At 71.0% G+C, this 54,168-nt stretch carries 57 protein-coding genes, 1 tRNA gene, 1 pseudogene and 1 riboswitch (2 of these 60 only partly in view); of the genes and pseudogenes, 26 read left to right on the top strand and 33 right to left on the bottom strand.

Features of this window, described 5'->3' with window-relative positions:
* Positions 1-135: pseudogene (locus tag AOQ37_RS27985) on the bottom strand (ATP-binding protein); its annotated part reaches 276 nt to the left of the window's first position; the annotation flags it as partial.
* A gap of 208 nt (positions 136-343) precedes the next feature.
* Here AOQ37_RS27985 and AOQ37_RS27980 point away from each other — a divergent pair.
* Both AOQ37_RS27980 and AOQ37_RS27975 read left to right on the top strand, forming a co-directional pair.
* Positions 344-1,192 (top strand): helix-turn-helix domain-containing protein, encoded by an 849-nt coding sequence (locus AOQ37_RS27980; protein WP_062648104.1) that lies wholly within the window; start codon positions 344-346, stop codon positions 1,190-1,192.
* Between the two features lie 2 nt (positions 1,193-1,194).
* Positions 1,195-1,404, top strand: a complete 210-nt coding sequence (locus tag AOQ37_RS27975) for a DUF397 domain-containing protein (RefSeq protein ID WP_062648452.1) — start codon at positions 1,195-1,197, stop codon at positions 1,402-1,404.
* Positions 1,405-1,565: 161 nt separating this feature from the next.
* Here AOQ37_RS27975 and AOQ37_RS27970 read toward each other — a convergent pair whose 3' ends face one another.
* Together AOQ37_RS27970 and AOQ37_RS27965 are read right to left on the bottom strand one after the other, a co-directional pair.
* A complete protein-coding gene (locus AOQ37_RS27970; protein ID WP_062648100.1) occupies positions 1,566-1,970 on the bottom strand; it encodes a nuclear transport factor 2 family protein in 405 nt (134 codons plus the stop codon).
* Positions 1,971-1,996: 26 nt separating this feature from the next.
* Positions 1,997-2,833 carry a helix-turn-helix transcriptional regulator gene (locus tag AOQ37_RS27965; RefSeq protein ID WP_062648098.1) on the bottom strand — a complete coding sequence of 279 codons (837 nt, stop codon included), beginning with the start codon at positions 2,831-2,833 and terminating at the stop codon, positions 1,997-1,999.
* A gap of 101 nt (positions 2,834-2,934) precedes the next feature.
* Here AOQ37_RS27965 and AOQ37_RS27960 point away from each other — a divergent pair, with 101 nt between their 5' ends.
* The 3 genes from AOQ37_RS27960 (at position 2,935) to AOQ37_RS27950 (ending at position 5,811) form a co-directional block, all read left to right on the top strand.
* A complete protein-coding gene (locus tag AOQ37_RS27960) occupies positions 2,935-3,732 on the top strand; it encodes an SDR family NAD(P)-dependent oxidoreductase (RefSeq protein ID WP_234437021.1) in 798 nt (265 codons plus the stop codon).
* Positions 3,733-3,841: 109 nt separating this feature from the next.
* Positions 3,842-4,690: an RNA polymerase sigma factor gene (locus AOQ37_RS42185; protein WP_062648448.1), complete on the top strand. Its 849-nt coding sequence runs from the start codon at positions 3,842-3,844 to the stop codon at positions 4,688-4,690.
* Positions 4,687-5,811: a CU044_5270 family protein gene (locus AOQ37_RS27950; protein WP_062648096.1), complete on the top strand. Its 1,125-nt coding sequence runs from the start codon at positions 4,687-4,689 to the stop codon at positions 5,809-5,811. Before AOQ37_RS42185 ends, AOQ37_RS27950 begins: the two co-directional genes overlap by 4 nt.
* A 104-nt stretch (positions 5,812-5,915) precedes the next feature.
* Here the strand turns inward: AOQ37_RS27950 and AOQ37_RS27945 are convergent, their stop codons facing one another.
* Together AOQ37_RS27945 and AOQ37_RS27940 are read right to left on the bottom strand one after the other, a co-directional pair.
* The gene (locus AOQ37_RS27945; protein ID WP_062648094.1) at positions 5,916-6,578 is read right to left on the bottom strand and encodes a hypothetical protein; all 663 of its coding nucleotides are present in this window, start codon (positions 6,576-6,578) and stop codon (positions 5,916-5,918) included.
* Between the two features lie 72 nt (positions 6,579-6,650).
* Positions 6,651-7,940, bottom strand: a complete 1,290-nt coding sequence (locus AOQ37_RS27940) for a UDP binding domain-containing protein (protein ID WP_062648092.1) — start codon at positions 7,938-7,940, stop codon at positions 6,651-6,653.
* A gap of 392 nt (positions 7,941-8,332) precedes the next feature.
* Here AOQ37_RS27940 and AOQ37_RS27935 point away from each other — a divergent pair, with 392 nt between their 5' ends.
* Positions 8,333-8,635, top strand: coding sequence for a hypothetical protein (locus tag AOQ37_RS27935; RefSeq protein ID WP_062648091.1), 303 nt, complete (start codon positions 8,333-8,335; stop codon positions 8,633-8,635).
* A gap of 88 nt (positions 8,636-8,723) precedes the next feature.
* On the opposite strand, the gene AOQ37_RS27930 is transcribed toward AOQ37_RS27935, so the two are convergent.
* Both AOQ37_RS27930 and AOQ37_RS27925 read right to left on the bottom strand, forming a co-directional pair.
* Positions 8,724-9,524 carry a hypothetical protein gene (locus AOQ37_RS27930; protein ID WP_062648090.1) on the bottom strand — a complete coding sequence of 267 codons (801 nt, stop codon included), beginning with the start codon at positions 9,522-9,524 and terminating at the stop codon, positions 8,724-8,726.
* Between the two features lie 143 nt (positions 9,525-9,667).
* Complete coding sequence (locus AOQ37_RS27925) at positions 9,668-10,642, bottom strand: GlxA family transcriptional regulator (RefSeq protein WP_062648089.1); 975 nt, start codon at positions 10,640-10,642, stop codon at positions 9,668-9,670.
* A 278-nt stretch (positions 10,643-10,920) separates the two neighbouring features.
* On the opposite strand from AOQ37_RS27925, the gene AOQ37_RS27920 reads away from it, so the two are divergent.
* Positions 10,921-11,532 (top strand): hypothetical protein, encoded by a 612-nt coding sequence (locus AOQ37_RS27920; RefSeq protein WP_062648088.1) that lies wholly within the window; start codon positions 10,921-10,923, stop codon positions 11,530-11,532.
* 470 nt (positions 11,533-12,002) lie between these two features.
* Here the strand turns inward: AOQ37_RS27920 and AOQ37_RS27915 are convergent, their stop codons facing one another.
* Together AOQ37_RS27915 and AOQ37_RS27910 are read right to left on the bottom strand one after the other, a co-directional pair.
* The gene (locus tag AOQ37_RS27915; RefSeq protein ID WP_062648086.1) at positions 12,003-13,565 is read right to left on the bottom strand and encodes an MFS transporter; all 1,563 of its coding nucleotides are present in this window, start codon (positions 13,563-13,565) and stop codon (positions 12,003-12,005) included.
* An 86-nt stretch (positions 13,566-13,651) separates the two neighbouring features.
* Positions 13,652-14,974 (bottom strand): DUF445 domain-containing protein, encoded by a 1,323-nt coding sequence (locus AOQ37_RS27910; RefSeq protein ID WP_062648446.1) that lies wholly within the window; start codon positions 14,972-14,974, stop codon positions 13,652-13,654.
* Between the two features lie 302 nt (positions 14,975-15,276).
* Between AOQ37_RS27910 and AOQ37_RS27905 the strand changes: the two genes are divergently transcribed.
* A complete protein-coding gene (locus tag AOQ37_RS27905; RefSeq protein ID WP_062648084.1) occupies positions 15,277-16,608 on the top strand; it encodes an SGNH/GDSL hydrolase family protein in 1,332 nt (443 codons plus the stop codon).
* An 80-nt stretch (positions 16,609-16,688) separates the two neighbouring features.
* Here the strand turns inward: AOQ37_RS27905 and AOQ37_RS27900 are convergent, their stop codons facing one another.
* The 4 genes from AOQ37_RS27900 to AOQ37_RS27885 are packed head-to-tail and all read right to left on the bottom strand — an operon-like array spanning position 16,689 to position 20,240.
* Positions 16,689-17,507: a DUF1707 SHOCT-like domain-containing protein gene (locus AOQ37_RS27900; RefSeq protein ID WP_062648082.1), complete on the bottom strand. Its 819-nt coding sequence runs from the start codon at positions 17,505-17,507 to the stop codon at positions 16,689-16,691.
* 9 nt (positions 17,508-17,516) lie between these two features.
* Positions 17,517-18,599, bottom strand: coding sequence for an ABC transporter ATP-binding protein (locus tag AOQ37_RS27895; protein ID WP_374701546.1), 1,083 nt, complete (start codon positions 18,597-18,599; stop codon positions 17,517-17,519).
* Between the two features lie 26 nt (positions 18,600-18,625).
* Positions 18,626-19,390, bottom strand: coding sequence for an ABC transporter permease (locus AOQ37_RS27890; RefSeq protein ID WP_234437034.1), 765 nt, complete (start codon positions 19,388-19,390; stop codon positions 18,626-18,628).
* Between the two features lie 49 nt (positions 19,391-19,439).
* Complete coding sequence (locus AOQ37_RS27885; RefSeq protein ID WP_062648078.1) at positions 19,440-20,240, bottom strand: ABC transporter permease; 801 nt, start codon at positions 20,238-20,240, stop codon at positions 19,440-19,442.
* A 241-nt stretch (positions 20,241-20,481) separates the two neighbouring features.
* On the opposite strand from AOQ37_RS27885, the gene AOQ37_RS27880 reads away from it, so the two are divergent.
* The gene (locus AOQ37_RS27880) at positions 20,482-22,902 is read left to right on the top strand and encodes a transglycosylase domain-containing protein (protein ID WP_062648076.1); all 2,421 of its coding nucleotides are present in this window, start codon (positions 20,482-20,484) and stop codon (positions 22,900-22,902) included.
* 8 nt (positions 22,903-22,910) lie between these two features.
* Here the strand turns inward: AOQ37_RS27880 and sugE are convergent, their stop codons facing one another.
* From sugE to AOQ37_RS27865, 3 genes are all read right to left on the bottom strand, one after another.
* Positions 22,911-23,231 (bottom strand): quaternary ammonium compound efflux SMR transporter SugE, encoded by a 321-nt coding sequence (sugE, locus tag AOQ37_RS27875; RefSeq protein ID WP_062648074.1) that lies wholly within the window; start codon positions 23,229-23,231, stop codon positions 22,911-22,913.
* Positions 23,232-23,275: 44 nt separating this feature from the next.
* Positions 23,276-23,343: riboswitch (guanidine-III (ykkC-III) riboswitch) on the bottom strand.
* Between the two features lie 51 nt (positions 23,344-23,394).
* Positions 23,395-23,697, bottom strand: coding sequence for a GroES family chaperonin (locus AOQ37_RS27870; RefSeq protein WP_372481747.1), 303 nt, complete (start codon positions 23,695-23,697; stop codon positions 23,395-23,397).
* Between the two features lie 98 nt (positions 23,698-23,795).
* Positions 23,796-24,125, bottom strand: a complete 330-nt coding sequence (locus AOQ37_RS27865; RefSeq protein ID WP_057600388.1) for a DUF3618 domain-containing protein — start codon at positions 24,123-24,125, stop codon at positions 23,796-23,798.
* 94 nt (positions 24,126-24,219) lie between these two features.
* Between AOQ37_RS27865 and bcp the strand changes: the two genes are divergently transcribed.
* From bcp to AOQ37_RS27850, 4 genes are all read left to right on the top strand, one after another.
* Complete coding sequence (bcp, locus tag AOQ37_RS27860; protein WP_062648072.1) at positions 24,220-24,687, top strand: thioredoxin-dependent thiol peroxidase; 468 nt, start codon at positions 24,220-24,222, stop codon at positions 24,685-24,687.
* A 194-nt stretch (positions 24,688-24,881) separates the two neighbouring features.
* On the top strand, positions 24,882-25,289 hold the full coding sequence (locus tag AOQ37_RS41485) for a hypothetical protein (protein ID WP_234437019.1): 408 nt from the start codon (positions 24,882-24,884) through the stop codon (positions 25,287-25,289).
* Positions 25,261-25,770 carry an HNH endonuclease gene (locus AOQ37_RS27855; protein ID WP_234437018.1) on the top strand — a complete coding sequence of 170 codons (510 nt, stop codon included), beginning with the start codon at positions 25,261-25,263 and terminating at the stop codon, positions 25,768-25,770. The genes AOQ37_RS41485 and AOQ37_RS27855 overlap by 29 nt, the downstream gene beginning before the upstream one ends.
* Positions 25,771-25,896: 126 nt before the next feature.
* A tRNA-Leu gene (locus tag AOQ37_RS27850) sits at positions 25,897-25,981 on the top strand.
* A 45-nt stretch (positions 25,982-26,026) separates the two neighbouring features.
* Here AOQ37_RS27850 and rdgB read toward each other — a convergent pair.
* The 4 genes from rdgB to AOQ37_RS27830 form a co-directional block, all read right to left on the bottom strand.
* Positions 26,027-26,629, bottom strand: coding sequence for an RdgB/HAM1 family non-canonical purine NTP pyrophosphatase (gene rdgB / locus AOQ37_RS27845; RefSeq protein ID WP_062648070.1), 603 nt, complete (start codon positions 26,627-26,629; stop codon positions 26,027-26,029).
* Between the two features lie 36 nt (positions 26,630-26,665).
* On the bottom strand, positions 26,666-27,082 hold the full coding sequence (locus tag AOQ37_RS27840) for a hypothetical protein (RefSeq protein ID WP_062648068.1): 417 nt from the start codon (positions 27,080-27,082) through the stop codon (positions 26,666-26,668).
* A gap of 115 nt (positions 27,083-27,197) precedes the next feature.
* Positions 27,198-27,935: a ribonuclease PH gene (rph, locus tag AOQ37_RS27835; protein WP_062648066.1), complete on the bottom strand. Its 738-nt coding sequence runs from the start codon at positions 27,933-27,935 to the stop codon at positions 27,198-27,200.
* Between the two features lie 108 nt (positions 27,936-28,043).
* Positions 28,044-28,277 carry a PTS sugar transporter subunit IIB gene (locus AOQ37_RS27830; RefSeq protein ID WP_020132213.1) on the bottom strand — a complete coding sequence of 78 codons (234 nt, stop codon included), beginning with the start codon at positions 28,275-28,277 and terminating at the stop codon, positions 28,044-28,046.
* A 193-nt stretch (positions 28,278-28,470) separates the two neighbouring features.
* On the opposite strand from AOQ37_RS27830, the gene AOQ37_RS27825 reads away from it, so the two are divergent.
* Together AOQ37_RS27825 and AOQ37_RS27820 are read left to right on the top strand one after the other, a co-directional pair.
* Positions 28,471-29,769 carry a PTS transporter subunit EIIC gene (locus AOQ37_RS27825; RefSeq protein ID WP_062648064.1) on the top strand — a complete coding sequence of 433 codons (1,299 nt, stop codon included), beginning with the start codon at positions 28,471-28,473 and terminating at the stop codon, positions 29,767-29,769.
* Positions 29,770-29,993: 224 nt separating this feature from the next.
* Positions 29,994-31,301, top strand: a complete 1,308-nt coding sequence (locus tag AOQ37_RS27820) for a PTS transporter subunit EIIC (RefSeq protein ID WP_062648062.1) — start codon at positions 29,994-29,996, stop codon at positions 31,299-31,301.
* 95 nt (positions 31,302-31,396) lie between these two features.
* On the opposite strand, the gene AOQ37_RS27815 is transcribed toward AOQ37_RS27820, so the two are convergent.
* The gene (locus AOQ37_RS27815; RefSeq protein WP_062648060.1) at positions 31,397-32,149 is read right to left on the bottom strand and encodes an MBL fold metallo-hydrolase; all 753 of its coding nucleotides are present in this window, start codon (positions 32,147-32,149) and stop codon (positions 31,397-31,399) included.
* Between the two features lie 261 nt (positions 32,150-32,410).
* Between AOQ37_RS27815 and AOQ37_RS27810 the strand changes: the two genes are divergently transcribed.
* A complete protein-coding gene (locus AOQ37_RS27810; RefSeq protein ID WP_062648059.1) occupies positions 32,411-32,929 on the top strand; it encodes a type II toxin-antitoxin system PemK/MazF family toxin in 519 nt (172 codons plus the stop codon).
* Between the two features lie 4 nt (positions 32,930-32,933).
* On the opposite strand, the gene AOQ37_RS27805 is transcribed toward AOQ37_RS27810, so the two are convergent.
* The 6 genes from AOQ37_RS27805 to AOQ37_RS27785 all read right to left on the bottom strand — a co-directional run bounded on the left by AOQ37_RS27805 (position 32,934) and on the right by AOQ37_RS27785 (position 37,737).
* A complete protein-coding gene (locus AOQ37_RS27805; protein ID WP_062648057.1) occupies positions 32,934-33,884 on the bottom strand; it encodes a PLP-dependent cysteine synthase family protein in 951 nt (316 codons plus the stop codon).
* Between the two features lie 15 nt (positions 33,885-33,899).
* On the bottom strand, positions 33,900-34,178 hold the full coding sequence (locus tag AOQ37_RS27800) for a MoaD/ThiS family protein (RefSeq protein ID WP_062648055.1): 279 nt from the start codon (positions 34,176-34,178) through the stop codon (positions 33,900-33,902).
* A 124-nt stretch (positions 34,179-34,302) separates the two neighbouring features.
* Positions 34,303-34,398 carry a putative leader peptide gene (locus AOQ37_RS42180; RefSeq protein ID WP_020132206.1) on the bottom strand — a complete coding sequence of 32 codons (96 nt, stop codon included), beginning with the start codon at positions 34,396-34,398 and terminating at the stop codon, positions 34,303-34,305.
* Between the two features lie 183 nt (positions 34,399-34,581).
* The gene (locus tag AOQ37_RS27795; RefSeq protein WP_062648053.1) at positions 34,582-35,640 is read right to left on the bottom strand and encodes a LacI family DNA-binding transcriptional regulator; all 1,059 of its coding nucleotides are present in this window, start codon (positions 35,638-35,640) and stop codon (positions 34,582-34,584) included.
* Positions 35,641-35,708: 68 nt separating this feature from the next.
* Positions 35,709-36,293, bottom strand: coding sequence for an isochorismatase family protein (locus AOQ37_RS27790; RefSeq protein WP_062648051.1), 585 nt, complete (start codon positions 36,291-36,293; stop codon positions 35,709-35,711).
* 97 nt (positions 36,294-36,390) lie between these two features.
* Positions 36,391-37,737 carry a nicotinate phosphoribosyltransferase gene (locus tag AOQ37_RS27785; protein WP_062648049.1) on the bottom strand — a complete coding sequence of 449 codons (1,347 nt, stop codon included), beginning with the start codon at positions 37,735-37,737 and terminating at the stop codon, positions 36,391-36,393.
* A gap of 89 nt (positions 37,738-37,826) precedes the next feature.
* On the opposite strand from AOQ37_RS27785, the gene clpS reads away from it, so the two are divergent.
* From clpS to AOQ37_RS27765, 4 genes are all read left to right on the top strand, one after another.
* Positions 37,827-38,192: an ATP-dependent Clp protease adapter ClpS gene (clpS, locus tag AOQ37_RS27780; protein WP_062648047.1), complete on the top strand. Its 366-nt coding sequence runs from the start codon at positions 37,827-37,829 to the stop codon at positions 38,190-38,192.
* 11 nt (positions 38,193-38,203) lie between these two features.
* Positions 38,204-38,812, top strand: coding sequence for a DUF2017 domain-containing protein (locus tag AOQ37_RS27775; protein ID WP_062648045.1), 609 nt, complete (start codon positions 38,204-38,206; stop codon positions 38,810-38,812).
* Positions 38,813-39,132: 320 nt separating this feature from the next.
* Positions 39,133-40,566, top strand: a complete 1,434-nt coding sequence (locus tag AOQ37_RS27770; protein WP_062648043.1) for an amino acid permease — start codon at positions 39,133-39,135, stop codon at positions 40,564-40,566.
* A gap of 195 nt (positions 40,567-40,761) precedes the next feature.
* Positions 40,762-41,184, top strand: a complete 423-nt coding sequence (locus AOQ37_RS27765; RefSeq protein ID WP_062648041.1) for a M67 family metallopeptidase — start codon at positions 40,762-40,764, stop codon at positions 41,182-41,184.
* Positions 41,185-41,290: 106 nt separating this feature from the next.
* On the opposite strand, the gene AOQ37_RS27760 is transcribed toward AOQ37_RS27765, so the two are convergent.
* Together AOQ37_RS27760 and AOQ37_RS27755 are read right to left on the bottom strand one after the other, a co-directional pair.
* Positions 41,291-41,650 (bottom strand): hypothetical protein, encoded by a 360-nt coding sequence (locus AOQ37_RS27760; protein ID WP_062648039.1) that lies wholly within the window; start codon positions 41,648-41,650, stop codon positions 41,291-41,293.
* A gap of 133 nt (positions 41,651-41,783) precedes the next feature.
* The gene (locus AOQ37_RS27755) at positions 41,784-44,132 is read right to left on the bottom strand and encodes an immune inhibitor A domain-containing protein (protein ID WP_062648037.1); all 2,349 of its coding nucleotides are present in this window, start codon (positions 44,130-44,132) and stop codon (positions 41,784-41,786) included.
* 368 nt (positions 44,133-44,500) lie between these two features.
* Between AOQ37_RS27755 and AOQ37_RS27750 the strand changes: the two genes are divergently transcribed.
* Positions 44,501-44,860: a hypothetical protein gene (locus AOQ37_RS27750; RefSeq protein ID WP_062648036.1), complete on the top strand. Its 360-nt coding sequence runs from the start codon at positions 44,501-44,503 to the stop codon at positions 44,858-44,860.
* 66 nt (positions 44,861-44,926) lie between these two features.
* Here the strand turns inward: AOQ37_RS27750 and AOQ37_RS27745 are convergent, their stop codons facing one another.
* Both AOQ37_RS27745 and AOQ37_RS27740 read right to left on the bottom strand, forming a co-directional pair.
* Positions 44,927-45,646 (bottom strand): RDD family protein, encoded by a 720-nt coding sequence (locus AOQ37_RS27745; RefSeq protein WP_062648035.1) that lies wholly within the window; start codon positions 45,644-45,646, stop codon positions 44,927-44,929.
* Positions 45,647-45,799: 153 nt separating this feature from the next.
* Entirely contained in the window at positions 45,800-47,632 is a 1,833-nt protein-coding gene (locus AOQ37_RS27740) for an RDD family protein (RefSeq protein ID WP_062648034.1), read from the bottom strand.
* A 273-nt stretch (positions 47,633-47,905) separates the two neighbouring features.
* On the opposite strand from AOQ37_RS27740, the gene AOQ37_RS27735 reads away from it, so the two are divergent.
* Positions 47,906-48,382 carry an SsgA family sporulation/cell division regulator gene (locus tag AOQ37_RS27735; protein WP_062648032.1) on the top strand — a complete coding sequence of 159 codons (477 nt, stop codon included), beginning with the start codon at positions 47,906-47,908 and terminating at the stop codon, positions 48,380-48,382.
* A 64-nt stretch (positions 48,383-48,446) separates the two neighbouring features.
* Here AOQ37_RS27735 and AOQ37_RS27730 read toward each other — a convergent pair whose 3' ends face one another.
* Positions 48,447-49,817: an FAD-binding oxidoreductase gene (locus tag AOQ37_RS27730; protein ID WP_062648441.1), complete on the bottom strand. Its 1,371-nt coding sequence runs from the start codon at positions 49,815-49,817 to the stop codon at positions 48,447-48,449.
* A 98-nt stretch (positions 49,818-49,915) separates the two neighbouring features.
* Here AOQ37_RS27730 and AOQ37_RS27725 point away from each other — a divergent pair, with 98 nt between their 5' ends.
* Positions 49,916-51,388 carry a tetratricopeptide repeat protein gene (locus AOQ37_RS27725; protein ID WP_078890386.1) on the top strand — a complete coding sequence of 491 codons (1,473 nt, stop codon included), beginning with the start codon at positions 49,916-49,918 and terminating at the stop codon, positions 51,386-51,388.
* 59 nt (positions 51,389-51,447) lie between these two features.
* On the opposite strand, the gene hppD is transcribed toward AOQ37_RS27725, so the two are convergent.
* Positions 51,448-52,593: a 4-hydroxyphenylpyruvate dioxygenase gene (gene hppD, locus AOQ37_RS27720; RefSeq protein ID WP_062648030.1), complete on the bottom strand. Its 1,146-nt coding sequence runs from the start codon at positions 52,591-52,593 to the stop codon at positions 51,448-51,450.
* 126 nt (positions 52,594-52,719) lie between these two features.
* Here hppD and AOQ37_RS27715 point away from each other — a divergent pair, with 126 nt between their 5' ends.
* The 3 genes in view from AOQ37_RS27715 to AOQ37_RS27705 are tightly spaced (at most 59 nt apart) and all read left to right on the top strand, a layout consistent with a single transcriptional unit that may run on beyond the window.
* A complete protein-coding gene (locus AOQ37_RS27715) occupies positions 52,720-53,202 on the top strand; it encodes an Lrp/AsnC family transcriptional regulator (protein WP_062648028.1) in 483 nt (160 codons plus the stop codon).
* Between the two features lie 59 nt (positions 53,203-53,261).
* Positions 53,262-53,909, top strand: a complete 648-nt coding sequence (locus AOQ37_RS27710; RefSeq protein ID WP_062648026.1) for an ABC transporter permease — start codon at positions 53,262-53,264, stop codon at positions 53,907-53,909.
* Positions 53,902-54,168: the 5' portion of a betaine/proline/choline family ABC transporter ATP-binding protein gene (locus AOQ37_RS27705; RefSeq protein WP_062648024.1), read on the top strand. The gene runs 984 nt beyond the window's last position; the window shows 267 of its 1,251 coding nt (coding positions 1-267); the start codon lies at positions 53,902-53,904; its stop codon lies off the right edge, out of view. Before AOQ37_RS27710 ends, AOQ37_RS27705 begins: the two co-directional genes overlap by 8 nt.

The raw sequence follows: 54,168 nt of genomic DNA, 5'->3' as shown, positions 1-54,168 counted from the left end.
GTCGTCGACGACTTCTTGCAGGCCCCAGATGCCCAGATGCAGCCGCATGATCCGGCGCAGGGCGGCCACCTCCGTCGGCTCGGCCGTGAAGGTGAGGTCCCACGGTTTGCGCGTCATGCACGCGTGCTGACCCATGAGGGGCCCTTTCGTCGCAGGTGACACCCCCGGAAAGACGCGATGGGGCACGGAGCGTCATGGGGGATCACGGTGAGTCGCGTCGCCTCAGAGTGCGGTCTGCGCATCCCTTCGTGCAATGTGCACGGCGAGAATCCCACTTCCGAGTGATTGGCAAGCGTGCCTATTGGCGTGAGACTGAACGTCCGCTATCCAAAACGGGGTTGAAATGGCCGGATCGCCGACGGCACGCCGTCGCCGCCTCTCGATCGAGCTGAAAAAGCTCCGGGAACAGTCGACGCTCACCTGCGCCCAGGTGGGCGCGGGCCTCGACTGGAGTGGTTCCAAGGTCAACCGCATGGAGACGGGCAGCGGCCGGGTACAGCCGTCGGACATCGACGCTCTCTGCCGGTTCTACGGCACCAGCGACGAACTGCGCGAGTTCCTCAAGTCGTTGGCCCGGCAGGCCAAGGTGCGTGGCTGGTGGCAGGTCCACGGTTCAGGTGTGCCGGAGTGGTTCAACATCTACATCGGTCTGGAGCAGGACGCCTCGTCCTTCCGGCAGTACCAGTGCGAGTTGTTGCCCGGCCTCATGCAGACCCAGGCGTACATCTGCGAGCTGCACAGGACCAGTGGGCACATGTCCCCCGAGGACATCGACCGGGCCGTACGGGTTCGGACGGAACGTCAGGGCATGCTGCGGCGGCCGGACGCTCCCGACTCCTGGTTCATCGTGAACGAGGGTGCGCTGCGCAATGTCATCGGGGATCGTGCGCTGATGCGCGAGCAGGTCGAACACGTCCTCGACGTGGCCCGGTTGCCCGCCGTCACCCTTCAGGTCCTCCCCTTCGACTCCGGCACCTATCCGGTCACCGGCTCGTTCACCATGCTCGGTTTCCCCGCGCCGGAGGACCCCGACATCGTCTACCGCGACGGAATCACCGATGCCGTCTACTTGGAAGGCGAGCATCATGTCCGTGAGTACGCCCGAGCGTTCGACGGGTTGCGCGCCGCGGCTCTGAGCCCTCAGCGTTCGGCGCAGTTGATCGAGACGGTCTTGAAGGGATATGCGACGTGAGCATGGCAGCGACCGGTATCAGGACGAGCCGTCCGGCGTGGTTCACGTCGTCGTACAGCAATGGGGCGGGAGGCGAGTGCGTCGAGTGCGCACTGACCGATGAGGGCGCGCTGGTCCGTGACTCGAAGAGGGCGGGAGGGCCCGCGATCACCGTGGGGAGCGGGGCCTGGGTCTCCTTCGTCCGTGCCGTGCGGCGCGGCGCCGAGAGCTGATCCGGCGAGTGGCCGGGGGCACGAGCCCCGGATCTCGGGTCGCGTGTCACGACCGTCAGAGGAAGGGCGAACGGTCGCGTGTCACGGCCGGTCGACGGACGGCGAACGGTCGCGTGTCACGGGCGGTCGACGGACGGCGAAGGTGTCCGCCCGGCGGGCGGTCACTCGTCGGAGCAGGCCCTGGCGACCGCGTAGGTGTCCTCGTAGAGGTGGTAGCGGGTGATTCGGCCGTGCTGGACCGTGGTGTGCAGGGCGAACGCGGTGTCGATGTCCCGGCCCGTCTTCCTGACCTCGGAGAGCATGCGGCCGATGAGGACGACGTCGTCGTCCTCGGCGATGATCTGGCGGAGGTCGAACTCCTTGGTCCGCACATGGGATCGGAGCAGTTCGAAGAACGTCCGCATGCCGTCCGCCGAGTCGACCTCCGGTACCCACGGGATGCCCGGCGGGTGCGGGACGGAGAACGACACCGAGTCGGCGAACAGCGCCGCCGCCTCCGCGCTCTTCCCCTCGGCCAGCAGCGGGAACAGGCGTCGCACAGTCTGCGTCGGTGACTCTGCTGTCATGTGGGCCGACCCTACCGCCGGGACCGTCAGGACGGCGTGATGACCGGCTGCGGGCCCAGTACCGCCAGGAGGTCCAGGCGTTGCGCGTCCTCCGTGCCCGGTTCGGCGGTGTAGATCATGATGCGGAGGTCGGTGCCGGCGACGGTGAGGACGTCGCAGTCCAGGGTGAGGGGGCCCACCTGGGGGTGGTCGATCGTCTTGCGGGAGGCCTCGTGGTGGCCGACGGCTCCGGAGTCCCAGAGTTCGGCGAAGCGGGCGCTGTTCGTCCGCAGGTCCGCGATGAGCTGACGCAGACGCCGGTCCGCGGGGTAGCGGCCCGCCGCCGTGCGCAGGTCGGCGGCCACCGCGGCCTCCAGGGCCCTGCGGGACTCCGGTGTGTGGCGGACGCGGTCGTTCGGGCCGAGGAACGCGCGCCAGGCGCCGTTGCGCTCGCGGCCGTGCCGTTCGCCCATGAGGGCCGTGTAGAGCGGGTTGGTGAGGAGGAGCGTCCAGGAGGCGTCCGAGACCGCCACCGGGGTGCCGGTCAGACGGTCCAGCATCCGGTGGACGCTCGGTGCGATGTACGCCGGTACCGTGCCCCGGCCGGGCGGTACGAGACCGGCGAGGTGGAACAGGTGCTCGCGCTCGGCCGGGGCGACACGCAGGGCCCGCCCGAGGGCCTCGACGACCTGCTCCGACGGGTTCTCCGCCCGGCCCTGTTCGAGGCGGGTGACGTAGTCGACCGAGATGCCCGCCAGCATCGCCAGTTCCTCGCGGCGCAGGCCGGGGGCGCGCCGGTGGCCGCCCGAGGGCAGGCCCGCCGCCTCGGGAGCGACCCGGTCCCGCCACCGTCGTACCGTACGCCCGAACTCCGTGCTCGCCATGCCTCCACTGTGCATCGCCCCGGCCGGGTCTTCCTGGTACCGGCAGTCCCAGGAAGGCAGGACTCCTGGCTGTCCCCCGCCCCCGGTCGGAGCCTGGGGGCATGACAGCGAACACGAAGCACGCGAACAACACGAACCACGCGAGTACCGACACGGACACCGACGCGGGCACGGGCACGGCTGACGCGGTGGCCACGACGACGCTCGTCACCGGGGGCAACAAAGGGCTCGGGTACGAGACCGCTCGGCGGCTCGTCGGCGCGGGGCACATCGTCTACGTCGGCAGCCGGGACGCCGAGCGCGGACGACGGGCCGCCGAGCGGCTGGGCGCGCGGTGGGTCCGGCTGGACGTCACCGACGACGACTCCGTCGAGGCGGCGGTCAAGGCCATCGAGGCCGACGGCGGCCTGGATGTGCTGATCAACAACGCGGGCATCGAGAGCCGGGGCGCCGACAACGGCATCGTCGGGGCCGCGGACGTCACCGCCGAGCACATGCGGGAGGTGTTCGAGACGAACGTCTTCGGCATGGTGCGGGTCACCCACGCCTTCCTGCCGTTGCTGCGGCGCTCCCCCGCGCCCGTCATCGTCAACGTCAGCAGCGGACTGGCGTCCCTGAGCCGGGTCACCGACGCGAGCACGCCGGCGTACGGCTATCCGGGCGTCGCCTACCCGGCCTCGAAGACGGCGGTCAACATGATCACCGTGCAGTACGCGAAGGCGTTCCCGGGCATGCGGATCAACGCGGTCGAACCCGGCTTCACCAGGACCGACCTCAACGGGAACACCGGTGTCCAGAGCGTCGAGGAGGGTGCTGAGATCGTCGTCCGGATGGCGCAGGTGGGGCCCGACGGCCCGACCGGCGGGTATCTCGACGCGGCGGGGACCCTGCCCTGGTAGGCCCCCCACCTCCGAAGGAAAGTGATCTACGCCACTGGAACCGTCTGTCTCCACCCGGAGAGGTAGAGGTGTGAGTTCCCACGATGACGGTGATGACGACGACGGACGGCTGCGGGCGCGGGTGCGGGGCGGGGAGCGGGCGGCGTTCGCCGAGCTCTACGAGTCGTACGCGACGGCCGTGTACCACCATGCGCTGCGGCTGACCGGTGACTGGTCCGTCGCGGAGGAGGTCATGTCGGAGACGTTCCTCGCCGCCTGGCGGGGGCGCGGGGCCGTGGAGGTCGGGGGCGGGTCGTTGCGGCCCTGGTTGTTCGGGATCGCCACCAACAAGGCGCGCAACGCCGACCGGAGTCTTCGGCGGCGGCTCGCCTTCCTCGCCCGGCGGGCCGAGAGCGGGCCCAGGGCCGAGGATGCCGTCGAGGACTTCGCCGAGGACGTCGTCGGGCGGATCGACGACACCCGCCGGCTCGCCGAAGTGCGGCGGGTGCTCGGGCGGTTGCGGCGGCACGAGCGGGAGGTCATCGCCCTGTGCGTGTGGGGCGGGCTCGACTACGCGCAGGCCGCCGAGGCGCTCGGCGTGCCGGTGGGGACCGTGCGGTCGCGGTTGTCGCGGGCGCGGGCCCGGCTTCGGGAGACCGTCGAGCGGGAGACGCGGCAGTCCGGGCGCGGGCGTACGGGGACTCGTGCCGAAGGGCTCACGGAAGGACGCACGGACGGTCGTGCCGACGGACGTTCGGACGGACCTAGGGACAGCCGTACGGACGGACCTAGGGACAGCCGTACGGACGGACGTGCGCACAGCCGTACGGACGGACATGCGCACAGCGGTGCGGACGGACATGCGGCCGGACGTACGGACGGACGCACGGAAGGACGCACGGAACCCCGTTCGCGTCGCGGAGAGGTAGAGAGTGAGGCCGCGTTCGCGGTCCTGCCCATTCAGGAGGAAGCCCGATGAACGCCGTTCCCCCCGGGGCCGAGCAGGAGGAGCGCGCGGAACTCAAGGAACTGGCAAGGCTGTTGCCGTCCGGTTCCGTCGAGCAGGTGCTGCCTCCCGGGCGTCGCTCTCATCACAAGGACGTTCTGATGCAGCTCATCGACCGCGACCAGGAGAAGCGCGATCAGCGGAGAGGCGAGGCCGGGGTGCCGGTGCGGCCTCGACCGCGGCTTGCGCGGCCCGTTCTCGTCGCCGGATCCGTCGCCGCCGCCGTCGTCCTCGCTCTGGCCGCCGGGCTCACCGTCGGGACCGGGGCGGGACGGGACGACGGGGGTACGGCGGGGGCCCGGTCCGGTGCGAGCGGCACGGCGGGCGGGAGCCGTGGCGCCGTCGTGACCCTCGACCGTATCGCCGCCGTCGCGCTGCGCACGGACGTAGAACCCGTGGGCGACGGCCAGTTCGTGTACGTGCGCAGCAGGAGTGCCGGGAACGAGGGTGTCTTCGACGGGCCCGTCGAGCTCGGGAAGATGCACGAGCGGCAGGTGTGGTTCTCGCAGCGGCAGGGGCCCGTGACCGACGTCGGGTTGATCCGTGAGTACGGGCAGGACTGGCCGATCGAGGTCGGCGTGCCCGACGGTACGGATCCGGAGGACGCCGCGGTACCGGCCGGGTTCGACCGGCCCACCTACGCCTGGCTCGCCTCGCTGCCCACCGATCCCGGGGCGCTGCTCAAGCTGCTCTACGCCGACACTCCCGCCGAGCGGGGGGAGGACAGGGACCAGGAGGTCTTCGGGCGGATCGGCGATCTCATCGGTGAGCAGATCATGCCGTCCGCGACCGCTGCCGCCTTCTACCGGGCCACCGCCCGGATCCCCGGTGTGACCGAGGTGGCGGACGCGGTGGACGCCGTCGGCCGGCACGGCATCGCCATCGCCCGCGAGGACACCCGGCACGGCACCCGCACCGAGTGGATCTTCGACCCCGGCACGCTCGAATACCTCGGCGTACGCACCGTCTTCACCCGGGACACCGAGCGCGCCCGGGCGGGGACGGTCTCCGACACCAGCGCGGTGCTGGAACGCGCCGTCGTGGACAAGCGCGGCGAGGAACCTGGAGAGCGACGGCGGGCGGGGCGGAGCTAGGCCGGGGGGGGCCGGAACCAACGGGCGCGGGCGGGCCGCGACTCCGGTGTACCGGCCCCTCGCCGCACCTTCGCGTGCCTCGGCGCTGAGGGAGCCGGCCACCGTCACCTCCGCATCAGCCAGGGCCAGGCGTCCGCGTCCCGCTCCAGCCAGCCGCAGAGCACGTCGAGGGTCTCGTACAGGGGGAAGGAGACACGCTTGGCGTGCTCGTCCACGTAGCCTCGCACCGTCCTCGCGAACGCGAGGGGGCCGCCCTCCGGATCGAAGTCGATGCTGAAGTGGTCGCGGTGGTAGCGGCGTTCGATGCCCCGCACCTCCTCGCTCACGTCGCCGAGGCGCGCGACGCCGCAGAACTGCGGTTTGCCGCCCCAGTTGGTGACACGGACGTACCGCAGGACCCGGACATCACCGAAGCCGACCGCGTCCCGGCTGCGCAGGCCGAGTTCCTCCGACATCTCGCGCAGCATGGTGCTCTTGACCAGCCGCAGGAGATCCGGGCAGCGCCGCAGATCCTTCCAGTCCATGGAACCGCTGCCCGAGGCGGCCAGCATGCCCTGGTTCGTATCGTTCTTGTCCCCCTGAAGGGTCAGCACAACACGGCCACCGGAGGTCACGGCCACGACGTCGACCCCGAGGTGGTTGGAGCAATTGCTGTAGCGCAGCCGCGGGATCGTGCCGTTGCGCAGGAGCACCGCTTCGGTGGAGACCAGTTCACGGCGACGCCGCTGCTCCCGCAGCATCACCTCTCCGAGCAGGTTGGTGACCACGTGAGCCGAGTACTGGGTCTTCTGTACCCGGACGCGGCCCGTGTCCGGAAGGAGATCGTCGGCGAGCCGGATCTAGAAGTGCCGGCCGCCCACCTCAAGGTAGCGGGTGCCATCGCCGAACTCCCTTTGCCGCCATGTCCCGTGGTTGTCGAAAATCTGCACTGTATCGGCCAGGTTCGCCCGCAGTGTGGCGTCGTCCACGGTCCGGTAGAGCGTGTGCCCGGTCATCAGGACCACGGTGTCGCACAACCGCAGATCCCCCGGGAAGCTCAGGGGGCGAGCGCCGGTGATCGCTCGGATCTCGGACGGTGGGTACAGCGGGTCGTGTGCGTACAGCTCCACCCCCCGCTCCCGCATGTCATGGATCAGCTCGAGCGACGGAGACCGTGTGTGGATCTTCATGTCGGGGGCGTACGCGATGCCCAGCACCGCCGCTCGGCCTACGGGCCCGTGCCGCCACACCGTCCTGCGAAGCGTGGCGAAGAGGTCCTTCTCCCCGCGCTCGAAGTCGGCCACGGCACCCTGAGCCTGCGGCTCCGTGCCCAGATAGTCCTTGGCGAGGGGGACGCAGTAGCCGCCGATCCCGAACGAAGGGTGGTAGAGGTCCATGTTCCACTTCGTCGCCGCGAGACGCAGGATCTCCGCCATGTCGAAGTCCGGCAGCATCAAGCTGAGTTCACTGGCCAGCAGGATGTCGCGGTACCGGAAGTAGTTCTCGACCACCTTGACCATGGCGGCGTGCCGGGCGTCCCGGGCCTCGAACACCTCGTCGCAGACGGCCGTGTACAGGCGTCTCATCAACGTGACGATCTCGGGACCCTCCCCGCCGATGACCTTCGGCGTGGAGGCCATGTCGCGCTCCCGGTCCGTCAGCCAGTCCCGGCGCGGGGACACCCCGACGTGGTAGTCCACGCCACGCCGCCATCCGGCCTCACCGAACACGTGGTGGACCACGGAGTCGAGCCAGACCGGCGCGATGGTCGACTCGATGATCAGGTAGAGCGGCCGGGCCCGCGCACCTGCCGCCAGGCGCATGACAACATCGTGCAGAGCGGACGCGTCGATGACACCGTCGGCTTCGGTGGGCACACACAGGATGTGCACGGCGTGGCCGGGCTCGAGCACATCGGCCGCCTCGGTGGTGGCGCGCAGTGCACCGCGGAGCGTCTCGGCACCGAAGTCGTCGGGCAGGTAGGGGAGATGGTGGAAGGGCCGTTCGCCTCGGTTGAGCCTGGCGACCCGCTCGGGGTCGACGTCCATCACCACACAGTGCCGGCCGGCCCTGGCGAGAGCGCCGGCGAGCGTGTAGCCGATGAGCCCGAGGCCCCAGATGCACAGTTCCCCGTCGTCAGTCGTGCTCATACGAGTTCCTCCCCCAGATGACTGCACGCCGTCCGCCGTACGCTGTCCGGTCCACGCCCCCCAGGCAGAGGACCTGTCCATGGCGACGGCTGTCCCCCCGCCGCAGATCTGGCACAGAGGGCTATGCCCGCCGGGGCCGGGAGGTATGTCAGCCGAGTCCTTCCGTCCGGTACCGGAGGATCCGGCACCGGACGATCGAGCGTCACGCATGGCTCAGGCGCGCGTCACGTGCCTCATGCGGACGAGCAGGCGGCCGGGTGACCTTCCCGGACGGGCGGCAGCTCGGGGACCCGGGGACTTGACAGGCCTCGGCTCAGTTTTGCCGGGCGGCCACGGTCGCGCGTTAGCCTCGCGGCAGCAGACAGGACGGACGAGAAGGCAGGCTGGCAGACATGGCGAAGGTTCCCGGTGCGGTGATCGCCGCGGGTGGGCTGGTCGGTGGGTACGGCGTGGCGCAGTGGACGAGGAAGCGGCCGCTGGGCGGGGCCGTCCTCGCCGTCGCGGGGGCCGCGGCCGCGCAGCAGTGGCGGCGGCAGGCGGGCGGGAAGGCGGCAGGGGCGCTGACCGTCGCGTACGTCGCCGCGTTCGCGGGGTCGCATCCGCTGGCGAAGAAGGTCGGCGCCTGGCCGTCGGTGTTCGGCGTGGCGGGCGCGGTCGCGGCCGCGTCGTGGGCGGTCGCCGACCGGCGAGGCTGAGGCCGACGCCGGTCCGTCCGGCCTGGGCTGCGGGCCGGGGCGGGTCAGGCGGGGGCGGGCCGGGTCGGGTCGGGCGGGGCCGGGGAGGCTACCGGCCCAGCGCCGACCGCAGCGTCACCCCGTGCCTGCGGCGCAGGCGCCGCACCTCCCACACCGACAGCAGCGTCACCGACAGCGGGCCGCCCACCAGGAAGCCGTAGAGGACGACTGGCGGGGCGGCCACCTCGGGGTCGTCGACCATGCCCAGGCCGAACAGCGACCAGACCAGCAGCGGGGAGATCAGGGCCGGCAGCAGGTCGTGGACGTCGCCGAGGCGGAAGCAGGAGTTGAAGGCGTACACCAGGGCCAGCACGGTCACGGGGATCGCGAGGAGCAGCGCGGCGGCGCAGGCGAGGGTGCCGAGGAAGAAGACCACGATCAGCAGGATGCTGAAGAGAATGCCGTGGTAGCCGAAGTCGGACAGCGTGATGATCTCGCCCTTCAGCAGCCGGACCAGGAACCAGCACACCGCGGCACCGAGCGCGATCGCGAACACGGTCAGCAGCGGGCCCAGCAGGCGACGCGCGTACACCCGGCCGAGCGGTGAGCGGGCCGTGGCGATGAACGCCGTCACGGCGACGAAGGCCGTGGCGAAGGTGATCCCGCAGCCGATCAGCAGGTCCTCCAGCTTGTCCAGGACGAACTTCTCGCGTCCCTCCCGCAGCGGGTACGCCATGAACAGCCAGACCGTCGCCGCCAGCCCCACCACCGTCCGGGCCCAGGCCAGGACGCGCACCGTCGGGTCGTCCACCCGGTCGGCGCGGGAGGGTTCGGCCAGTGCCGAGGCGACGGCGAGCGGGTTGGGCAGGGTGCGCAGCGCGCCGAAGCGGCCCGGGCTGCCGGTGTTCACGTGTAGGTCTCCCCCGAGTACGTTCCACGGTTCACGCCTTTGCGCGTGCCACGGCGCGCCACCTTATACGATCTTCACTTCTCGGGTCGCGGCCTCACTTTCCGTCCCTCTCGCGGCCTCTCCCCACCCCTGCGCCCGCCCCGTCATCGCCCGTCTCTGCCGCTGCCCTCCCCCGACCGGAACGCCCTTCGGTATCCCTGGGGGCTGGTGCCGACCACCTTGCGGAAGCGTTCGCGGAAGGCCGTCGGGGAGCCGAAACCCGCCTGGGTGGCGATGCGTTCCACCGGGTACGCCGTCGATTCCAGCAGGTACTGCGCGCGCCGTACCCGCGCCCGGTGCAGCCAGCGCAGCGGCGTCGTGCCGGTCTGTTCGCGGAAGCGGCGGTTGAGGGTGCGGGTGCTCATGCCGGCCCGCCCGGCGATCTGCTCCAGCGTCACCTCCCGGCCGCAGTTGTCCTCCAGCCAGGCCAGCACGGGTTCGAGGGTCGCCCCGGCGGGCGCGGGCGGCAGGTCGTGGACGATGAACTGGGCCTGGCCTCCCTCCCGTTCCAGCGGCATGACCGACATCCTGGCCGCCTGCGCGGCGACCGCCGAGCCGTAGTCGGAGCGGATCATGTGCAGGCACATGTCGAGGGCCGCGGCGGCGCCCGCCGAGGTGAGGAACTGGCCGTTGTCGACGTAGAGGACGTTCGGGTCGACCGTCACCTTCGGGTAGCGCTCGGCCAGTTCGCGCGCGGCGATCCAGTGCGTCGTCGCGCGCAGGCCGTCCAGCAGGCCCGTCGCGGCGAACAGGAACGCGCCGACGCAGACCGAGGCGATCCGGGTGCCGCGCGCCGCCGCGTCCCGCAGGGCCTCCGCGACGCCGATCGGCAGCTCGTCCGGCGGGTCCGTCACCCCGGGCAGGACGATCGTGTCCGCCTCGGCCAGGGCCTCCAGCCCGTGCGGCGCTCGCACGGTGAACGCCCCCGCGCTCACCTCCCCGGCGGGGGACGGCGAGCAGACCTTGACCCGGTACGCCGGGCGCCCGTCGGGCAGCCGCGGCCAGCCGAAGGCGTCGATCGGGGCGGACAGATCGAACGGGACGACCCCGTCCAGGACCAGTACGGCGACGGTGTGCATGGCAAGAGCGTAGGCATACGACGGATCACGGCCATCGCGGCCCCCTCCCTGAGTACGGGCGATTGCCAGCGGCTACCGGTGACTGCCGGTGGCTGTCGGCGGTCGCCGATCCCGGCGGCTGCCTGGACGCCTAGGCGGGTCCGGGTGAGGTGATGGGGGTGGGGTGGGGCACGTGCAGGGCGTGGGCCGGGAACTGGTGGAGCGCGGTGGCGAGAACCCGTCGGCCTCTGGCATTTCCGCCGCTTCTTCGGGGAACCCGTCCCGCCTAGCGTCGGTGCGTGACCAAGTTCCTTCTCGCCGTGCACGTCCTCGCCGCGATCGTCGCGATCGGGCCCGTCACCGTCGCCGCCAGCATGTTCCCGCCCGCCGCGCGCCGCGCCCTGGCCGCGCCCGACGACGCCCGCGCCGGGGAGACCGTGCGGCTGCTGCACCGCATCTGCCAGGTGTACGCGGCCGTCGGCCTCGCCGTCCCCGTCTTCGGGTTCGCCACGGCCGGCGCGATGGGGGTCATGGGTGACCCCTGGCTGATCACGTCGATCGTGCTGACCGTGCTGGCCGCGGGCGTGCTGCTCGTTCTCGTGCTGCCCGGGCAGGAGGTGCTCGTCGAGGGCGCGGGGGCAGGGGCAGGGGCAGGCAAGAGCGCGGGCGCCGGGGCGGAGGCCAGCCGAAACGCCGACCCCGAGACCGGCACCGCGACCGGCTCCAGCACCGGCGCGGACACCTCCACCAGCGCTGGCGCCACCACCAGCGCCGACGCCACCACCGGCACCGGCACCGGCACCAGAGAGGCGACGGTTCGGCTGGCCATGTTCACCGGGATCTTCAACCTGCTGTGGGCCACCGTGACGATCCTGATGATCGTCCGGCCGGGGTCGACGACGGGCGCGTAGCCGGTCAGGTTTTCCTATCCACCCGGCCTCACCGCCCTGACCGGCGGCCTGCTGTTGCTGAGCCGGCGGGGGCGGGAAGCCGGGGGCGGAGCCGAGCCAGAGGCCGGGGCCGAGCCCGGGGCACGAGCCAGAGGCCGGGGCCGAGCCAGAGGCCGGGGCCGAGCCAGGGGCCGAGACCGAACCCAGGGCCGGGGCCGAACCCAGGGCCGGGGCCGGGGCCGGGGCCGAGCCAGAGGCCGGGGCCGAGACCGAACCCAGGGCCGGGGCCGAGCCAGAGGCCGGGGCCGAGACCGAACCCAGGGCCGGGGCCGAGCCAGAGGCCGGGGCCGAGCCGGGGCCGAGCCAGAGGCCGCAGCCGCAGCCGCAGCCGCAGCCGAGCCCGTGCCCCCAGCCGAGTGAGGGGTCCCCGCGCCGGGACCCCTCCGCGTCCGGCGCCGGGACTCACCCGCGTCCGGCGCCGCCGCACACCGTCAGGCGGTGGCCTGCCGCGGCCCACCCGGCGTCGGACCACCGGGCGTCGGACCACCCGGCTTCGTCGTCTCGCGAGACTTCGACCCCGTCCCCGGCGCCGCCTTCGCGGTCAGTGGCTGGGCGATGTCCTCCAGGGAGCGTCGCTCGGCGTTGACCGCCAGGAAGACCGCCACCAGACCCGCCGCGCACATCAGGGCCGCGCCGATGCAGAAGGCGAGGACCGTGTCGCCGACCTTGCCCGTGTCGGTGAGTTCGGCGAAGAGCAGGGGGCCGCTGATGCCGCCGGCCGCGGTGCCGAGGGCGTAGAAGAAGGCGATGGACATCGCGCGGGTCTCCATAGGGAAGACCTCGGACACCGTCAGATAGGCGCTCGACGCGCCCGCCGACGCGAAGAACAGCACCGCGCACCAGCAGGCCGTCATCGTCGTCGCGTTCAGCGAGCCCTGGTCGAACAGCCAGGCCGTGCCGAACAGGAGCAGACCGGACAGCAGGTAGGTCGAGGAGATCATCACCCGTCGGCCGACCGTGTCGAACAGCTTGCCCAGCAGCAGCGGACCGCAGAAGTTGCCGATGGCGATGACCGCGAAGTAGTAGCCGGTGTTGCCGCTCGGCACGTCGAAGAACTTGGTGAGGATCGCGCCGAAGCCGAAGGTGATCGCGTTGTAGAGGAAGGCCTGCCCGATGAACAGGGAGAAGCCGAGGACCGCGCGGCGCCGGTAGGAGGAGAACACCGTGCGGGCGATCTCGACGAAGGAGACGCTGCGGCGCTGGTGGATGGTGAGTTCGCCCTCGGCCCGGGGCAGCCGGTCCCCCCGCTCCTCCTCGATCTGCTGTTCGATGGAGCCGACGATCTCCTCGGCCTCCCGGTCCCGGCCGTGGATCAGCAGCCAGCGCGGGCTCTCCGGGACGTGCCGCCGTACGAGCAGGATCACCAGGGCGAGGACGGCGCCCAGTGCGAACGTCAGCCGCCAGCCCACGTCCGCCGCGAAGATGTCCGTGTTCAGGGCGACGATCGACAGCAGCGAACCGGCGACCGCGCCCAGCCAGAAGCTGCCGTTGATGATCAGGTCGACGCGGCCCCGGTACTGCGCCGGGATCAGCTCGTCGATCGCGGAGTTGATGGCCGCGTACTCACCGCCGATACCGAAGCCGGTGAGGAACCGGAAGAGCAGGAACCACCAGGTGTCGAAGGAGATCGCGGTCAGGGCGGTGGCCGCCAGATACACCGCGAGGGTGATCATGAACAGCTTCTTGCGGCCCCATTTGTCGGTCAGCCGGCCCCAGAACAGGGCGCCGATACAGGCGCCCGCCACATACAGCGCGGCCGCGATACCGGTGACCTGCCCGGAGGTGATGGGCAGGCCGCTTCCCGGCTCGGACAGCCGGCTCGCGATGTTCCCGACGACCGTGACCTCCAGGCCGTCCAGGATCCACACGGTGCCCAGTCCGAAGACGATGGTCCAGTGCCAGCGCGACCAGGGAAGCCGGTCGAGACGGGCGGGGATGTCGGTGGTGATCGTACGGTCTCTCTCGGTCGGCACGGCGGCTTCGGCGCTGGTCATGGGCTCCCTCCTCGGCACGCTCCCCAGCGGGCGGCACGCGGATCGGGTGCCCGCGACCGGCCGGTTCACGCGACCGGCCGGCCGATTCACGCCCCGAGCGCGCGGGCCACCGTGTAGATCAGCAGGCCGGCCAGCGAGCCCACCACCGTGCCGTTGATCCGGATGAACTGGAGGTCGCGGCCGATGTTGGCCTCGATCTTGCGGGTCGTGTGCTCCGCGTCCCAGCCCGCGACCGTGTCGGTGATCAGGGAGGTGATCTCCTTCCGGTACGTCGTCACGACGTGCACCGCCGCGCCCTCGACCCAGCCGTCCACCTTCTCCTGGACCTTGCGCTCGGTGGCCATCCGCGTCCCGAGGGACAGCAGCGAGGCCCGCACCCGCAGCCGCAGCTCACTGCGCTCGTCCTCCGCCGCCGCGACGATCATGGAGCGGACGGCGGTCCAGGCGGACGCGATCAGGTCCTGGACCTCGCCCCGGCCCAGCACCTCGCCCTTGAGCCGCTCCACCCGCGCCCGGGTGTCCGTGTCGGACTGGAGGTCGGATCCGAAGTCGGTGAGGAACCGGTCGAGGGCGCCCCGGGCCGGGTGGGACGGCATGTCGCGCATCTCCCCGCAGAACCGCAACAGCTCCTTGTAGACGCGTTCACCGATCCGCTTGTCCACGAACCGGGGGGTCCAGCCGGGCGCCCCGCCCTCCACGGCGCCCATCACCGAGTCGCCGTGCAGCACCAGCCAGTCGTACGCGCGGGCGACCACGAGGTCCACGGCCCGCCGGTGACCGCCGTCCGCGACGACCCTCTCCAGCATCTTCCCTATGCCCGGCGCGATCTCCTGCGCGTCCGCGCGCCGCGTGATCGCCTCGCCCACCACCGCCTGCACGTCCGAGTCGCGCAGCACCGTGAGGGCGCCCCGCAGCGCCGTCGCCAGCTCGGCCGTCACCCGGTCGGCGTGCTCCGGCTCGGCCAGCCAGGCGCCCAGCCGGGTGCCGATGCCCACCGCGCGCAGCCGCTGCCGCACGACGTCCTCGGAGAGGAAGTTCTCCCCGACGAACTCACCCAGCGAGACGCCCAGTTGGTCCTTCTTGTTCGGGATGATCGCGGTGTGCGGAATGGGCAGGCCCAGCGGATGGCGGAACAGTGCCGTGACCGCGAACCAGTCGGCGAGCGCACCGACCATGCCCGCCTCCGCGGCGGCCGCCACATAGCCCGCCCAGGGGCCCGCGCCCCGGTGGGAGGCCCACTCGGCGAGGACGTACACCACGGCCACGAACAGCAGCAGCCCGGCCGCGGTCAGCTTCATCCGGCGCACCCCGCGCCGCTTCTCCTCGTCGGCGGCGCTGAAGACGGTCATCGTGCGCGCCGCCTTGATGCCGGCCGGCCGCTCCGCTTCCGTACGATCCATCCGTTCCATCCGTTCCGGCCATCCGTTCCGGTCGACGTCCCGTGCCACCCGTGTCCCGCACGCAGATATTGTCCCTGCTTGACCGACTCCTGGAACGGAACAAGAGTTCCCGGCGTCTCTCAGGTGGGGAGCTCAACGGTGAACTCCTGCGTGAACCCACGACCGCGTGCATGACCGCATGAGCACGATGCATGGGCGCGACGCGTGAGCGCACTGCATGAGCGCGTCACCGCACGCGCGCAGCGCCGCACCGCACGCATCACCGCATGACCCGGAGCCGCACCGCTCCCCTCACCGAGGAGAACCCCCGCATGACCAGGCGACACGGTTATGCCCTCCTGTCGGCGATCATCGCCCTGGTCGTGGGCCTGTCCACCGTCATATACGTCTGTGTCGCCTCCGACCACGGTCCCGGGCTCGACGCCCGCGCGACCACCCGTGCCGCGGGCCCCGGCCCCGGCAGCGCCGCCCCCGTCTCGACGGGCGTCTGGGTCGGTACCTGGGCGGCCTCCCCGGTCAGCGGTGAACCGGGCACCGAGGCCGACGGCATGGCGGGCCGCACGGTCCGCAACGTCGTGCACACCAGCGTCGGCGGGACGAGTGCCCGCGTCACGCTGTCCAATCTCCACGGCACCGGCCCGCTCACCGTGACACACGCCACCCTCGCCGTCGCGGCCGGCGACGGGAGCGCGGCCGCGGTCCCCGGGACGCTGCGCCGGCTCACCTTCGGCGGCGCCACCACGGTCGTCGTCCCGGCCGGCGAGCAGACGGTCAGCGACGCCGTGACCGTCGCCGTACCGGCCGACTCCGACGTCCTGGTCAGCACCTACTCCCCCACCTCCGCCGGGCCGGTCACCTACCACCCGCACGCCCGGCAGACCAACTACGTCGCCGACGGCGAGTCCACCGAGGACCTCTCCGGCGCCCCGTTCACCGCGGCCGGTGACCACTGGCGCTACCTGACCGCCCTCGACGTGCTCAGCAACGAGGCGGACGGCACCGTCGTCGCGCTCGGCGACTCCATCACCGACGGCGTCACCTCCACCGCGGGCGCGAACCGCCGCTGGCCCGACGTCCTCGCCGACCGGCTGCGGGCGAGCGCCGCCGCCGACGGGGGCGCTCCCCGCTACGGCGTCGTCAACGAGGGCATCAGCGGCAACCGGGTCCTCACCGACGACTCCCACCGCGGCGCCTCGGCCGTCAACCGCTTCGAGCGGGACGTCCTCGGCCGTCCGAACGTCAAGGCCGTCGTCATCGACCTCGGTGTCAACGACATCCTGCGCGACCCCGGGCTCGCCGACCCGCAGGAGATCGTGAACGGCCTGCGCACCCTTGTCTCCCGGGCGCACGCCCACGGCATCACGGTCGTCGGCACCACCCTCACCCCGTTCCGCGGCCACCGCGGCTGGAGCGACGGCCGCGAGGGCGTACGGCAGCGGATCAACCGGGCCGTCCGGGCGGACGGCGTGTTCGACGCGGTCGTCGACCTCGACCGGGCGCTGCGCGACCCCTACGACCCGCGCGGCCTGCGCCCGGAGTACGACTCGGGCGACCATCTGCACCCCAGCGACCGGGGCTACCGCAAGATGGCGGAGACCGTCGACCTCGCGGAGCTGGCGGGGGCGGCGCCCGCCCGGCTGTGACGGACGCGGCCGGCCCTCACGGCAGTGCTCCCGCCGCCCCTCAAGGCAGTGCTCCCGCCGCTCCTCGCGGGAACGGCGGCTCAGTCCTCGTGACGGCGCTCCCGCCGCTCCTCGCGAGAGGCCGCCCCGCGGCCGTGGCCCGGCCCGTGCCCGCGCAGGAGGTCCTTGTGGCCCTCCAGGATCCGGCGGTGCGCCTCCCCCTCCTCGTCCCGGGACGAGGAACGCAGCTCACGCTTCGCCGCCCTGCGGTCCAGCTTCTCCTGCCGCCGGGCGGCCCGCGTCTTCTTGCGCTCGACGCCCACCCCGCCCCAGAAGGCGAACCCGCCGACGACCACCCGCGGCGCGCCCGGCTCACCGGGAACGCCGGTCTCCCGCTGGTCGAAGCCGCCCATCACGCCGATCCCGCGGACCACGACCTCGACCCCCGGCGGCACCGTGATCTGCATCCCGCCCATGATCGCGAAACAGTTGATCTCGACCTCACCGGCGGCGAAGTTCGCCTCCCGCAGGTCGATCTCCCCGCCGCCCCAGAAGGCGAAGCAGGTGAACCGCCGGGGAACCGTCCAGCGGCCCTTGCGCTGGAAGCCGGACATCACGGCCACCGCCCAGGTCGACGAACCCTCGCCGCCCACGATCCGCCCCGCCCAACCGCCCTCCTCCAGCGGCTCCTTGTGCAGCGACACCAGTGGGGGCGTGACCCCGGCGACCGGCAGGTCCCGGGTGATCGGCGCCAACTCCCCGTAGGTGCGCGCCTTGTACGTCTCCTCCAGCCGCTCCTCGAACTCCGTCATGTCGAGCCGGCCCTCCGCGAGGGCGTCCCGCAGGACCTCGGCGACCCGCTCACGATCGGCGTCGGAGGCACGGAGATCCGGCAGGCCCGGGGCTGCGTCGTCGGTCATATCAGCAGCCTACGAGTTCCCGGGCCCCGGCACTACGGTCTCCCGGTCCGCCTCCCGGTCCGTCTCCCGCTCCGGCGGCGAATTCGGGGCGTCCGTCGTCGTACTGAGCATCCTCGCGATCACGGCCTCGATGTCCGGCTCCCGCACCGACAGGTCCACCAGCGGGTACTCCGCGGCGATCCGGGCCACGAGCGGAGCGGCCGACGCCGACGCCGGGAACGCCAGCCACTGCCTCGGCCCCTCCACCCTCACCACCCGCGCCGCCTCCCCCACATCGACCGGCGGCAGCTCCCGCGCGAGGTCCACCACCAGCGTCCGCTCGCTCTCCCCCGCCTCGTGCAGCCCGGCGAGCGCGCCGTCGTAGACCAACCGGCCGTGGTCGATGACCATTACCCGGGAGCAGAGCTGCTCGATGTCCTGCAGGTCGTGCGTGGTGAGCAGGACCGTCGTACCGCGCTCGGAGTTCAGCTCGCGCAGGAACTCCCGCACCCGCGCCTTGGAGACCACGTCCAGACCGATCGTCGGCTCGTCCAGGTACAGCACCTCGGGATCGTGCAGCAGGGCCGCCGCGACGTCCCCGCGCATCCGCTGGCCGAGCGACAGCTGGCGCACCGGCACGTCCAACAGGGCGGACAGGTCGAGGAGTTCGACCAGCCGGTCGAGGTTCTCCCGGTAACGGCCGTCCGGGATGCGGTACATGCGGTGCATCAGCCGGTAGGAGTCGATCAGCGGAAGGTCCCACCACAGCGTCGTACGCTGCCCGAACACCACCCCTATGCGGTGCGCGAGCCGCGACCGCTCACGCGAGGGATCGATCCCCGCGACCCGCAGCCGGCCCCCGCTCGGTGTGAGGATCCCCGTCAGCATCTTGATCGTCGTCGACTTCCCGGCACCGTTCGGCCCGATGTAGCCGACCATCTCACCGCGCGCCACGGTGAAGGAGATCGCGTCCACCGCCCGCACCCGTCGCAGCTCCCGCCGCAGGAACCCGGTCCTCCTGCGCACGTCGAAGACCTTCTCGACCCGGTCCACCTCGATGAACGCGCTCTCCGGCACCGGCACCCCCTCCGACACGGTCACACCCTCCGACACGGTCACACCCTTCGACACCGTCGCCCTCAGCTCCCCGTACTCCGATACGTCCGCAACCCCGCCCGCCACGCCAGCCCCGCCACCGCACAGCACGCCACCGCCACCAGCGGCGGCGCGGAAGCCGCCCACTGCGGCAGCCCCAAGGGGTACGGCCGGCCCAGCACATGGGCAGCCGGAACCCAGTTGACGAACGCCAGCGGCAGCACGAACGTCACCCCGCGCACCAGCTCCTTGCCGAACACCGTCGGCGGGTACTGGAGCAGCGTCTGCCCGCCGTACGTGAACGCGGCCTGCACCTCCGACGCGTCCTGCGCCACGAACTGGAACGCCGCGCCCGCCACGAACACCGCCGAGAAGATCACCCCGCCGCACACCAGCATCACCGGCACCAGCGCCACCTTCACCGGCGACCAGGCGACGTCCAGCGCCGCGCACGCGTAGCCCAGCACCAGCGCGCCCTGGATCAGCCGGGAGACCCGGCGCAGCGCGAACCGGTCCGCGGCGACCTGGGCCAGCACCGGCGCGGGCCGCACCAGCAGCGTGTCGAGCGTGCCGTCCCGCACCCGCGAGCCCAGCCGGCCCGCCGAGCCGATCGCCAGGTCCGCCAGCCCGAACGACGTCGCCGACAACCCGTACAGGAACGCGACCTCCGGCAGCGTGTACCCGCCGAGCACGTCCACCTGCGAGAACATCAGCAAGATCGCGACAAAGTCCAGCCCCGTCACCATCAGACCACCCGCCACGGTCAGCGCGAACGACACCCGGTAGGCCAGCGTCGAACGGATCCACATCCCCGCGATCAGCCGATAGGCCCGCAGTCCCTCCACCAGCCGGCCGGCCTCACCCACCCTGCACCACCACCCGCCGCGTCGCCGCTCCCTGCACCAGCCGCCCCACCGCCAGCAGCACCACCGCCCAGCCCGCCTGGAAGGCGAACGCCGGCAGCGGATCCGTCCGCCCCATCAGCACGTCGGCGGGCATCTGGAGCAGCGCCGACCACGGCAGCAGCGTCACGATGTCACCGAGCGGCCGGGGAAACGCGTTGAGCGGCAGCGCCATCCCCGAGAAGAACATCCCCGTGACCATCAGCACCTGCACCGCGCCCGTGCCGTCCATCAGCCAGAACCCGCTCAGCGCCACCAGGAACCGGATCCCGAAACTGACCACCATCGCCAGCGCGATGGTCACCCCGAAGGCCAGCCAGGTCACCGGATCGAGCGGCAGCGCCGTGGGAAAGAACACCGCCCCGAAGACGAACGGCAGCACCCCGCGGCCCAGCAGCTGGAACAACGCCCGCCCCAGATCGCTCGCCAGCCACCACGCCTGGAGATCCGCCGGCCGATAGAGGTCGACGGCCACCTCCCCCGTGCGGATCCGCTCCATCAACTCGGTCTCGAAACCGCCGCCCTGGATCGCCAGCGTCGCGAACAGCGCCTGTCCCAGCCACACATAGGTGACCGCCTGCGCCTGGTCATAGCCCCCCAGGTGCGGCCGCTCGTCCCACAACGCCAGATATGTGTAGACGAGGATCAGGCCGAAAACGGTGTTGGTGAACACCCCCGCGGCCGTGGCCACCCGATACGTCGCGTACCTTCTGAAACCCCCCGCCGCGACGGCCGCGTACAACCGCGCCGATCCCAAGGCAACCGTCCTCCTCGCCCGCTAGTCACCCTTGGTGCCCCCTTCGACACCGAAGCGCAGGAGCCTAGTGCGCCGCTCCGGCCACGTGCCACGCGTTTTCCGGGCACGGCATGTGACCGAACGCGCGCCGATTGTCGGGAACGGAACGCTTGGTGCGAGAGTCTTCAACAAGGGACGCAGAAGGCGTACGAGGCTTACGAGGCGTACGGGAACGTACGACGCGAAAGGAGTCCAGCAGCACATGAGTGACGAGCCACAGCCGCAGCAGCCCACCGAGGGCTCGGCACCCGGAGCCCCCGAGGCGGGTGACGGAGGAAGTGGCCAGGAAGGCAAGAAGATGAAGCGACCCAAGCGCACCGGACTGCGCCGGCTCCTGCCCACCTGGCGGATGGTGCTCGGCACGTTCGTCCTCGGCGTCCTGGTCGTCGCCGGACTCTTCGTCCTCGGCTACTCCATGGTCAAGATCCCTCCGGCCAACGCGCTCGCCACCAAGCAGTCCAACGTCTACCTCTACGCCGACGGCACCGAGATCGCCCGCGACGGCACCGTCAACCGTGAGAACGTCGACCTCTCCCAGATCTCCAAGGACGCCCAGCACGCCGTCCTGGCCGCCGAGGACCGCGACTTCTACACCGAGTCCGCCATCGACCCCAAGGCGATGCTGCGGGCCGGCTGGAACACCGCCACCGGCAAGGGCAAGCAGTCCGGCTCCACGATCACCCAGCAGTACGTGAAGAACTACTACCTCGCGCAGGAACAGACCGTCACCCGCAAGGTGAAGGAGTTCTTCATCTCCATCAAGCTGGACCGCGAGACCTCCAAGGACGACATCCTCGAGGGCTACCTCAACACCAGCTACTTCGGCCGCAACGCCTACGGCATGCAGGCCGCCGCCAAGGCCTACTTCGGCATCGAGGCCGCCGAGCTCACCCCGGCCCAGGGCGCCTACCTCGCCGCGCTGGTCAACGCGCCCAGCGAGTACGACATCATCGCCCACCCCGAGAACAAGGCCGCGGCCGAGGCCCGCTGGAACTACGTCCTCGACGGCATGGTCACCAAGGGCTGGCTCGACGAGTCCGCGCGCACCGGCATGAAGTTCCCCGCGGTCAAGGAGACCTCCGGCGCCGACACCGGCATGTCCGGACAGCGCGGCTACCTCGTCAACGCGATCAAGGACTACCTGCGCGACAACAAGATCGTCACCCAGGACGAGCTCGACTCCGGCGGCTACCGCATCACCACCACCATCGACAAGAAGAAGCAGAACGCCTTCGTCGACGCGGTCAACGACAAGCTGATGAAGAAGCTCGACAAGAAGAACCGCAAGGTGGACACCTACGTCCGCGCGGGCGGCGCCGCCGTCGAACCCAAGACCGGCAAGGTCCTCGCCCTGTACGGCGGCATCGACTACATCAAGCAGTACACCAACAACGCCACCCGCCAGGACTTCCAGGTCGGCTCCACCTTCAAGCCCTTCGTCTTCACCTCGGCCGTCGAGAACGGCTCCGAGACCCAGGACGGCCGCCAGATCACCCCCAACACGATCTACGACGGCACCAACAAGCGGCCCATCCAGGGCTGGAGCGGCGGCACCTACGCCCCCGAGAACGAGGACTACGTCAACTACGGCAACATCGACGTGCGCACCGCCACCGACAAGTCGGTGAACTCGGTGTACGCGCAGATGGCCGTCGACGTCGGCCCCGCGAAGGTCAAGCAGACCGCGATCGCGCTCGGCCTGCCGACCGACACCCCCGACCTCCAGCCCTACCCCTCCATCGCCCTCGGCACCGCCACCGCGAGCGTCCTGGACATGGCCGAGGCCTACGCCACCCTCGCCAACCACGGCAAGCACGGCACGTACACCCTGATCGAGAAGGTCACCAAGGACGGCGCCGACGTCGTGGACCTGCCCGAGCGGAAGTCCTCCCAGGTCGTCAGCCGCGAGGCCGCCGACACCACCACCTCGGTCCTGCGCAGCGTCGTCCAGAACGGCACCGCCACCGCGGCCCTCGCCGCCGACCGGCCCGCCGCCGGCAAGACCGGCACCGCCGAGGAGGACACCGCGGCCTGGTTCGCCGGCTACACCCCCGACCTGGCCACCGTCGTCGCGGTCATGGGCCAGGACCCGCAGACCGCCGCCCACAAGTCCCTCAAGGGCGCCATGGGCCTGCCCCGCATCAACGGCGGCGGCGCGCCGACCGAGATCTGGGCGCAGTTCACCAAGAACGCCCTGAAGGGGACACCGGCCTCGGACTTCAACCTCCAGATCCAGGAGGGCGGCGAGCAGTCCGCCTACCCCTCGGCCCCGCCCTCCGAGGACGAGCCCACCGACGACGAGACCGACGGCAGCTCGCCGAGCGCCGACAGCACCAAGGGCCAGACGCAGGGACAGACCCAGGGGCAGACCGGCGGCACCACCACCGGCGGCACCACCGGAAGCACCACCTCCGGCACCACCGACGGCGGCACGACCAGCGGCAACACATCGACCGGCACCACCGACGGCGGCACGTCGAGCAACGGAACGACCTCCGGCACCAGCTCCGGCACCACCGACGGCGGCACATCCACCGGCACCACTGACGGCACGACCGGAGACACCGGCAACTCGGTCGGCACGACGACGGGACCCCAGCTGACGGCCGCCGGCTGGGACTGACGTGCCCCTCAGTGACCGCCGGTCGCCTTGAGCCCCACCACGGCGACCAGCAGCAGGCACACGAAGAAGATCCGGGCGGCGGTCGCCGGCTCCCCCAGCACCACCATGCCGACCACCGCCGCACCCGCGGCCCCGATCCCCACCCATACGCCATAGGCGGTACCGATGGGCAGGGAGCGGGCGGCGTACGACAGCAGCAGCATGCTGGTGACGATGCCGGCGCCGGTGAACAGACTCGGGACGAGCCGGGTGAAGCCGTCCGTGTACTTCATCCCGACCGACCAGCCGACTTCCAGCAGACCGGCGACGACGAGCAGAACCCAGGCCATGGGAAGGCACCTCCGAGACGCGAACGCGAACGCACTGACACAGCGATGCGTCGTCTTTTCCTTCGTCCCGGTACGGCGCGTCTCGTCGGGCTCCTTCCCAACGTAGCAAAGAAACGACAAAAGGGCTGGTGACCATGGTCACCAGCCCTTTTCGCCCACTACTTCACAGGTACAGCCCGGTCGAGTCCTCCGAACCCTCGAACCGGTCGGCCGCCACGGCATGCAGATCGCGCTCCCGCATCAGCACATACGCGACACCCCGCACCTCGACCTCCGCACGGTCCTCGGGGTCGTACAGGACCCGGTCACCCGGCTCCACGGTCCGCACGTTCTGTCCCACCGCGACGACCTGCGCCCACGCCAGCCGGCGACCGACGGCCGCGGTGGCGGGGATCAGAATGCCGCCACCCGAACGCCGCTCACCCTCGCCGGTCTCCTGCTTCACGAGCACACGGTCGTGCAGCATCCGGATGGGCAGCTTGTCGTGCGTGGTACTCAGGTCGTCTCTCTTGGCGCTCACAGCACTGAACCTACCCCGGGGAGACACGGCGGGAATGCGGGGGATCAGCCCTTGCGGCGCCGTCCACCGAACGTGAGCAGCCCCACGACGGCGACCACGACCAGCGCCACCGGCACGACCCGCTCCAGCCGGGGCGCGCCCTCCTCGTCCACGAACTGCGCCCGTACCTCGCTCACGGCACGGTTGACCTGGACATAGGCCTTCCCGAGCGTGTGGTCGACGTTGGCGACGACCTTGGCTTTGGCGTCCCCGACGATGGTCTTCGGGTGCACCCGCACCCCGATCTCGTCCAGCGTCTCCGCCAGCACCTCGCGGCGGGCCCGGATGTCCGCCTCGATCTGCGCCGGGGTTCTGGTGTCCGACGTCTCCGCCACGGTAAGGCCTCCGAAGTCAGCTGTGTCTTGTTCTGGACAGTCTGTCAGCTCCGCCCGCCGCCGCACTGTCAGGACCCCCGGTTACGCTGGCCCGATGAGCGAGCGACTCCAGCCCGGGGACGTGGCCCCCGCCTTCACCCTCCCCGACGCCGACGGCAACCAGGTCTCCCTGTCGGACCACAAGGGCCGCAAGGTCATCGTCTACTTCTACCCCGCCGCGCTTACCCCCGGCTGCACGAAGCAGGCCTGTGACTTCACGGACAACCTGGAACTCCTGGCCGGCGCCGGGTACGACGTCATCGGCATCTCCCCCGACAGCCCCGAGAAGCTGGGCAAGTTCCGGGACAAGGAATCCCTGAAGGTCACCCTCCTGGCCGACCCCGACAACACCGTCACCGAGGCCTACGCGGCGTACGGCGAGAAGAAGAACTACGGCAAGACCTACCTGGGCGTCATCCGCTCCACCGTCGTGGTCGACGAACAGGGCAAGGTCGAGCGAGCCCTGTACAACGTCCGGGCCACCGGCCACGTAGCCAAGATCATCAAGGACCTGGGCATCTGACGGCCCTTTCCTCCATCACCGAGCGGCCCGCGTCGAGAACCCCCGACACGGGCCGCTCCTCCGTTCCGGGCGTGACTGTCCGATAAGCGATTCGTTACTCCGTACGAGACCACGAACGGGCGGTCGGGGACGGAGGGGGTACGGACGTGCGGGGCACAGCCGGACGATCGGACGCATACAGCAGGGAACGGCTCATGCCGGCGGTCGCCGAGGCGCGCAACTGGGTCGATCTGATGCGGCAGCGCGGCCTTCGTCCGAGTGGCGGCCAACGCCGGGTGTTGCAGGAGCACGTCACACGACACGGTCTCGATACGAGCCATTTCGCCAAGTGCAGCCCGTGGCGTGAATATCCTGACGCCGCCATCGCGGAAGCCGCTTCCTCATCCTCCTCACTACGGGAAGTCGCCCTGAAACTCGGCGCCGCCCCGGCCACAGGGACGCTCTCCCATATCCGACGCCGCATCGAAGCTGCTGGTATCGACATCAGCCATTTTCCCGGCATCGACCGTGCCGACCTGGACCTGCCCTTCACTCCGGAAGAAATCCGCAGTCACGGCCACGAGCGTGCGGGCCGTGGCACGAGCACTGGGTGTCCCCGATGACAGCCGATCCCGCGCGACGCCGAGCCGCATGTTGGCGACCCAGCACATCGACGTCGGCCACTTCTCCCATCGCCGGGCGACGATTCCCGAGGACTCGCTGCGGAGGCTCGTACAGACCTGCACCAGCTATGCCGACGTCATGCGTGGACTCGGCCTGGACGTCAACGACACGAATCACCGGCGGGTACGACGCGCCGCCTTCCGCCTGAATCTCGACACCGGCCACTTCACGCGCCGGTCCTGGGGGCGGCCCGAGCGCCCCGCGCCTCCGCCGAGCGCGCAGCGCGTGCTGGTCGTCCTGCCGGAGCAAGCCGGGCGAACGAACAGGGCCGTGCTTCATCGGGCGCTGACGGAAATCGGGGTGCCGTACGCGTGTGCGGAGTGCGGCAACCCCGGCGAGTGGCGCAGCCGCCCGATCACCTTGCAGATCGACCATGTCAACGGCGAATGGCGGGACAACCGCAGGGAAAACCTGCGCTAGCTCTGCCCCAATTGCCATGCGCTGACCGCGACGTGGTGTCGGCGGAAGGGCAGAGTCCCACTCGCCCGGTGACCCGGCAGGCCCGTACACTGAGGGCCGCCGGTCGAGCATGATGACCGATATCGAGCGGCCGTGATGGAATTTGGCAGTCATGCTGGGTTTAGGTCCCAGTGGGTTCACACCCGTGTGGGTTCGAGTCCCACCGGCCGCACGCGAAGAGCGGGGCCGCCCGACCAGGCGGCCCCTCTTCCATGGTTCAGCCCAGCAGCTCCCGCACCACCGGTACCAGTCCTCGGAACGCCTTGCCCCGGTGGCTGATGGCGTTCTTCTCCGCGGGCGTCAGTTGCGCGCAGGTGCGGGTCTCGCCGTCCGGCTGGAGGATCGGGTCGTAGCCGAAGCCGTTCGTGCCCTCCGGGGCGAAGCGCAGCACGCCCTTCAGCCGGCCCTCGACCACGCGTTCCGTGCCGTCGGGGAGGGCCAGGGCCGCCGCGCAGGCGAAGTGGGCGCCGCGGTGCTCGTCGGCGATGTCGGAGAGCTGGGCCAGGAGCAGGTCCAGGTTGGCCTGGTCGTCGCCGTGCTTGCCGGACCAGCGGGCCGAGAAGATGCCGGGGGCGCCGTTGAGGACGTCGACGCAGAGGCCGGAGTCGTCGGCGACCGCGGGGAGGCCGGTGGCCCGGGCGAGGGCGTGGGCCTTGAGGAGGGCGTTCTCGGCGAAGGTGACGCCGGTTTCCCGGACGTCGGGGATGTCGGGGTAGGCGTCCGCGCCGACGAGGTCGTGGGGCAGACCTGCGTCGGCGAGGATCGACCTCAGTTCGGTGATCTTTCCGGCGTTGCGGGTGGCGAGGATCAGGCGGGTCATGCCCCCCAGTATCCCGGCGCCGCGGCCGGCCCGGGCCTACGGGGTGCAGACCTTGGTCAGTTCGCCCGCCGCGTCCGTGACGGGGCTGAGGTCGGGGGTGTTGTCGCCGTTCTCGACGGCCGTGCGGACGTTGGTGACGGCTTCCCGGAGGTCGTCGACCGCCTTGTTGACGTCGGTGTTGTCCGTCTTGTCGCCTATCTTGTCGAGGTTGTTCTCGATGGAGGTCAGCGATTCCCGCGTCTGCGTGGGGTCGTTCGCGGCGTTCTCCACGGCCTGCTGGAGGTCGGTGACGCTGTCGGCGATGGAGTCGGCGGTCTGGACGCAGTCCAGGGCCTTGTTGACTGCGTCGCAGCCGGTCACCGTCAGCCCCACCGTGAGGGCGACGGCCGCCGTGGTGGCGGCTATGACGGTACGGCGACGCCGCTGCGGGCGTCGGCTCGCGGCCGTGGACATAAGTGTGTTCCTCCCCTTGTCAGGCCCAGGAGGCCCCCGTTGACCTGCGTACTGCCCAAGACGCGGGAACGGGCGGGGTGGTTGCTCCCGCCCGCCGTCCCGCTTGGGGTTCTCTTTACTTTTCGAGGACCGTATCAAGTGCCGCGCGCTGGAGGACAGTGAGTTCCGTGCAGCCCAGGACGGCCAGGTCCAGCAGGGAGTTGAGTTCCTCGCGGGCGAACGGCTCGGCCTCGGCGGTGCCCTGGACCTCGACGAAGCGGCCGTCGCCGGTGCAGACGACGTTCATGTCGGTCTCGGCGCGGACGTCCTCCTCGTAGCGGAGGTCGAGGAGCGGGACGCCTCCGACGATGCCGACCGAGACCGCGGACACCGTGCCGGTGAGCGGCTGGCGGCCGGCCTTGACGAGCTTCTTGCCCTGGGCCCAGGTGATGGCGTCGGCCAGGGCGACGTACGCGCCGGTGATGGCCGCGGTACGGGTGCCGCCGTCGGCCTGGAGTACGTCGCAGTCGAGGACGATGGTGTTCTCGCCCAGCGCCTTGTAGTCGATCACCGCGCGCAGGGAGCGGCCGATGAGGCGGGAGATCTCGTGGGTGCGGCCGCCGATCTTGCCGCGGACGGACTCGCGGTCGCCGCGGGTGTTGGTGGCGCGGGGGAGCATGGAGTACTCCGCGGTGACCCAGCCCTCGCCGCTGCCCTTGCGCCAGCGGGGGACGCCTTCCGTCACGGAGGCGGTGCAGAAGACCTTCGTGTCGCCGAAGGAGACGAGGACGGAGCCCTCGGCGTGCTTGCTCCAGCCGCGTTCGATGGTGACGGGGCGGAGCTGTTCGGGGGTGCGGCCGTCGATTCGAGACATGGCGCTGAGCCTAGCCGCACCCGCACGAGGGGCTCCTCCCCTGGTGACGGGAGGAGCCCCTCATGAGCGGGTTCCCGGATGTGAACCCTCAGCGGTGAGCGCGGGGGCTCACATCATGTCTTCGATCTCCGCGGCGATCGGGTCGGCGTCCGTGCCGATGACGACCTGGATCGCGGTGCCCATCTTGACGACGCCGTGGGCGCCGGCGGCCTTCAGGGCGGCCTCGTCGACGAGCGAGGCGTCGTTGACCTCGGTGCGCAGCCGGGTGATGCAGCCTTCGATCTCTTCGATGTTGTCGAGGCCGCCGAGTCCGGCGACGATCTTCTCAGCCTTGGTGGCCATGTTCCGTCTCCCTGAATTCCCTGATGCGAACCGCGATGTGAACCGCTTTGTCGCAGTAACCCACAGTTGGCCCAACTTCGCGAGCGATTGTGTCGGGTGTACCGAAGGATGACGTCAGTGATGACGTCGTAGCAACCCAATCGTCCAATCGTCCGTAGCTGGTCTACACCACCTGACAGGCGGTCGCCAAACGATGAGTGCCGAGAGCGCCGAGACCGAGATCAGCCCCGCACGCCGACGCTGGCAGAACGCGTTCCAGGGTCTTCAGAAGATGGGGCGCAGTCTTCAGCTCCCGATCGCGGTGCTGCCGGCCGCGGGCATCCTCAACAGGCTCGGCCAGCCCGATGTGTTCGGGGACGACGGGCTGGGCTGGACGGACGTCGCGAAGGTGATGGCGGGTGCGGGTGCGGCGCTGCTCGACGGCTCCCTCGGGCTGCCGCTGCTGTTCTGCATCGGTGTGGCCATCGGGATGGCGAAGAAGTCGGACGGTTCGACGGCGCTGGCGGCGGTGGCCGGATTCCTCGTCTACTACAACGTGTTGCGGCAGTTCCCGGAGGACTGCGCGCCGGGGTCGAAGGTGATCCCGAACATCGGGTGCCAGGCGACCGACAGCACGGTGGGCGCGTTCACCTACCAGAATCCGGGGGTCTTCGGCGGGATCGTCATGGGGTTGCTGACGGCCTTCTTCTGGCAGCGGTACCACCGTACGAAGCTGGTGGACTGGCTGGGCTTCTTCAACGGCCGTCGGCTGGTGCCGATCATCATGGCGTTCGTGGCGATCGCGTTCGCCGCGCTGTGTCTGTGGGTGTGGCCGCCCATCGGTGACGCCCTGGAGAGTTTCAGCGACTGGCTGGACGGGCTGGACGCGTGGGGTGCGGGCATCTTCGGTGTCGCGAACCGGGCGTTGCTGGTGATCGGTCTGCATCAGTTCCTGAACGTGCCCATCTGGTTCCAGTTCGGCAGTTTCACGAAGCCGGACGGCACGGTGGTGCACGGTGACATCAACATGTTCCTGGCGGGCGACCCGGACGCGGGGCAGTTCACCTCCGGCTTCTTCCCGATCATGATGTTCGCGCTGCCCGCGGCGGCACTGGCGATCACGCACTGCGCGAGGCCGTCCCGCCGCAAGGAGGTCGGCGGTCTGATGCTGTCGGTGGCGCTGACGTCGTTCGTGACGGGTATCACCGAGCCGATCGAGTACTCGTTCCTGTTCGTGGCACCCCTGCTGTACGCGGTGCACGCGGTGCTGACGGGGGCGTCGATGGCGGTGACGTGGGGGCTGGGGGTGCACGACGGTTTCAGCTTCTCCGCCGGGCTCATCGACTACGTCATCAACTGGAACCTGGCGACGCGGCCGTGGGCCATCATCCCGATCGGCCTGGGCTTCGCCATCGTCTACTACGCGATCTTCCGTTTCGCGATCACGAAGTTCGACCTGAAGACCCCCGGCCGTGAGCCGGAGGAGGAACGGGAGGACGTCACGAAGGCGTGAGCGGAGGCCTTTGGCGGCCTGCCGCCGCACGGCTCGAGGGCCCTCGGAATTCGATTCCGGGGGCCCTTTCGCGTGCCCACGCAGGGCGGGGAGAAGGGTCAAGATCCGGCACGGCGCGTAGCGCTCCGGTCGCAGGTTTGACGGGTTCCTTATATCGCCTTCACCGTGCTACAACATGGTCTACACCACTGAGTGGTGTAGACCATCACCGATGGAGGAAGTCTATGAGCACCGCCACCGCGCCTACGGCGGCCCCCTCGAAGAAGTGGGGATCCGGCCTTTTCCAGGGCCTCCAGAAGGTTGGACGCAGCCTTCAGCTGCCCATCGCCGTACTGCCGGCGGCGGGCCTCCTCCTGCGCCTGGGCCAGCCGGACGTGCAGGAGAAGCTGCACCTGCCGACCGACGTCGCCAAGGTGTTCGCCGGAGCCGGCGGTGCACTGCTCGACAGCTCCTTCGGCCTGCCCCTGCTGTTCTGTATAGGTGTGGCCATCGGCTTCGCCAAGAAGGCCGACGGCTCGACGGCGCTGGCCGCCGTCGTCAGCTTCCTCACCTACTACGCGGTGATCCACCAGTTCCCGATCGAGGACGGCCACCAGGGCGCCACCTACACGGCGACCGGACTGTTCGGCGGCTTCTGGCAGAAGGGCACCGAGGCCGCGACAACCGCGAGCTTCCAGAATCCGGGCGTGCTCGGCGGCATCATCCTCGGTCTCCTGACCGCGGTTCTGTGGCAGCGGTACCACCGCAAGCAGCTCGTCGACTGGCTCGGCTTCTTCAACGGCCGCCGGCTCGTGCCGATCATCACCGCCGTCGTCGGCACGGCCCTGGGTGTGCTCGTCGTCGTCGGCTGGCAGCCCATCGGTGACGTGATCACGAACTTCGGCGAGTGGATGACCGGTCTCGGCTCCTTCGGTGCGGCCCTCTTCGGTCTGATCAACCGCGCGCTCATCCCGATCGGCATGCACCAGTTCGTGAATTCCGTGGCCTGGTTCCAGATCGGCGACTTCACCAACTCCGCCGGAACTGTCTTCCACGGTGACCTGCCGCGCTTCTTCGCGGGTGACCCGTCCGCCGGTATGTTCATGACCGGCTTCTTCCCGATCATGATGTTCGGTCTGCCGGCCGCCGCCCTCGCCATCGCGCACTCCGCCCGCCCCGAGCGCCGCAAGGCCGTCCTGGGCATGATGACGTCGTTGGCCCTGACCTCGTTCATCACGGGCGTGACCGAGCCGATCGAGTTCTCGTTCATGTTCATCGCCCCGGTTCTGTACGCGATCCACGCCGTGCTCACCGCACTCTCCATGGCGGTGACCTGGGCGCTGGGCATTCACATGGGCTTCGGCTTCTCGGCCGGCCTCACCGACGTCCTCATCAACTGGGGCATCTCCACGAAGCCCTGGCTGATGATCCCGGTCGGCCTCGTCTTCGGTGCGATCTACTACGTCGTCTTCCGGTTCGCCATCACGAAGTTCAACCTGCCCACCCCGGGCCGTGAGCCCGAGGAGGAGGTCGAGGACCTCACCAAGGCGTAGGCGCGCGCCACGCCCGCTGCCGTGAGGCATGCGAAAGGCCCCCGGAGCCCTGAACCGCTCCGGGGGCCTTTCGCGTGTCGCGCGGGGTGCCGGCGCTAGATCTCGTACGTCAGCCGGGGCGCGGCCAGTTCCACCGGGCCGTCGAACACCGCGCGGGCGTCCGCCAGGTTGACCCGGGGGTCCGTCCACGGCGGGATGTGGGTCAGGACGAGCTTGCGCGCACCCGCCCTGTTCGCCGTCTCGCCGGCCTCGCGGCCGTTGAGGTGCAGGTCGGGGATGTTCTCCTTGCCGTGCGTGAACGCGGCCTCGCACAGGAAGAGGTCGGTGTCACGGGCGAGGTCCTCCAGCGCGGGGCTGACACCGGTGTCGCCGGAGTAGGTCAGCGACCTGCCGCCGTGTTCGACGCGGATGCCGTACGCCTCGACCGGGTGCGCCACGCGTTCGGTGTGCACGGTGAACGGGCCGATCTCGAAGGTGGACGGCTTGACCGTGTGGAAGTCGAAGACCTCGCTCATCGAGGAGGCCGACGGGGTGTCGGCGTAGGCCGTGGTCAGGCGGTGCTCCGTGCCTTCCGGGCCGTAGACCGGGATGGGGTCGCAGCGGCCGCCGTCGTGGCGGTAGTAGCGCGCGACGAAGTAGGCGCACATGTCGATGCAGTGGTCGGCGTGCAGATGGCTCAGGAAGATCGCGTCGAGGTCGTAGAGACCGCAGTGGCGCTGCAACTCGCCCAGGGCGCCGTTGCCCATGTCGAGAAGCAGCCGGAAGCCGTCGGCCTCGAGGAGGTAGCTCGAGCAGGCCGATTCCGCGGACGGGAACGACCCCGAGCAGCCGACGACGGTGAGCTTCATGAAGGCGAAACCTCCGCTGGCGGGAAACCGAGAAGTACCGGGTGAGGTCCGGGGGACGGATCGTGGGAACGAATGATCGTTAAATGGGGCGACGGGGGTCGTGCGGTGCGTCGAGCGTAAGGCGCAAAACCCCGGGTCGCTCCTCCGCCAGGGGCCGTTGTGGGGGAACTCACCTGTGGTGTCACCGGTTCGGCTGGACCGGGGGCACGGGAAGTGGTGATGGGGCGCGCGGTGGCCCTCGCGCGCCGGTAACGTCGTCCTATGGACACGTCCTGGTGGCTCGCGCTCGCGGCGGTGATACTGCTCGCGCTGGTCGCGACGCTGGTGGACGGCTGGGGGCGGGGACGACGGCCGAAGCGGCGCAGGACCCGGCCGCCGGGCCGGACGACCGGCCGGACGACCGGCCGGGCGGCGGGGCGCACGACGGAGCGGCCTTCGGGCCGGCCGACCCGGGGCCACGGCTTCGCCGACCGTCCACAGCCTGCGGAGATCTGGTGGGCGGACGTGCCGTTCGAGGACGGCCCGGGAGTGAAGGACCGGCCGTGTCTGGTGCTCATGGTGCGCGGTGACCGCGCCACCGTCGCGAAGATCACGAGCAAGTACCACGACGAGCGGGCCGGGGTGATCCCGCTGCCGCCGGGTGCCGTGGGGGACGCGCAGGGGCGGCCGAGTTTCCTGGAGACGGACGAGCTGCGCCAGATCCGGGTGAGCGACTTCCGGCGCAGGGTGGGTGTGGTGGACCCGGTCCTGTGGGACCAGGTCCGTCACCTGGCTACCTGAAACCCTACGCCCAGAGCTGGCCCTGGAGGGTCTCGATCGCTTCCTCCGTGGTGGCCGCGGTGTAGACGCCCGTGGACAGGTACTTCCAGCCGCCGTCCGCGACGACGAACACGATGTCGGCGCTCTCCCCCGCCTTCAGCGCCTTCTTGCCGACGCCGATCGCCGCGTGCAGGGCGGCGCCCGTGGAGACGCCCGCGAAGATGCCCTCCTGCTGGAGGAGTTCCCGGGTGCGGGTCACGGCGTCCGCGGAGCCGACCGAGAAGCGGGTGGTGAGGACCGAGGCGTCGTACAGCTCGGGCACGAAGCCCTCGTCGAGGTTGCGCAGACCGTAGACCAGGTCGTCGTAGCGCGGCTCGGCGGCGACGATCTTCACGTCCGGCTTGTTCTCGCGCAGGTAACGGCCGACGCCCATCAGGGTCCCCGTGGTGCCGAGGCCGGCCACGAAGTGGGTGACGGACGGCAGGTCGGCGAGGATCTCGGGGCCGGTGGTGGCGTAGTGGGCGCCCGCGTTGTCGGGGTTGCCGTACTGGTAGAGCATCACCCAGTCGGGGTGCTCGGCCGCGAGCTCCTTGGCGACGCGGACCGCGGTGTTGGAACCGCCGGCCGCCGGGGAGGGGACGATCTCGGCGCCCCACATGGCGAGGAGCTCCCGGCGCTCCTGCGAGGTGTTCTCGGGCATCACGCAGACCATGCGGTAGCCCTTGAGCCTGGCCGCCATGGCGAGGGAGATGCCGGTGTTGCCGCTCGTCGGTTCCAGGATGGTGCAGCCGGGGGTGAGCCGGCCGTCCTTCTCGGCCTGCTCGACCATGTGCAGGGCGGGGCGGTCCTTGACCGAGCCGGTGGGGTTGCGGTCCTCCAGCTTCGCCCAGATACGGACATCGGCGGACGGCGAGAGCCGCGGCAGGCGCACCAGAGGGGTGTTGCCCACCGCGGCCAGCGGGGAGTCGTAACGCATGGGGTTCGGGGCCGATCAGGCCATGCCGCCGGCCACGGCCGGCAGGATGGTCACGGTGTCGCCGTCGGTCAGCTTGGTGTCGATGCCGTCGACGAAGCGGACGTCCTCGTCGTTCAGGTACACGTTGACGAAGCGGCGCAGCTTTCCGCCGTCCACGATGCGGGCGTGGATGCCCGCGTGCCGGGTCTCGAGGTCGTTGAACAGGTCGGCGAGGGTCTCACCGTTGCCCTCCACCGCCTTCTGACCGTCGGTGTACTGGCGGAGGATGGTGGGGATGCGGACCTCGATGGCCATGGCTCAGGGCTCCTGTCGGAAGGTGTGGGCGGCGCGGGTTCGTGCGTGTGGCTCCCCCACGCTCGGCTGCGCGGGCGGTACCCCCGGTCGGCTCACGGCCGTACGGCGGCGGGTGGTGCGTCGGTCAACAGATGGCGCTGGCGAGCCTGCACAGGTCGACGTGCAGCCGCGCCACGAGCAGTGCGCCCGGCGTCTTCTCGCTCACGTCGTTCAGAACCATGGGCTCATCGTATCGATTCCCGGTCCGGCTCCTGGAATGTGATCCCACATCGCGGACGGTATGGGGCCGGAGGGTGAGATGTGCGCGTGCCGCCGGGTCGGGTCCGCGAAGCAGCACGGGCTGTGCGAAGGGCGAGCGTGCGTGCCGGGCGTCGCGAGCCGGGCGGGACTTCGCGGTCACGGCCTAGGCCGACGCGCGGCGCACCAGGCGAGTGGGGACGATCACGGAGGGCCCGTCCGGGAGTTCGTCCGGCGCGTCTTCCCGGGCGAGCAGCAGTCTGGCCATCAGCCGGCCCATCTCCTCGGTGTCCTGGTGGACGGTGGTGAGCGGCGGGTCGGTCGTCTCGGCGATCGAGGTGAGGTCGTCGAAGCCGACGACGGCCACGTCCTCGGGGACCCGGCGACCGCGCTCGCGCAGGGTCTGGAGGGCGCCGGACGCCATGAGGTCGGAGGCGACGAACACGGCGTCGAGGTCGGGGTGGCGGTCCAGCAGCGCGGCCATGGCGTCGGCGCCGCCCTGCCGTGTGTAGTCGGCCCGCTGCACGAGGTCGGGGTGCGGCGGGCCGGCGTCGCCCAGTACGTCCCGGTACCCGGCCAGCCGGTCCGCGGCGGAGTTCTCCTGGTCGTAGGGCCCGGCGACGGTCGCGATCCGCCGCCGTCCGAGGGAGACCAGGTGCCGGACGGCCAGCCGGGCGCCGCCCCGGTTGTCGCCGTCGACATGGGCCTGGCCGTGCCGGACGGGGTCGCCGTCGCGCAGCAGCGGGCGGCCGCCGAACACGGCCGGGAGGCCGAGCCGGTCGACGATCTCGGCGAGCCGGTCGCCGGGGCGCAGGGAGAACAGGATGGCGCCGTCGACATGGCCGCCGCCGAGGTAGTCGGCCACGCGGGTGTAGTCGTCGGGTTCCTCCAGGAACAGCAGGACGGCCTGGGCGCCGTGCTGCGCGAGTTCCCGGCGGATGCCGCGCAGGAGGAGGTCGAAGAAGGGGTCGATGAAGAGCCGGTTCTCGGGCTGGGCGGCGACCACGGCGACGGCGTTCGTGCGGTGGGTGACGAGTTGCCTGGCCGCCTGGTTGGGGACGTATCCCAGCTCGGAGATCACGCGGCGGACCCGGTCGACGACCTCCGAGCGGACCTTGGCCTCCCCGTTGATCACCCGGGACACGGTGGACTTCGAGACCCCCGACTGCCGGGCGACGTCTTCGAGCGTGGGCCGCCGTATGTGCGAGCGTTGCGTCAACACCATCTCCGTGGGGGCGAGTTGTGCGTACACCTGACGGAAACGGTAACCGGCGGGCGGCGCCCCGGCCGGGATCAGACGACCGGCTTGCCCGTCAGCTCCACGCCGGCCGCGCGCAGTTCCTCCAGGGCGCGGTCGGTGCTCTCCTTGGCCACGCCGGCGGTGAGGTCCAGCAGGACCTGGGTGCGGAAGCCCGCGCGGGCCGCGTCCAGGGCGGTGGCGCGTACACAGTGGTCGGTGGCGATGCCGACGACGTCCACCTCGTCGATCTGGCGGTCCCGCAGCCAGTCGCCCAGCGTGGCGCCGTTCTCGTCGGCGCCCTCGAAGCCGCTGTACGCGGCCGCGTAGGCGCCCTTGTCGAAGACGGCGTCGATGGCGCCGGAGGCGACGGCGGGCGCGAAGTTGGGGTGGAAGCCGACGCCCTCCGTGCCCGCCACGCAGTGCGCGGGCCAGGAGTGCACGTAGTCGGGGTTGTCGGCGAAGTGGCCACCGGGCGCGATGTGGTGGTCACGGGTGGCCACCACATGCCGGTATCCGGCGGGCGCCTGCCCGATCAGCTCGGTGATGGCGGCCGCCACGTCGGCGCCGCCGGCCACCGCGAGACTGCCTCCCTCGCAGAAGTCGTTCTGCACGTCTACGACGATCAAGGCGCGGCGCATGGTCGGTGTCCTTCGACTGAGGGTGAAGTAATTGAGCCTAGAGACTTTGTCGGCCCCGCGGGAGGGGGCGTCGCCCGGCGCTCGCCGGGCACACGCCCTAGTTACCCGACAGGCCCTGTACATACTCCGTGGGAATGACGGGTTCCCCGCGCGACAGCTGGGTCGCGGACAGGGGCAGGCCGGCGCGGGCCGCCGCGTGGCGGTCGCGGACGGCGTCCAGGGGCTCGCGGCCGACGACCTCGCCGCCCTTGACCAGCTGCACGAGGAGCTGGTGGTCGACCAGGGCGGCGGGGACGTCCCCGGTGCCGACGACCTCGGCCTCGGCCACGCCCTGCGCGTCGCGCCGGCGGGCCGCCCACTTGCGGCCGCCGATGGAGGTCTTGCCGCCGGAGGACTTCTTCGCCACCGGCACCAGCGGCGCCTCGAGGTCGGCGGAGGTGGCGCGGGCGACCAGTTTGTAGACCATCGAGCAGGTCGGGTGCCCGGAACCGGTCACCAGCTGGGTGCCGACGCCGTACGCGTCGACGGGGGCCGCGGCCAGAGAGGCGATGGCGTACTCGTCGAGGTCGGAGGTGACGATGATCCGGGTGCCGGTCGCGCCGAGCTCGTCGAGCTGCTGGCGCACCCGGTGGGCCACGAGGAGCAGGTCACCGGAGTCGATGCGGACGGCGCCGAGCTCGGGCCCGGCGATCTCGACGGCCGTGCGGACGGCCTCGGCGACGTCGTACGTGTCCACGAGCAGGGTGGTGCCCCGGCCGAGCGAGTCGACCTGGGCGCGGAAGGCGTCCCGCTCGCTGTCGTGCAGGAGGGTGAAGGCGTGGGCGCTGGTGCCCACGGTGGGGATGCCGTAGCGGAAGCCGGCGGCCAGGTCGGAGGTGGTGGCGAAGCCGCCGACGTAGGCGGCGCGGGCGGCGGCCACCGCGGCCAGTTCGTGGGTGCGGCGGGCGCCCATCTCGACCAGGGGGCGTTCGCCCGCGGCGGAGGACATCCGGGAGGCGGCGGCCGCGATCGCGGAGTCGTGGTTGAGGACGGAGAGGATCACGGTCTCGAGGAGCACGCACTCGGCGAAGGAGCCCTCGACGCGCATGATCGGCGAGCCCGGGAAGTAGACCTCGCCCTCCGGATAGCCCCAGATGTCACCCGAGAAGCGGTATCCGGCGAGCCATTCCAGGGTCTCCTCGTCGACGATCTTCCGTTCGCGCAGGAAGCCGATGACGTCCGCGTCGAAGCGGAGGTTCTCGACGGCGTCCAGGACGCGTCCGGTGCCGGCGACGACGCCGTAGCGCCGGCCCTCCGGCAGGCGTCGGGTGAAGACCTCGAACACGCTGTGCCGGTCGGCCGTGCCCGCCTTCAGGGCGGCCTGGAGCATCGTCAGTTCGTACTGGTCCGTGAAGAGCGCCGTCGACGGAACATCCACCGGCAGCCCAAGGTCCGCAACGTCCACTTTCCTCACCCAGTCCGTGACTCTCCGGATACCCAGGGCATGGCCGAGGGCCCGGGGGTCGTCCCCCGGTATGTGCAGCATGGCAATGGATGGTACTCCCTTTTCGTCGGTGTGACGATTTCCCGGATGCGTGGCAGCATGGGCTTGTGACGTCACCCGCTCCCCTAGAGATCGAACGCACCGAGTCAGCCGACGAGGTCTTCGCCGTTCCCGAGCCGGACGTCCCCTGGGTCACGATCGTCCACAACGACCCGGTCAACCTCATGAGCTATGTGACGTACGTCTTCCAGTCGTACTTCGGGTACACCAAGGACAAGGCCACCAAGCTCATGCTCGACGTTCACCACAAGGGCCGGGCGGTCGTCTCCAGCGGTTCGCGCGAGGAGATGGAACGCGACGTGCAGGCGATGCACGGATACGGCCTGTGGGCCACCCTCCAGCAGGACCGGAAGTAGCCTCCCCTCCTATGCCTGGACACTTCGAACCGCTCCCCGGCGGCGGCGCGGCCGTCGCGCTCGACGACGTCGAGATCTCCATCATCCGGTCGCTGGCCGTGCAGCTCCTCGAGCTCATCGGTCCCGGCCCCGCCGAGGACGCCCCCGACGACCCGCTCGCCGAGCTGTTCGCCGAGGGGCCGAGCGAACCCCCCGCCGACCCGGTGCTGCGGCGCCTCTTCCCGGACGCATACACCGACCCCGAGGGCACCCCGGGCCCCGGGCGGGCGGACGAGCAGAAGGCCCACTCCGCGGAGTTCCGCCGCTTCACCGAGAACGATCTGCGGGCCGGCAAGCGCGAGAACGCCCTCACGGTGGTCCGCTCGCTGGACGCGCTGGCCTCCGAGGCGGCCGGCGAGGGCGGGGCGGTGCTGAAGCTGACGCCGCCGCAGTCCCAGCAGTGGCTCCGCGCGCTGAACGACCTTCGGCTCGCGATCGGCTCCCGGCTGGAGATCACCGACGAGGACGACACCGACCTCCTCTACCGGCTGCCGGACGACGACCCGCGCAAGCCGATGGTGATGGCCTACCTGTGGCTGGGCGGGCTCCAGGAGACGCTGGTGACGACCCTTCTGCCCTAGTCCGTCCGCACTTTTGTTCGCTCAGAGGACGCTCAAATCCGGATAACGATCGCGTCACCGCGACGGCCGGGAGTGTCCTCTTTGTGTCTCGTTCATCCGCTTCTTCTTGTGTCGTGCGCCACAGCACGCCCGGCTGATCGATATTGCGGGCGTGATAAATCTTCACGACCGCCCGGCGAACACCACCCGCACGTTCGGCCGGGTGCGCCACCGAGCCGGTTGATCGCCGGCCAGGCATCGCTCCATCTATCCGGGGGGATCGAAACCCGATCCGAGGCCGACGAGAGGCCCGGTTCGGCATGGAGAAAGGCGCATCACACATGACCTCTGAGAAGGTCACTGACACCGCTGTCACTGACACTCCCGAAGAGGGGTACGAGCGCGGACTCGGCAGCCGCCAGGTCCAGATGATCGCGATCGGCGGCGCCATCGGCGTCGGGCTCTTCCTGGGCGCCGGGGCGAACATCGCCAAGGCCGGTCCCAGCCTCATCCTGATGTACGCCCTCGCGGGCGGGATCATCTTCTTCATCATGCGGGCGCTGGGCGAGCTGCTGCTCTACCGCCCGGTCTCGGGTTCCTTCGCGGAGTACTCGCGCGAATTCCTCGGCCCGTTCTTCGGCTACTTCACCGGCTGGACGTACTGGCTGATGTGGGTCGTCACCGGCATGGCCGAGCTGACGGCCGCCGCGATCTACGTCAACTACTGGTTCCCGGCCGTCCCCCAGTGGGTGACCGCGCTGGTCTTCCTGGTGGTCCTGTTCGGGGTCAACCTGATCTCCGTGAAGCTCTTCGGTGAGCTGGAGTTCTGGTTCTCGATGGTGAAGGTCACCGCGCTCATCGGCATGATCGTCATCGGCCTCGGCGTCCTCACCTTCGGCTTCAGCAGCGCAGGCGACACGGCCGCGGTCTCCAACCTGTGGGCCTTCGACGGCTTCTTCCCCAAGGGTGTCGGCTCGTCCCTGATGACCCTCCAGGGCGTCATGTTCGCCTACCTCGCGGTCGAGCTGGTCGGCGTCACGGCGGGCGAGTCGCAGGACCCGGAGAAGACGCTCCCGAAGGCGATCAACACCCTGCCGTGGCGGATCGCGCTGTTCTACGTCGGCGCGCTCACGGTCATCCTCTGCGTCGTGAAGTGGACGGAGTTCGCGCCCGGCGTGAGCCCGTTCGTCGCCGCGTTCGCGAAGATCGGCATCCCGGCGGGCGCCGGCATCGTGAACTTCGTGGTGCTGACGGCGGCCCTGTCCTCCTGCAACTCGGGCATGTACTCCACCGGCCGGATGCTGCGGAACCTGGCCGACAGCGGCGAGGCCCCCGCGGTCTTCCGCAGGCTGTCGTCGACGAAGACCCCCGCCTTCGGCATCACGGTCTCGGTCCTGTTCATGGGCATCGGCGTGATCCTGAACTACGTCGTCCCCGAGAAGGCCTTCGGCTACGTCACCTCGGTGGCCACCGCGGCCGGCATCTGGACCTGGCTGATGATCCTGATCAGCCACGTCCTCTACCGCCGCGCGGTCGTCGCGGGCCGGCTGCCCGCCTCGTCCTTCCCGGCCCCGGGCGGCTCGGCGTTCAGCTGGGTGGCCATCGCCTTCCTGCTCTTCGTCACCGGCCTGATCGCCTACGACGCCGACTCCCGCGTCTGCCTCTACGTGATGGCGGGCTGGGCGGTCGCCCTCGGTATCGGCTGGCTGGTCCTGAAGGGCCGCAACCCCGAGATCACCGCGCGGCGCGAGCCGGAGTTCGAGAAGGTCGGCTGACCGACCGGAGGACCATCCCCGGGACGTCCGGCCGCAGGGAGCACTCGTGGCGCCCCCTGCGGCAGCCGCTCAGGACGTCCGCGACGCGGGACGCTCCGTACCACTCCCCGGTACGGAGCGTCCCGCCCGTCGCCCGCCACCACCCTGCCCGACGCGCTTCGCGCGCCCCTTTTTCCTTTGCTTATCCTGGCGACCATGCTGACCATCACCCAGGCCCTGCACGACCAGATCGTCGCCCACGCGCGCAAGGACCACCCCGACGAGGCCTGCGGCGTGGTCGCTGGTCCGGCGGGCACGGACCGCCCGGAACGCTTCATCCCGATGCTGAACGCGGCCATGTCGCCCACGTTCTACGAGTTCGACTCGGGCGACCTGTTCAAGCTCTACCGCGAGCTGGACGACCGCGACGAGGACCCGGTGATCATCTACCACTCGCACACGGCCACGGAGGCGTACCCGTCCCGCACGGACATCTCGTACGCGAACGAGCCGGGCGCGCACTACGTGCTGGTGTCGACGGCGGACACGGACGGCGGGGGCGAGTTCCAGTTCCGCTCGTTCCGCATCGTGGACTCGGTGGTCACCGAGGAGGACGTCCGGGTGGTCGAGGCCTACTGAGGCCCCCGCCCCGCCCGTCCCGCCCGCGGCACCGCCACCGCGACACCCGGGCCGCAGCCGCCGGGCTCAGGCTCCCGCGGCCACGCTCAGGCCGCAGCCGCCACGCTCAGGCCGCCGCCGCGGGGCGCCTCAGCAGCGACCGGATGGGGCGCCACAGCTCCGGTACGGCCACGACGCCGATCGGGACGCCGTTGCCCGGCGCCGTGCGCCAGATCAGGCCGTCCGGGTGGTGGAGCACCGCCGTGACCTCGTCCGGGGTGGGTGGCTCCGCGTTGCCGCGCAGGTAGACGGCGCGCAGGCCCAGGTTCCGGAGCCTGGTCAGGGCCCGGGCCCGGTTCTGGGCGTGGACCAGCACGCGCACGCCCGCGGAGGGGCCTGCCAGGCCCTCCCCGGCGGTGGGGCTGGGCAGGTTCAGCGCCACCACCACCATGCCGTCGGGCAGCTTGCAGAAGCCTCCTGCGGCCATGCGGTCACACCCCCGTGCGCGTCGGTATCGAGTTCGGCGTCAATAAGAAGAACACAGGACGCACCTAAACACGATCGGCGGCAACCCGCCAGGGGGTTGCCGCCGATACGCTTCTGACCTGCACAAACGTCGACTACTTGGTCGACGGACCAACCTTCACCGTGATCGTCGAGCCGCTGAGCGGCTCGTTGACGATCTTGATCGAGGTGTTGGTGTCAGTGACCTTGACGCCCGCGAGCGGGGTCGCGGCGTCGTAGTACGTGGACTTGCCGTCGTCGAAGACCGGGACACCCGGGCGCGACTTGATCTTGACCGCGACGTCCGCCCTGTGCAGCGTGATCGCGTCCGTCCGGTACTGGCTGAAGGGCGAGTCGAAGCTCTGGAGACGGGCGTTCATCACGGAGCCGTCCGCCCACTTCAGCGCGGTCGGGTGCGAGTCGACCGGAAGGATCAGGCCCTCACCCGGGTGCTGGCTGGTGTTGTCGTCCGCCTGCGAGGTGTCCCACTTCCAGATCAGCAGACCGTTCTGGTACGGGTAGTGCTCCACCCAGTCGGGGCGGGTCGTCGAGAAGCCGAAGTTGTACGGGCCGACCTGGAGGGTCTTGTCGTACGACACGTACTGGCGGTTCTCGGCGATGTAGTACTGCGCGTAGTCGTCCGTGATGGACGCGCCGATGCGGGAGAAGCCTGCCGCCGTCCACGCCGGGTCCGCGGTCTCCGCGTTGTCGGCGAAGAGCGTGGCGCCGTCCGCCGTCACGGTGATCTCGTCGGCCGCGAAGCCCTTCTGGGCCACGCCGCCGTCGGTGGCGTAGCGGAACCGGACGCTGATCTTCTGGCCCGCGTAGGCGTTCAGCGGGAAGGTCAGCTTCTGGTAGGCGTCGACCGTGCCGGTGAGGGCGGGCTTGCCGCTGCCGTCGCGCGGGATGGCGCTGCCGTCGGCCAGAGTGCCGTCGACCGGCGTCCAGTTGGAGCCGTCGGTGGAGACCTCGGTGTACAGGTAGTCGTAGTCCTGCTCGATGTCCCACCAGCCGTCCAGGGACAGCGACGCCGACGTCTTGCCGGTCAGGTCGACCGCGCGGGTCAGGGTGTTGCGCAGGTCGTCACCGCTGCCGCTCCACCACTGCGTGGCGCCCTCGGCCGGGGCGACCACCTCGGTGGTGACCTCCTTCTCCGGCAGCTGGACCACGAGGGCCTGGGCGTTCTTGGTGTTGTACTCCGCGACGCCCAGCGTGTGGGTGGACTTCTTGCCCGCCGCGGCGACGTCGTAGTCCAGCCAGCCCAGCTGGAGCTTGTCCCAGGCGTTCATGTCGCCGGGCAGGTCACCGATGGCCTGCTTGCCGGTGCCGAGCCAGGAACCGGAGGACATCAGGGTCCAGAAGCCGGTGGAGTTCTCGCCGCCGCCGGAGGTGTCGTACTCGTCCGGCAGACCGAGGTCGTGGCCGTACTCGTGGGCGTAGACGCCGAGTCCGCCGTTCTCCGGCTGGATGGTGTAGTCGCCGACCCAGATGCCGGTGTCGCCGACCTGGGTGCCGCCGAGCTTGTTGGTGTCCGGGCCGGTGGAGCCGGCGTCGGTGCCGAAGGCGTACCAGCGGTGCGCCCAGATGGCGTCCTCGCCCTGGGCGCCGCCGCCCGCGGACTCGTCCTCGCCGGCGTGCACGATCTGGAAGTGGTCGATGTAGCCGTCGGACTCGTTGAAGTCGCCGTCGCCGTCGTAGTCGTAGCGGTCCCACTGGTCGAACTCGGCCAGCTCCGCCTTGATCTCGGCGGCGGTGGCACCGGCCGCCTCACGCTCGGCGACCCACGCGTTGACACCGTCCTGGACCGCGTACCAGGCGCCGGTGGACGCGTCGTTGGAGCCGTACCGGGCCTCGTTGTAGGGGACCTTGACCCAGTCGGTCACCTCGCCCTCGACCGAGTAGCGGCCCGAGGACTGCTTCTCGTAGTACTTCTTCAGCGACTCGGTGTTCTCGCCGGTGCCGAAGTACAGGTCCTGGAAGTGCGCCTGGTTGTAGTCGGCCTGCCAGGCGGTGGAGTTGTCCTTGGTGCGGTCCGGCGCGGCGATCTGGTTGTGCAGCGGGCCGGCCGTGCCGCCGTAGCGGCTGTCGACCTGGTCGCCGAACTCGACGAGGATCGTGAAGATCTTGTCGGTCTTCTCGCGGCCCAGCTCGACGTACTTGCTGTCGCCCTTGCGGCTCTTGAGCTGGACGACCTTCGAACCGTCCCGGTCCTTGACCGAGGCCTCACCGGATATGACCTGCTTCAGGGCCTCCTCGCGCTGCGCCTCCTGGGTCTTGCTGAGCGGGCCGTCGAAGTCGTGCTCCTTGGCCTTGGCCGGCTGAGGGTCCTGCCGGTCCACCGCCGGGGCCTTCGCCGAGGTGTTGTCGGCGGCCTGTGCCACGGCGAACGCCGAGAACGTAGCCGAGGCCGCCGCAAGGGCGACGACCGTCGAGGCCGTCCTGAACGTCCAGGATCTACTGGTCACTTGATGTCCTCCCACGCACGCGTCCGGACGCGCGGAAAGGGGGGATCCCTGTCAAGGAAGGTCCGCGCGCTGTTATACGCGTGTAGTCAAGTGACGCCATTTGACTACTGGTTTACGAGAAAAGACAGACCTTGACTTGGACAAGTCAACTGCATTATTGGGAGGGCGTGTTCGCATTGCGGACATGTGACGTTTACGTGAAGGAGGCCCTGACGGGCGCGCGGGACGGTCCGGTTGACGGACGCCATGACTCCGTGCGCCCCCTGTGCACCGGCACCGTGGGTTAGGTCACGCTTACCGTTCGTCCCGCTCGGGCATGCAGGCGATTAGAGTCGAGACCGCCCCCGCTTCCGAGGACACCGATTGCCATGCCTCGTCCGACTGTCGCACAGCTCACGTACGGTTCCTGCACCGTCATCTTCTCGACGCTCGCCATGCTGCTGCTGTCACAGACGAGTTCGGGCCCCGGGATCGCGGTCGTCGTCGTCGCCGCGGTCGCGCTCGGCGTGCTCGTCGCCATGACGGTCCCGGTGCCGAAGCCGTCGCGCGCCCCCGTGGCCCGCTCCACGACCCGTTCCGTGATCCGACCCGCGGCCCGCTCGACGGCGAGCCTGCCCGCGAGCCGGCCCGAACCCGTCACCGTGCCCGCGCGTGCCCCCGTACACGCGTCGGTCCCGGCCTCGGTCGCCTCGGCGTCCGAGCCCGTCCGGGAGCGCACCGCCCCCTGACACCCGCGCACTTGACGCAGGGCCCGCACCTCGTGGTGCGGGCCCTGCGTCGTGCGCGCGGCCGGCTCACCGCGTGCTGACCACCACCGTCTTGGCCGCCTTGTCGTGCAGACCCTGCTTGTAGGGCTTGTCGAAGTAGCTCCAGCCGCCGCAGATCGCCGTCCACACACAGGCGCAGCAGAACGCGAACGGCACCCACAGCACCAGGGCGCGGACCAGCGAGGTCTGCGCCGAGGGCGTGGAACCGTTGTCGAGGTTGGCCACCCGCATGCCGAGCCACTTCTTGCCCAGCGTCTGACCGGACTTGGCGGTCAGGATCGTGTCGTAGGCCACGTACAGGATCGCCGCGAGGAGTTCCCGCCCGAAGGTCTTGCCGAACTCGATGTCGTCCGCGTCCACCGTGTACTGCGCGACCCCGAAGGCCCAGGCCAGCAGCGACACCACGATGAAGACGAGGATCATGTCGATGATCCGGGCCAGCGTGCGCTTGCCGCTGTCGGCGAGCGGGGGCATCCCGGAGAGCGGGTCGGCCGGGTAGCCGCCGTAGGGGTCGCCGCCCTGCGGACCACCGCCATAGGGGCCACCGCCGTAGGGCGGGGGCTGCCCCGCCCCACCGCCGTACGGGTCGCGCGGCGCGTCGTACGGCGAGCCCTGCCCCGCACCGGACGGGGGCTGTCCCTGCCCGTACGGGGGCTGCGGAGGCTCCTGTCGCGGGGGCCGCTTCCTGAACGGGTCGTCCTCCGGCGGCTCGCCGCCGCCGGAGCCGGGGGGCGGTTCGGTGGTCATGCCCCCGAGTCGACCGCGAACCCGCGGACTCCGCATCCGGCGAGCGGCCGTCCGGGGGACGGAAGGCCGAGACGGAAGGCCGGGGGGACGCAGACCCGGGAGCACGAGGGCCGGGGCACGGAGGCCGGAGGAGGGCAGCCGGGCGGGTTCGGGTCAGCCGGCGACGAACGTGTGCGCCGCCTTGTCGTGCCAGCACTGCCGCCACGGCTTGTCGAACAGGCCCCAGACGACGCCCACCACGCCGATGACCAGCAGCCCGGGCACGCTGAGGACGAGCCAGCGACGCAGGGCCGCCCCGAAGGACGGGGGCTCGCCGCCCTCGATGTCCCGCACCTGGACACCGCACAGCTTCTTGCCCAGCGTGCGGCCCCACTTCGCGGTCGGCACGGCCTCGTACACGATCCCGAAGCCCAGCAGCACGGCGAGGACGATCCCGAGGTACACCGACGTCGTGCCGTCCAGCAACCAGACGGTGACGGTCTCTCCGGTGAGCTTGGCGGCGTCGACCTTCGCCGTCACGTGGTCGACGGCCTTCGCGCCCAGCGGCACGGCCGCGGCGGAGGTGACGGCCGCGAGGACGAGCGTGTCCAGGAGACGGGCGGCCAGCCGCTTGCCGATGCCCGCGGGACGGGCCTCGGAGGCCCGCCGGGCGGCCGCCTGGAAGATGTCGTCGACCGGCGGCTTCCAGGGCGCGACGGGTCCGCCCTCGGCACCCGCGAGCTGGTGCACCTGCTGCGCCCACGAGGACTGCCCGCCGCCGGGACCGGCGGCCATGGGGACGGCGGCCTGCGCGGCGGCCTGCGGCGGCTGCGGCCCGCCGGTGGGCTGAGGCCCGCCGGTCTGCTGGGGCACGCCGGGCGCGGCACCCTGCTGGGGACCGGCGAGCGGGGCGGGCGCGGGCACCGGCGCGGGTGCGGGTGCGGGCGCCGCACCGGCCTGCGCGGCCGGGAAACCGGCGGGGCCCTGCGGTGCGGGGCTCGGCACGGGGGCCGGAGCCGGAGTCGGGGCGGGGACCGGTGCCGGGGCGGCGGCGACGTGCGCCGGGCCCTGCGGTGCGGGGCTCGGCGCGGGGGCCTGGGCGGGGACCGGTGCCTGGGCCGCGGCGACGTGTGCCGGGCCCTGCGGGGCGGGGACGCCCGGGGGTTGGGCCGTGGCGCGCTCGGCGGCCGCCTTGCCCGCCCCGAAGCCCGGCTCGGCGGGGGCGGGCGCCCCGACCGGACCCTGGGCGCCGAAGGCGGCGGACGCGGCCGGGGCGGGGTCGCCCGGCCCGGGGGTCCCGGGAGCCGCCGTGGGGCCGGGCCCCCGGGCGGCGTCGGGGAACGCGGGGTTGCCCACCGGGCGGACGCCGGACGGGGCGTCCCGGTGGCCGCTGCGCGGGGCCGGCGGGCCGAAGGTGACCGTGCCCTCGTCGGCGACCGGCCCCGGGGCGCCGGAGGTACCGGCGGCGGGGGCGGCGGCACCCGGCGCGGGCGCGGCGGCGCCGCCCGCCGTCGGGCGGCGGAAGACGAAGGTGCCCCCGGAAACCACGTCCCCGTCCCCGGCACCTTCCTCCGGCGCCGCGGGCGGGATCGGCGACGTACCGTCCGTGCTCGTGGACCGGCCGTCGGGCTGCGCCGGGGCGGGCGTGGGCACCCTGGGGTCGGCGCCCTGCGGGGCGCCCCAGGAGACGCGGCGGTCCTGGTCGCCGCCGAAGCCGGACTGATGGGCGCGGTCGGCGCCCCACGCGGAGGCGGGCTCCGGACGGCCGCCGTACGGGTCCGCCGGTGCCGGGTCCTCGTCGAAGAAGTGCGGGCCGGTCTCCTCGACGGCGGCCGGCGGCGAGCCGGGCGGAGGCGTGAGCGGTCGGCCGTCGGAGGGCGCCGGCCGGCTGGTGCCCGGTACCCAGGAGGCACCGTTCCAGTACCGGACGTATCCAGGGATGGAGGGGTCCGGGTAGTACCCCTCGCGGGGCCTGTCGTCGCCGGGTGCCGGGGTTGGGGCGCTCATGTCCGTCGTCCCGTATCTGCTCGGGGGTGGGATGGGGGGCTCCACATCTATCAGACCGACGCAAGCCCCACTGCCAGTCCTGTCGGACCCGCCCCTTTCCGGGCAAGCCCGTGCACGCTCTTCACATGTTCGGAACCGCCCGCCGGAGGCGGGCTCCCGAACCCGCCGAAAAAAGTTCTCCGGACCCGCGTAATGGTTCCGGGCCGAGCCCCTCTCCACTCGTACGGGCCCACCGCGGGTCCGCGCGAGGCCCGTCCCGAGAGGAGAACCGACATGCATCACACCGTGGTGGAACGCGAACTGGAGCTCAGGCTGATCCTGTCGCCGGAGCGCAGCATCCCGGTCCCGGCCCGGCTGCGGTACCGCAGCGACGACCCGTTCGCGGTCCACGTCGCCTTCCACATCAACTCCGAGCACCCGGTCGACTGGACGTTCGCCCGTGAACTGCTCGTGGAGGGCGTGTTCCGGCCGTGCGGGCACGGGGACGTGCGGGTGTGGCCGACGAAGGTGGAGGGGCGCAGCGTCGTGCTGATGGCGCTCAGCTCGCCCGACGGGGACGCCCTTCTCGAAGCGCCCTCGGCCCAGGTCTCGGCCTGGCTGGAGCGGACGTTGCGGGTGGTGCCCCCGGGGACCGAGGCCGATCAGCTCGGGATCGACGACGGTCTGGCCGAGCTGCTCGCCCCGACACCCGCGGACGACCTGTGGCTGTGCGACCCGTGGCCGTCGGACGAGTCCGTGGACGGGGAGTGAGGCATCGCGCGCGGGCACACTCCCGGCCCCGGCGGCGGACCGGGCGGCGGACCCGGCGGCGCGGTCAGAACAGCTTGCCCGGGTTGAGGATGCCCAGCGGATCGAACGCCGCCTTGACCGCCCGCTGCATCTCCACCCCCACCGGGCCGATCTCGCGCGCCAGCCACTCCTTCTTCAGCACGCCCACGCCGTGCTCGCCGGTGATGGTGCCGCCGAGTTCCAGGCCGAGCCCCATGATCTCGTCGAAGGAGTCGCGGGCGCGGCGGCACTCGTCGGGGTCGGCCGCGTCGAAGCAGACGGTGGGGTGGGTGTTGCCGTCGCCCGCGTGGGCGACGACCCCGATCGTCAGCCGGTGCTTCTCCGCGATGCGCTCGACACCCTCGATCATCTCGCCGAGCCTGGACCGGGGCACGCACACGTCGTCGATCATCGTCGTGCCCTTGACGGCCTCCAGGGCGACGAGCGACGACCGACGTGCCTGGAGCAGGAGTTCGGACTCGGCGAAGTCGTCGGCCGGGACCACCTGGGTGGCGCCGGCCGCCTCGCAGAGCGCGCCGACGGCGGCGAGGTCGGCGGCCGGGTCGGCGGTGTCGAAGGCGGCCAGCAGCAGCGCCTCGGTGGTCTCCGGGAGGCCCATGTGGGTCAGGTCGTTGACGGCCCTGACCGTCGTACGGTCCATGAGTTCGAGGAGGGACGGGACGTGTCCGCCGGCCATGATCCGGCACACCGCGTCGCAGGCGGCGGCCCCGGACGCGAACTCGGCGGCCAGCACCAGTTGCTGCGGCGGCTGCGGCCGCAGGGCGAGGACCGCGCCGACGACGATCCCCAGCGAGCCCTCCGAGCCGACGAACAGCCGGGTGAGGTCGTATCCGGCGACGCCCTTCGCGGTGCGGCGGCCGGTGGTCATCAGGCGGCCGTCGGCGAGCACGACGTCCAGGCCGAGGACGTACTCGGCCGTCACCCCGTACTTCACGCAGCACAGTCCGCCCGACGCGGTGCCGATGTTGCCGCCGATCGTGCACATCTCCCAGCTGGAGGGATCCGGCGGGTAGTAGAGACCGTGTTCGTTGACCGCGCGGGAGAGCGCCGCGTTGACGACGCCCGGTTCGACGACGGCGATCCGGTCGACGGGGTTGATCTCGATGATCCGGTCCATCTTCGTCAGCGAGAGGACGACGCAGCCCTCGGAGGCGTTGGCGCCCCCGGACAGTCCGGTGCGGGCGCCCTGCGGGACGACCGGGACGCGCAGTGCGGTCGCCGTGCGCATGACGTGCTGGACCTCTTCGACGGTACGCGGCAGCACCACGGCGGCGGGGGTGCCGGCCGGGCAGAAACTGGCCATGTCGTTGGCGTAGGAGCCCGTGATGTCCGGGTCGGAGAGGACGGCCTCGGGGGGCAGGCCGGCGAGCAGACGGTCGACGAGGTGACGGCTCATGATCACAGGTTCGCACCCGGGGCCATCGGTGTGAACCCCGTCCGCCCGAGCCATCGGCTGACGTCGTACGGTCGTCGTACTGACGCACAGTGAGCGCCATGGAGAACGCAGAGCGCGGCGCCGAAGAGCGCACCGCGCCCGAAGAGACCGCCGCGGGCGACGCGGCTCCCGCGGCCCCCGGCAGGGTGTCCCGGCTGCGCCGGCGGCTGCTCGTCGGCTCGCTCGTGGGGTGTCTCGCGCTGGGCGGCGGGGTGCTGCTGAGCCTGCCCGGCGAGGAGTCCACCGTGCGCCGGGCGCCCGGGCCGGCTCCGGGGGCGCAGGCGGGCACGGCGGTCCGTGCGGGGGTGCCGGCCGCGCTGCCGGATCTGGCGGTGCTGATCGACGAGCGTGAGAGCCGGGTGCGGGCGCATCCACGGGACGCGCTGTCCTGGGCGGTGCTCGGCTCGGCCTACGTCGAGCAGGGCCGGCGCACCGCCGACGCCGCCGTCCTGTACCCGAAGGCCGAGCGGGCGTTGCGGACCTCGCTGAAGGTGCGCCCGAAGGCCAACGCCGAGGCTCTCGACGGTCTGGCAGCGCTGGCGAACGCCCGCCGTGACTTCCGGGCGGCGCTGTCCTTCGGCGAGGCGGCGCGCAAGCTGGCGCCGAAGCGCTGGACGACGTACCCGCAGCTCATCGACGCGTACACCGGGCTCGGCGACTACAAGAAGGCCCGCAAGGCCCTCGACTCGCTGACGGCGCTGCACTCCGGTCCTGCCGTGCGGGCCCGGGCGGCGGGCGTCTACTGGGAGCGGGGCTGGCGCGAGGACGCGCAGGCCGCGCTGGCCGACGCGGCGGCCGGCGCCTCCTCCCCCGCCGAGCAGGCGGCCTGGCTGGAGCGGGCGGGGCAGCTGGCCTGGGAGCGCGGTGAGCGGGAGGACGCCCTGCGGCACTTCCAGGAGGCGGTCAGGATCGACCCCGACCAGCGGGCCGCGCAGGCCGGGCAGGGGCGGGCGCTGGCGGCGCTGGGGCGGAGCTCGGAGGCGTTGAGCGCGTACCGGGTGGCGCTCGCCAAGCAGCCGTCACCGGCGTACGCGCTGGAGCTGGGCGAACTGTACGAGTCGCTGGGCCTCACGCAGGCGGCGCGCGTCCAGTACGACCTGCTGCGGGCGCGGGTCCGGCAGGAGGCGGCGGGCGGGGTGGACGGGGCGCTGGTGCTCGGCCGGTTCGAGGCGGACCACGGGGATCCGGCCTCGGCGGTGCGGCGGCTGCGGGCCGAGTGGCGGCAGCAGCCCGGGATCGCGGTCGCGGACGCGCTGGGCTGGGCGCTGCACCGGGCCGGGGACGACAAGGAGGCGCTGGGGTTCGCGCTGATCGCCACCGACCGGGTGCACGGGGGTGCCGTGCTCAGCGCGCCGTACATGTACCACCTGGGCATGATCGAGCGGGCGCTGGAGAGGGAGGGTCCGGCCCGACGGCATCTGACGGAGGCCCTGCGGATCAATCCGTACTTCTCGCCGCTGCTCGCCCCGGTGGCCCGGGAGGTGCTGGCCCGGCTGGGCGGCGAACCGGCCCCGGCCGAACTGCCGGAGTGAGCGGCGGCCGTGAGAGCGGCCGTGAGCGGCGGCCGTGAGAGCGGCCGTGAGCGGCGGCCCTAGAGGTTGCCGCGCTTGTCCTGCTCGCGTTCGATCGCCTCGAACAGGGCTTTGAAGTTGCCCTTGCCGAAGCCCATGGAGCCGTGCCGTTCGATGATCTCGAAGAAGACGGTCGGCCTGTCCTGGACCGGCTTGGTGAAGATCTGGAGCAGGTAGCCGTCCTCGTCGCGGTCGGCGAGGATCTTCAGCTCGCGCAGGGTCTCGGCGGGGACGCGGGTGTCGCCGACCCATTCGCCGAGGGTGTCGTAGTAGGAGTCGGGGGTGTCGAGGAACCGGACCCCGGCCGCCCGCATGGTCCGTACCGTCTGCACGATGTCGCCGGTGTTGAGCGCGATGTGCTGGACGCCTGCGCCGCCGTAGAACTCCAGGTACTCGTCGATCTGGGACTTCTTCCTGGCGACGGCGGGCTCGTTGATCGGGAACTTGACCTTGCGCGTGCCGTCCGCGACGACCTTCGACATCAGGGCGCTGTACTCGGTGGCGATGTCGTCGCCCACGAACTCCTTCATGTTCGTGAAGCCCATGACCTTGTTGTAGAAGCCGACCCACTCGTTCATCCGGCCGAGTTCGACGTTGCCGACGCAGTGGTCGATCGCCTGGAAGGTGCGGTGGGCGGGCGGTTCGACGATCGGCTCGGCGGCGGCGAAGCCGGGCAGGTAGGGGCCGTCGTAGCCGGAGCGGTCGACCAGGGTGTGGCGGGTCTCCCCGTAGGTGGCGATCGCGGCGAGGACGACGGTGCCGTGCTCGTCCTTCAGCTCGTACGGCTCGGCGACCGAGCGGGCGCCGTGCTCGATCGCGTAGGCGTACGCGGCCCGCGCGTCGGGGACCGCGATGGCGAGGTCGACCACGCCGTCGCCGTGCGCGGCCACATGCCGTTCGAGGAAGTGGCCCCAGGGGGTGGCGGCCTTGACGACGGAGGTCAGGACGAACCGGGCCGAGCCGTTGGTGAGCACGTACGAGGCGGTCTCACGGCTGCCGGTCTCCGGTCCGCAGTAGGCGACCAGCCGCATGCCGAAGGCGGTGGAGTAGTAGTGCGCGGCCTGCTTGGCGTTGCCCACGGCGAAGACCACGGCGTCCATTCCCTCGACCGGGAAGGGGTCGGCCCGCCGGGCGGTGCCGGGGGTGTGCTGTGTGATCCGGGTCATGGTCGAAGCCTCGCTCCGGGCGGCAAGGTGCGCAATAGTTCGCTCGGTCGCCGGGCAAGGTGTCCAGCGGGGCGGCGGTACGGACCGGAGCTCCGTACAGGGTGACCATCGCGGAGGCGGACGGGTATGGCGATCGACCGACTGGACGGCCGGATCATCGTGCTGCTGGCCCGGGAGCCGCGCCTGGGGGTGCTGGAGATGTCCCGGCGGCTGGGGGTGGCCCGGGGGACGGTGCAGGCGCGGCTCGACCGGCTTCAGTCGAATGGAGTCATCCGGGGATTCGGCCCCGAGGTCGATCCGGCGGCGCTCGGCTACCCGGTCACGGCGTTCGCCACGCTGGAGATCCGGCAGGGGCAAGGAGCCGACGTCCGGGCCCACTTGGGGTCGGTGCCCGAGGTGCTGGAGCTGCACACCACCACCGGCAGCGGGGACATGCTGTGCCGTCTGGTGGCCCGTTCCAACGCCGACCTCCAGCGGGTGATCGACCTGGTCGTCGGTTTTGATGGCATTGTCCGGGCCTCCACCGCGATCGTGATGGAGAACCCCGTTCCGCTGCGGATCATCCCGCTGGTGGAGCAGGCGGCCGAGGACGACCGGGACAGGCCCTGACCCAGCGGACCTGACCCGGAGCTGGTCCGGGCCTGGTCGACATGGGGCGGTGAGGGCGTGTGAACTTCTGGGAGTACCTGGCCAACCGCCACCAGCAGCTGCTCACCGACGCCTACCAGCAGGCCAGCCTGGTCTTCCAGTGCATGCTCATGGCGACCGCGATCGGCGTCGTGATCGGGGTCGTCACCTACCGCAGCGGCTGGGCGGGCAACCTCGCCACCGTCGGCACCTCGGCGATCCTGACCGTCCCCTCGCTCGCGATGATCGGTCTGCTGATCCCGCTCGTGGGGCTCGGCGTACCGCCGACGGTGATCGCGCTGACCCTGTACGGACTGCTGCCGGTGGTGCGCAACGCGATCGTGGGGCTGCGCGGCGTCGATCCCACGCTGGTGGACGCGGCCAAGGGCATCGGGATGTCCTCGGCGATGCGGCTGCTGCGGGTCGAGCTGCCGCTGGCCTGGCCGCCGATCCTGACCGGCATCCGGGTCTCCACCCAGATGCTGATGGGCATCGCCGCCATCGCCGCGTACGCCTCCGGGCCCGGCCTGGGCAACGAGATCTTCCGCGGCATCGCCTCGCTCGGCAGCAAGAACGCGCTCAACCAGGTCCTGGCGGGAACGCTCGGGATCATCATCCTGGCCCTGCTGTTCGACGCCGCGTACGTCGTCATCGGACGGCTGACGATTCCCAGGGGGATCCGTGTCTGAGACCGAGTCCGGGGGCGGCGCCCACGGGGCGACGATCGAGCTGGTCAACCTCACCAAACGGTATCCGGGCAACCCCAGCCCGGCCGTCGACAACGTCACCATGGAGATCAAGGCGGGCGAGACCGTCATCTTCGTCGGCCCGTCGGGCTGCGGGAAGTCGACCACGCTGAAGATGATCAACCGGCTGATCGAGCCGACCGGCGGCCGGATCCGGATCGACGGCGAGGACGTCACCGACATCGACCCGGTGAAGCTGCGC

Origin of the sequence: Streptomyces maremycinicus (genome assembly GCF_001184025.1) — a bacterium.
In the GTDB taxonomy this organism is placed as follows: domain Bacteria; phylum Actinomycetota; class Actinomycetes; order Streptomycetales; family Streptomycetaceae; genus Streptomyces; species Streptomyces maremycinicus.
The sequence above is the reverse complement of the archived record's forward strand: the minus strand, read 5'-3'. Positions and strand labels throughout refer to the sequence as shown.

Coding starts and splice junctions, on each gene's coding strand:
- AOQ37_RS27980 (WP_062648104.1), top strand. CDS start 344: ATGGCCGGATCGCCGACGGCACGCCGTCGCCGCCTCTCGATCGAGCTG.
- AOQ37_RS27975 (WP_062648452.1), top strand. CDS start 1,195: ATGGCAGCGACCGGTATCAGGACGAGCCGTCCGGCGTGGTTCACGTCG.
- AOQ37_RS27970 (WP_062648100.1), bottom strand. CDS start 1,970: ATGACAGCAGAGTCACCGACGCAGACTGTGCGACGCCTGTTCCCGCTG.
- AOQ37_RS27965 (WP_062648098.1), bottom strand. CDS start 2,833: ATGGCGAGCACGGAGTTCGGGCGTACGGTACGACGGTGGCGGGACCGG.
- AOQ37_RS27960 (WP_234437021.1), top strand. CDS start 2,935: ATGACAGCGAACACGAAGCACGCGAACAACACGAACCACGCGAGTACC.
- AOQ37_RS27950 (WP_062648096.1), top strand. CDS start 4,687: ATGAACGCCGTTCCCCCCGGGGCCGAGCAGGAGGAGCGCGCGGAACTC.
- AOQ37_RS27940 (WP_062648092.1), bottom strand. CDS start 7,940: ATGAGCACGACTGACGACGGGGAACTGTGCATCTGGGGCCTCGGGCTC.
- AOQ37_RS27935 (WP_062648091.1), top strand. CDS start 8,333: ATGGCGAAGGTTCCCGGTGCGGTGATCGCCGCGGGTGGGCTGGTCGGT.
- AOQ37_RS27925 (WP_062648089.1), bottom strand. CDS start 10,642: ATGCACACCGTCGCCGTACTGGTCCTGGACGGGGTCGTCCCGTTCGAT.
- AOQ37_RS27915 (WP_062648086.1), bottom strand. CDS start 13,565: ATGACCAGCGCCGAAGCCGCCGTGCCGACCGAGAGAGACCGTACGATC.
- AOQ37_RS27910 (WP_062648446.1), bottom strand. CDS start 14,974: ATGGAACGGATGGATCGTACGGAAGCGGAGCGGCCGGCCGGCATCAAG.
- AOQ37_RS27905 (WP_062648084.1), top strand. CDS start 15,277: ATGACCAGGCGACACGGTTATGCCCTCCTGTCGGCGATCATCGCCCTG.
- AOQ37_RS27900 (WP_062648082.1), bottom strand. CDS start 17,507: ATGACCGACGACGCAGCCCCGGGCCTGCCGGATCTCCGTGCCTCCGAC.
- AOQ37_RS27890 (WP_234437034.1), bottom strand. CDS start 19,390: ATGTGGATCCGTTCGACGCTGGCCTACCGGGTGTCGTTCGCGCTGACC.
- AOQ37_RS27880 (WP_062648076.1), top strand. CDS start 20,482: ATGAGTGACGAGCCACAGCCGCAGCAGCCCACCGAGGGCTCGGCACCC.
- sugE (WP_062648074.1), bottom strand. CDS start 23,231: ATGGCCTGGGTTCTGCTCGTCGTCGCCGGTCTGCTGGAAGTCGGCTGG.
- AOQ37_RS27870 (WP_372481747.1), bottom strand. CDS start 23,697: ATGCTGCACGACCGTGTGCTCGTGAAGCAGGAGACCGGCGAGGGTGAG.
- bcp (WP_062648072.1), top strand. CDS start 24,220: ATGAGCGAGCGACTCCAGCCCGGGGACGTGGCCCCCGCCTTCACCCTC.
- AOQ37_RS41485 (WP_234437019.1), top strand. CDS start 24,882: ATGCCGGCGGTCGCCGAGGCGCGCAACTGGGTCGATCTGATGCGGCAG.
- rdgB (WP_062648070.1), bottom strand. CDS start 26,629: ATGACCCGCCTGATCCTCGCCACCCGCAACGCCGGAAAGATCACCGAA.
- AOQ37_RS27840 (WP_062648068.1), bottom strand. CDS start 27,082: ATGTCCACGGCCGCGAGCCGACGCCCGCAGCGGCGTCGCCGTACCGTC.
- rph (WP_062648066.1), bottom strand. CDS start 27,935: ATGTCTCGAATCGACGGCCGCACCCCCGAACAGCTCCGCCCCGTCACC.
- AOQ37_RS27830 (WP_020132213.1), bottom strand. CDS start 28,277: ATGGCCACCAAGGCTGAGAAGATCGTCGCCGGACTCGGCGGCCTCGAC.
- AOQ37_RS27825 (WP_062648064.1), top strand. CDS start 28,471: ATGAGTGCCGAGAGCGCCGAGACCGAGATCAGCCCCGCACGCCGACGC.
- AOQ37_RS27820 (WP_062648062.1), top strand. CDS start 29,994: ATGAGCACCGCCACCGCGCCTACGGCGGCCCCCTCGAAGAAGTGGGGA.
- AOQ37_RS27815 (WP_062648060.1), bottom strand. CDS start 32,149: ATGAAGCTCACCGTCGTCGGCTGCTCGGGGTCGTTCCCGTCCGCGGAA.
- AOQ37_RS27810 (WP_062648059.1), top strand. CDS start 32,411: ATGGACACGTCCTGGTGGCTCGCGCTCGCGGCGGTGATACTGCTCGCG.
- AOQ37_RS27805 (WP_062648057.1), bottom strand. CDS start 33,884: ATGCGTTACGACTCCCCGCTGGCCGCGGTGGGCAACACCCCTCTGGTG.
- AOQ37_RS27800 (WP_062648055.1), bottom strand. CDS start 34,178: ATGGCCATCGAGGTCCGCATCCCCACCATCCTCCGCCAGTACACCGAC.
- AOQ37_RS42180 (WP_020132206.1), bottom strand. CDS start 34,398: ATGGTTCTGAACGACGTGAGCGAGAAGACGCCGGGCGCACTGCTCGTG.
- AOQ37_RS27795 (WP_062648053.1), bottom strand. CDS start 35,640: ATGGTGTTGACGCAACGCTCGCACATACGGCGGCCCACGCTCGAAGAC.
- AOQ37_RS27790 (WP_062648051.1), bottom strand. CDS start 36,293: ATGCGCCGCGCCTTGATCGTCGTAGACGTGCAGAACGACTTCTGCGAG.
- clpS (WP_062648047.1), top strand. CDS start 37,827: ATGGTACTCCCTTTTCGTCGGTGTGACGATTTCCCGGATGCGTGGCAG.
- AOQ37_RS27775 (WP_062648045.1), top strand. CDS start 38,204: ATGCCTGGACACTTCGAACCGCTCCCCGGCGGCGGCGCGGCCGTCGCG.
- AOQ37_RS27770 (WP_062648043.1), top strand. CDS start 39,133: ATGACCTCTGAGAAGGTCACTGACACCGCTGTCACTGACACTCCCGAA.
- AOQ37_RS27765 (WP_062648041.1), top strand. CDS start 40,762: ATGCTGACCATCACCCAGGCCCTGCACGACCAGATCGTCGCCCACGCG.
- AOQ37_RS27760 (WP_062648039.1), bottom strand. CDS start 41,650: ATGGCCGCAGGAGGCTTCTGCAAGCTGCCCGACGGCATGGTGGTGGTG.
- AOQ37_RS27750 (WP_062648036.1), top strand. CDS start 44,501: ATGCCTCGTCCGACTGTCGCACAGCTCACGTACGGTTCCTGCACCGTC.
- AOQ37_RS27745 (WP_062648035.1), bottom strand. CDS start 45,646: ATGACCACCGAACCGCCCCCCGGCTCCGGCGGCGGCGAGCCGCCGGAG.
- AOQ37_RS27740 (WP_062648034.1), bottom strand. CDS start 47,632: ATGAGCGCCCCAACCCCGGCACCCGGCGACGACAGGCCCCGCGAGGGG.
- AOQ37_RS27735 (WP_062648032.1), top strand. CDS start 47,906: ATGCATCACACCGTGGTGGAACGCGAACTGGAGCTCAGGCTGATCCTG.
- AOQ37_RS27730 (WP_062648441.1), bottom strand. CDS start 49,817: ATGAGCCGTCACCTCGTCGACCGTCTGCTCGCCGGCCTGCCCCCCGAG.
- AOQ37_RS27725 (WP_078890386.1), top strand. CDS start 49,916: ATGGAGAACGCAGAGCGCGGCGCCGAAGAGCGCACCGCGCCCGAAGAG.
- hppD (WP_062648030.1), bottom strand. CDS start 52,593: ATGACCCGGATCACACAGCACACCCCCGGCACCGCCCGGCGGGCCGAC.
- AOQ37_RS27715 (WP_062648028.1), top strand. CDS start 52,720: ATGGCGATCGACCGACTGGACGGCCGGATCATCGTGCTGCTGGCCCGG.